The following is a 48,724-nucleotide window of genomic DNA, read 5'->3' as shown; positions in this document are numbered from 1 at the left end:
CGCCGCGGCCTGCGCCCAGAGCGCGCGGGCCAGATCCTTGGCGCGCGGCAGGCAGACCAGCGCCGCCGCATGGGGGGCCTCCGGGCCCAGAGCCAGGCCGCGGGCGGCGAAAGCCTCGTGATCGGGGCGGAAGCCGGTAATCACCCGCAGCCGGTCGCGCGGCAGGGCCGACAGATCGTCTGCCGCCACGGGCCGATAGACCGCGACCGGCCCCTCGGGCGGCAGCACCAGCGCGCCCTGGTCAAGCGCCATCTCAAGCCGTTCGGATTGCATTGGAAGCCGGGCGCGCGCCCTATTCCTTTTCCATCGTGCATTGCAGCGGATGCTGGTGGCGGCGGGCGAAATCCATCACCTGCGCCACTTTCGTCTCGGCCACTTCATGCGAGAACACCCCGACCACCGCCAGCCCCTTCTTGTGGACCGTCAGCATGATGTCGAAGGACTGGGCATGCGACAGGCCGAAGAACCGTTCCAGCACATGCACCACGAATTCCATCGGGGTGTAATCGTCGTTCAGCAGCAGGACCTTGTACAGCGGCGGGCGCTGGGTCTTGGACTTGGGCTTGGTCAGCAGCGAGGTATCATTCCCCGGGCCATCGGTCTTGCCCGACAGGATGGGGGGATGCTGCGACACCGGCTGAACTCCGTTCCTGAGGGATTCGCATTGCGGAAAGATGACGGGAATATAGCGAAAATTCCCCTAACGAAAAGGGGTGGGCTTGCGGGAATTCGCGCGGCGCGCGATCAGGGGCACCAGGAGACCGCCACAATGACCGCCCCAGCCCTGACGACGATCGGCTTTGATGCCGATGACACGCTTTGGCAGAACGAAGCCTATTTCCGCCTGACCCAGGACCGTTTCACCGCGCTTCTGGCCGATCATGCCGCGCCCGAACACCTGCAGGCGCGGCTGCTTGAGGCCGAGCGGCGCAATATCGGCGCCTATGGCTTCGGGGTGAAGGGCTTCACCCTGTCGATGATCGAAACCGCGATCGAGGTGACCGAGGGCCGCGTTCCGGCCTCGGTGATCCAGGAACTGCTAGGCGCCGGCCGCGCCATGCTGGATCATCCGGTCGAATTGCTGCCCCATGCCCGCGATGCGGTGGTGGCGCTGGCGCAAAGCCACCGCATCGTGCTGATCACCAAGGGCGATCTCTTGCATCAGGAACGCAAACTGGCCCAATCGGGCCTGGGCGACTATTTCCACGCGGTCGAGATCGTCTCGGACAAGCGGCCCGATACCTATGCGCGGGTCTTTGCCCGGCACGGAACGGGCGCAGATCAGGCCGCGATGGTCGGAAACTCGCTGAAATCCGATGTGATTCCGGCGCTGGATGCGGGGGCTTTCGGCATCTACGTGCCCCAGGGCGAGACCTGGGCGCTGGAGGCGGCCGAGGAACCGGCGGGCCATCCGCGCTATGCGCAGATTCCCGACCTGGCCGGCTTGTCGGCGCTTATCGCCCGCTTTGGCGGTTGACGCAACCTATGGGGGAGACCCCGGCTCAGCCCCCCAGATCTGACGCGGCGCGGCGGCGGGTGCTGCCCCTATGCCACAACGCCGGGATTTCACTGGAAAGTATTGGAAACTGGTGGTTTTCCGCGGCCGGATCGCGTGCTAGCGTGACCGCGGCAGAAACGAGGCCCCACAAAGGGGCCCGAGACTACAGGCAAGGGGACAGGTGACGTGACAACGTTCATCGGGCGGTCTTTCCGCGGCATTTTCGCAGTCCTGGGCCTTGCGGCCTTTCTTCTGGCCCAGCCCGCAGCGGCAGCGCCTTTCGCAGCCATCGTGATGGATGCGCGAACCGGCGAGGTTCTGTACGAAAAGAACGCGGATTCCCGGCTTCATCCGGCCTCGCTGACCAAGATGATGACGCTGTACATCATCTTTCAGGAAATCGAGGCGGGCCGTCTGTCGCTGGATCAGAAAGTCACGATCTCGGCCCATGCGGCCTCGCAGCCGCCGTCACGGCTGGGGCTGAAGGCCGGCCAGAAGATCGCGCTGCGCTATCTGATCCGTGCAGCGGCAGTGAAATCGGCCAATGATGCGGCCATGGCGCTGGGCGAGTTGGTGGGCGGCGGGTCCGAGGCGGCCTTTGCCAAGCGGATGACCAAGACCGCCAAGGCGCTGGGCATGCGCAGCACCACCTTCAAGAATCCGAACGGTCTGACCGCCGAGGGCCATCTGTCGACCGCGCGCGACATGAACATTCTGGGCCGGCATCTGTTCTACGATTTCCCTCAATATTACAACATCTTCTCGCGTCGCACCGCCGATGCGGGCCTGGCCAAGGTGACGAATACCAATTCGCGCTTCCTGGATGGCTATGAAGGCGCGGACGGGATCAAGACCGGCTACACCGTTGCTGCGGGCTTCAACCTGACCGCCTCGGCCAAGCGCGGCAATGTGCGGCTGATCGCGACGATCTTCGGCTCCACCTCGACCGCGGCGCGCAATGCGAAGATGGCGGAACTGATGGATATGGGCTTTGGCCTGGCCAAGAAGGGCGTGCGCGAGAAGAAGCCCGAAGCGGCACCGCTGCCCGATGACGCGCTGATCGCCGCAGCCAACGGGGCAAGCCTGGTGGACGAGCCGGGGGTCGAAGGTGGCGCCGGGAAGACGATTCGCATCTCGGGTGCGGTCAGCCGGTCCTTGCGGCCGAAGGCCCGGCCGGTGATCGGCGGGGTGGTCGAAGGCGTGGCGGTTGCGGTGGCCGAGGCGACCGTGGCGCCCGAAGTGCCCGACGCCCTGGCCGCGGCGATTGCCGAAGGCGTGGAAAGCGCGCTGGCCGAGGCCACGACGCCGCCGCCCTCGGGCACGCTTGAGGCCCAGGCCATGGCCCTGGCCGAAGCGCCGGCCCTGGCCGATGCGGCCGAGGCCGAGGCCCCCGCCGTCGCCGCGGTGATCGAGGACACGACCGAAGAGCCGCAGCTGGCCGAAGCCGCCACCGATGGCCCGGTGGTCCCCGATGGGCTGGACGCGCCCGCAGGCTCGCTGGAAGCCCAGGCTGCCGCCCTGGCCGCGGCGCCCCCGGCGCTGGTGAAAGACACGCTTGACGCCCAGGCCGTGGCCCTGGCCGAAGCCTCTGCCGTCGCCTCGGGCACTCGCCCGCAGCCGCGCCCCGAAGCCGTGGCCGCCGCCGCTGCTCCGGCAGAACCCCCGGCCGCGCCCGAGATGCTGGCCGAAGCCGCCCCGGCGCTGGAAACCGTCGCCCCGGCGGCAGATCCGGTGGCCGAGCCCGTGGCCGAAGCCGCAACCGCGCTGGCCCTGATCGACACCCCGGCCGCGCCCGCCGACGAGGCGCCGATCGCCGGCCTGACCTCGGTGCAAGAGGCCGTGGCCAGCGTCACGCCCGAAGCGCTGATCCCGCCCGAAGCGCCGGTTGAAACCGGCCGCGCCGCACCGATCTTCGAGCCGGTCCAGATGGCCGAAGCCACGCCGGAAGAGGCGAAGGAACTGGTCGTGGTGTCGAAATCCACCTCGGGCGGCCGGCATTGGGGGGTGAATGTGGGCGCTTACAGCTCGCGTTCCGAAGCCGAGCGGGCGCTGCTGAAGACCGGGCTTGCCGAAAGCGCCACCCTGACCGAAGGGCTGAAGAAGATCACCGAGAAGGGCGGCAAATACCGCGCCTCGTTCCTTGGTCTGTCGGAAGACCAGGCCGATCTGGCCTGCCGCCGCCTGCGCGCCCGCGGCATGCTGTGCGAAACCATGGGCCCGGCCTGAGCCGCGGGAAAACATGAGCGACTATCTCTTCACCCCGCCCCCCTGCCCCTCGGCCCCGGTCCAGGGGCATTCGGCCCGTTTCCCTGTGCGCCGGATCTTCTGCGTCGGGCGCAACTATGCCGAACATGCGCGCGAATTCGGCAATGACCCGGATCGCGAGCCGCCGTTCTTCTTCACCAAACCCGCCGATGCGCTGGTCGACAGCGGGTCGGTGATCGCCTATCCGCCGGCGACGCAGGATCTGCAGCACGAGGCCGAGCTGGTCGTGGCCCTGTCGGGCGGTGGCGCCGATATCGCCCCCGAGGCGGCGGCGGGGCTGATCTTCGGCCATGCCGCCGGCAATGACCTGACCCGCCGCGACCTGCAGGCCGAGGCCAAGGCGATGCGGCGGCCCTGGGACATGTCGAAAGGCTTTGACGCCTCGGCGGTGATCGGGCCGATCCGGCCCGGCCCGCTGGCCGATGGCGCGATCCGTGGCCTGGTCGATGGGGTGGTGAAGCAAGAGGCGCGGCTGTCCGACATGATCTGGCCGGTCGCCGATGTGATCGCCTATCTGTCGCGGCTGGTCACCCTGGCGCCGGGCGATCTGATCTTTACCGGCACCCCCGCCGGCGTGGGCCCGATCACGCGCGGTCAGACCTGCCGGATCGAGATCGACGGTCTGGCCCCGGCCACGATCACCCTGCGCTAGGCGCGGCCGCCCCGGCGGCCGACACGCCCAGCCCTAGGGCCGGGGGCGGTCGTCCCAATCCTTGGTCAGGATCCGGTTGGCATCGCCATCCGGGTCATCGAACTGCCGCGATCGCATCGCCCAGACGAAGGCCAGAAGCCCGATTCCGCCCAGAAACAACGAGACCGGGATCAGCAGTCCGAGGATTTCCATTACTTCAACCTCAGCGCATTCAAGGAAACGGTGATCGACGACAGCGACATCGCCAGCGCCGCGGCCAGGGGCGTGGCCGCCCCGATCAGTGCCAGCGGCACGGCGATCACGTTATAGCCGCCCGAGATCATGAAATTCTCGACCATGCGGCGGGTGGACTGACGGCTGATCCGCAGCGCATCGGCCACCGGAGCCATGTCCTGGCCCAAAAGCACGATATCCGAGGCGGTGCGCGCCGCATCCAGCGCGGTCGCGGGCGAGATCGACACATCCGCGGCGGTCAGCGCGGCCGTGTCGTTCAGCCCGTCGCCCACCATCAACACATGCGCGCCCTCGGCCTTCAGCGCCGCGACCCGCGCGGCCTTTTCGGCCGGCAGGCAGCCCGCCGTCCATTCCTCGATGCCCAGCCGCGCCGCCAGCGCCGCGACAGCGCCCTGGCTGTCGCCCGACAGCAGGATCACCCGCATCTTCTGCGCCTTCAGCGCCGCCATCACCTCGACCGCGCCCGGACGCAGCCGGTCGGCGAAGGTGAAGGCGCGCGGCGCGGCGCCGTCGTCGCCGGTGCAAAGCCAGGTCGCGGTGACGGGCAGCGTCTCGGCCGCGCCGCACCATTCGGCCCGGCCCAGCCGGACCTTGCGGCCCTTCCACAGCCCCTCGATCCCATAGCCCGGCACTTCGCGGATCTCTTCCACCCGGGCGGGGCGCAGGCCCTCGGCACGGGCGGCCTCGGACAGCGCCAGGGCCAGCGGATGCGACGAGGCCCCCGCCAGCGCCAGCGCCACTTCGCGCGCCACTTTCGGATGCTCGGCCAGATTGGTCACTTCAGGCTGGCCCAGGGTCAGCGTGCCGGTCTTGTCGAAGACCACCGTATCGACCTTTGCCAGCCGTTCCAGCGCGGTGCCCTGCTTGATCAGCAGACCCTTGCGGAACAGCCGCCCCGAAGCCGCGGTGACCACGGCCGGCACAGCCAGGCCCAGCGCACAGGGGCAGGTGATGATCAGCACCGCGGCCGAGATGTTGACCGCATAACGCAGATCGCCGCCGGTCTGCCACATCCAGAAGCCGAAGGCCGAGAAGGACAGCAGATGCACCAGGGGCGAATAGGCGCTGGCGGCCCGGTCGGCCAGCGAGGTGTAGCGCGTCTTGGCGCTTTCGGCGACGGCGACCAGATCGGCCATCCGATGCAGCGACGAATCGCGCCCCGCCGCGGTGACCCGCAGCGTCAGGGGCCCGGTCAGGTTGACCTCGCCGGCCGAAACCTGCGTGCCCTCGCCCGCCCAGACCGGCAGGCTTTCCCCGGTCAGCAGGCTGCGGTCCAGTTCCGACGTGCCCGCGACCACGACCCCATCGACCGGCATCCGCCCGCCCGGCCGCACCAGCACCAGATCCCCCGCCAGCACTTCAGAAATCGGCTTGGTCACTTCGCTGCCATCGGTCACCACGATCGCCCGCGGCACTTCCAGCGCCGCCAGTTCCTGCGCGGCAGACCGCGCCACGGCGCGGGTGCGGTGGTCCAGATAGCGGCCCAGCAGCAGGAAGAAGGACAGCATCACCGCCGCATCGAAATAGGCGTGATGGCCGGAATAGATCGTCTCGAACAGCGAGATCGACGAGGCCAGGATCAGCGCCAGCGAGATCGGCACATCCATGCCCAGCCGCCCCACTTTCAGCGAGGCCCAGGCCGAGCGGAAGAAGGGCTGGCCGGCGAAAACCACGGTCGGCAGGGCGATCGCGGCGGAAATCCAGTGGAACATGTCGCGCGTCACGCCCTCGGCCCCCGACCAGACGGCGACCGACAGCAACATGACGTTCATCATGGCGAAGAAGGCGACGCCCAGCCGCATCAGCAGCTCGCGCCCCTGACGGTCGGTCTCGGTCGCCGACAGAAGGCCCGGGTCCAGCTCATGGGCCTCGTACCCGGCCTTGCGGCAGACCTCGATCATCTGCGCCGGCGTCACCTCGGGCGCGGCCTCGACCGACAGGCGCTTCAGCGTCAGATTCAGCCGGGCCGAGCGCACGCCCGGCACGGTCTGCGCCGCCTGTTCCAGGGTCGAGATGCAGGCCGCGCAATGGGCGGCGGGCAGCGACAGCATGATCCGCGCATCGGCCGGCGCCGCCATCGCGGCGATGCGTTCGGCCGAGGGGGCCGCCACGCAGGCCGGGCAGGCCGACAGTCCGACCGGGGAGGCCCCGTCAAGACCGCGCTCCAGATCGGGTTCCGCCAGCGCCATGGTCTTAGTCCTTCACCTGCAGGTCGATGCGCTTTTCGAACAGCGTGCCGTCCTGCGCATGGGCCTTGATCTTGAACATCCAGTAGCCGCGGTTCAGCGGCACCTCGGCCTGATAGACATTGTCCACGAAGACAAAGCTGGGTGTGGTGTCATCCTTGGCCTCGGTGGTGCGGCCGATCAGCACCGACAGATCCTTGACCTCGACCGGACGGCCTTCGGCATCGGTAAAGGCCAGGCGGGCAAGGCCGCGGTCATAGCTGGCCTCGACCTCCCAGCCCAGCGCCTCTTGCGCGGCGCGGCGGATGTCGAATTCCTGGCTGGCCACATAGGAATTCTCGACCTCAAGCCCCGGAAAGGTGGTGACAGCCTTGTAGGCCATCACCAGGTTGACCGCGATGATGATCCCGAAGGCCCCCACCGAGAACCCAAGCACATGCTTGCCGGTGATCTCGCCCATGGTCATTTGCCCTTTCCGTTGAAGATCGTCTCTTTCTTGACCCGGTCATTGCCCGGCTGATCGGCCGTGCCTTCATCCGAGATCCAGAAGTTCAGCTCGGTCTTGTCGCGGGTCGCGGCTTCCGAACCCGGCGCGGCGGTCACATAGACCCGTGCGTCGAAGGTCTGGTTGGCCGGCACCAGCACCCGCAGATCATCGCGGCCCTCGATGGCAAGTTCAAGCCTGGCCTCGGAGGTCACGGTGATGTCAAACCAGCGGTCTTCGCCATGCTTGTTCAGCAGCCGCAGATCATAGGTGTTGCGGATCGTGCCATCCGACAGCGTGACGAAGGTCGGGTTGCGCACCGGGGTGATGTTCACGTCGATCGAGGTGCGCAGGAACAGCGCCGCGACCAGGCCGATGCCGATGCCGGCCCACAGCACCGTATACAGCACCGTCCGCAGCCGGAACACGTGCTTCCAGACCGATTTCGGCGCTTTGCCCTCGCGTTCGCGGGTTTCGTCGGTCAGGGCCAGATAGCCGATCAGGTGACGCGGCTTGCCGATCCTGTCCATGACATCGTTGCAGGCGTCGATGCAAAGCCCGCAGGTGATGCAGGCCAGCTGCTGGCCGTTGCGGATGTCGATCCCCATCGGGCAGACGTTCACGCAGGCCTTGCAGTCGATGCAGTCGCCGTTCGGCGTGCCGTCTTCGGCATGGCCATCCTGCTTGCCGCGCGGCTCGCCCCGCCATTCGCGATAGGCGACGGTGATCGTGTCCTCGTCCATCATCGCGGCCTGAATGCGCGGCCAGGGGCAGGCGTAGATGCACATCTGTTCGCGCGCGAAGCCGCCGAAGACGAAGGTCGTCAGCGTCAGGATCAGCATGGTCGTATAGGCGACGGGATGGGCCTGGCCGGTGATCAGATCCCAGAACAGCGTCGGCGCATCGGTGAAGTAGAATATCCAGGCCCCGCCGGTGGCCAGGCCGATCAGGAACCAGACCGTCCATTTGACCGCCCGCTTGCGGATCTTCTCGGCATTCCAGTCCTGGCGGTGCAGGCGGATCCGGGCGTTGCGGTCGCCCTCGATCCAGCGTTCGACCAGGATGAAAAGATCGGTCCAGACGGTCTGCGGGCAGGCATAGCCGCACCAGACCCGGCCCGCGGCCGAGGTGAACAGGAACAGCCCAAGCCCCGCCATGATCAAAAGACCCGCGACGAAATAGAATTCGTGCGGCCAGATCTCGATCATGAAGAAGAAGAATCGCCGGTTCGCCAGATCGATCAGCACCGCCTGATCGGGCAGGGCCGGCCCACGGTCCCAGCGCAGCCAGGGGGTGATGTAATAGATGCCCAGGGTGATCGCCAGGATCCACCATTTCAGCGTACGGAACTGGCCATAGACACGGCGAGGGAAGATCGGCTCACGCGCGGCGTAAAGGCTGGGCGGGTTGGCTTCTGGCGTGGACACGGAATGTCTCCGGTTTCTTGAATTGCTGCGGCAGGCGTATCGCAGGGGTTGCGCTCCTGCGGCCTTGACCTGCATCAATAATCCCATCGGCGATGCGGATTTCGAAGCCCGGTCAGTGTCGCGGCGCCTGTCGCGGGCGGTTTTGCCGCAGCGAGGGGCGCCCTGCCCGGCAGGCGTGAACGGCCGGGCCTTGCAGCCCGGCCGATGGATCAGAAGACGCCGGCACCCCGAAACGCGCGAACAGGAGGGGGCGCCGGCGCCAGTCCCCGGAGACGAGGGGCCACCGGGGGTTTCACGGACAGGCTGCGATCACTCGCCGCCGCCCAGGCTGTGGACGTAGTAGGACACGGCGCGGATCTCGTCTTCCGACAGACGCTTGTTCCAGTTCGGCATCACGCCGAAGCGGGCGTAGAACACCGATTCGTGGATGGACTCACGCGTGCCGCCATACAGCCAGACCGCATCCGACAGGTTCGGAGCGCCCTGGGCCCGGTCGCCCTCGCCCTTTTCGCCATGGCAAGAGGCGCAGTTGTCGGCATAGACCGTGGCGCCTTCGGCGGACAAGGCCGCGTCATGCTCTTGCCCCGACAGCTGCAGCACATATTCGACCACCTGGTTGATCTGCGCGGGTTCAAGCAGTTCATCCACGCCCCATTTCGGCATTTCCGAATAGCGCGCATCGGCGTCGGTCGTGTTGCGGATGCCATGGGTCACGGTCGTATGGATGTCATCCATCGTGCCGCCCCACAGCCAGTCATCGTCCAGCAGGTTCGGGTAGCCCAGCGACTGGACCCCCGCCGCACCGGCGCCATGGCATTGCGCGCAATTGGTGCGGAACACCGCCGCCCCGGCGTTTTCGGCGTAAGAGGCCAGTTCGGGATTGTCCTTGATCCCGTTCAGGTCGGCCGCGACCAGCTTTTCCTTGATCGGGCCCAGCTTGCCATTCCAGTCGGCGATCTCGGTGGCCACTTCCTTGCGGGTGTCATAGCCCAGAACGCCCTGGGTGGCGCCATGGATCAGCGGCCAGGCCGGATAGGCGATGGTGTAGCCCGCGGCGAAAAGGATGGTCGCGTAGAAGGTCCAGACCCACCAGCGCGGCATCGGATTGTCGAGTTCGGCGATTCCGTCCCAGGAATGACCTGTGGTCGGCACTTCGCCGGGGGCGGCTTTCGTCACTTTCTTGGCGCACATGTCACGCCTCCGTCCGGTTGGAGTTCGGGGCTCCCGCAACGGGCGCCGCATCGCGTGCGGGGCGCTTTTCGTTGCGGAAGATCGAATTGGCGGCCTCGTCGTGGGATTTGCGGCTGCCGGGGCGGAAGGCATAAAGGCAGACGCCCAGGAACAGCGCGGTCATCGCCAGAAGCCCCCAGCTGTCGGCCAGCTGGCGCAGGAAGGTGTAGAATTCCATCTTCACCTCCCTCAGCGGTTCGGGTCAGGGGTGAAGGTCGAGAAGTCGACCATCGTGCCCAGCACCTGGATATAGGCGATCAGCGCATCGGCTTCGGTCAGCTGAGGCTGGCCGTCGAAGTTGCGCACGTTCACCGCATGGCCGAAGACATCGGCGCCATAGCGTTCCTCAAGCCCCGCCGCATCGGCATTCGGATCGGCCTGGGCCTGGAAGTCGGCCTGGGCATTGGCGATCATGTCATCCGAATAGGGCACGCCGACCATGCGATGGGTCTTCATGACATCCTGGATGTACTGGCCGTCGATCACCTTGTTGAACAGGAAGCCATAGGGCGGCATCACCGATTCCGGCACCACCGACTTCGCCTTGGTGAAGTGGTCCTGATGCCATTCGTCCGAGTAGCGGCCGCCCACACGCGCCAGGTCGGGCCCGGTGCGCTTGGACCCCCATTGGAACGGGTGGTCATACTTGGATTCCGCCGCCAGCGAGTAATAGCCGTAGCGTGTCACTTCGTCACGCATCGGGCGGATCATCTGGCTGTGGCAGACATAGCAGCCTTCGCGGATATAGATGTCGCGCCCGGCCAGCTCCAGGGGCGTGTAGGGACGCACGCCCTTCACGTCCTCGATCGTGTTCTCGATGTAGAACAGCGGCACGATCTGGACCAGACCGCCGATGGTCACGACCAGGAAGGCCAGAACCATCAGAAGCGTGGCATGCGTTTCGATTGCCTTGTGCTTGTCAAGGAGAGCCATCTGTTGCCCCCTCCCCTATTCGGCCGGAACGGCGTTGTTGGCATTCACCGCCGCTTTCGCGGGCTGTGCCTTCACCGTCATCCAGAGGTTGTAAGCCATGATGATCCCACCGGCGAGATACAGCACACCCCCCAGAGCCCGGACCACATACATCGGATATTTCGCGGCCACCGTGTCGGCGAAAGCGTTCACAAGGAACCCGTTCGCGTCGACTTCACGCCACATCAGGCCTTCCATGATGCCCGTGACCCACATGGCCGAGGCGTAAAGGACGATGCCGATCGTGGCGAGCCAGAAGTGCCAGCTGACCAGTTTCAGCGAATACAGGCCCGCACGGTTCCACAGCCGCGGCGTCAGGAAGTACAGCGCACCGAAGGTGATCATGCCGTTCCAGCCCAGCGCGCCCGAATGCACGTGGCCGATGGTCCAGTCGGTATAGTGCGACAGCGCGTTGACGGCCTTGATCGACATCATCGGGCCTTCGAAGGTCGACATGCCGTAGAAGCCGACCGAGACCACCATCATGCGGATGATCGGATCGGTGCGCAGCTTGTCCCAGGCGCCCGACAGCGTCATCAGACCGTTGATCATGCCACCCCAGGACGGCATCCACAGCACGATCGAGAAGACCATGCCCAGCGTCTGCGCCCAGTCGGGCAGCGCGGTGTAGTGCAGGTGGTGCGGACCGGCCCAGATGTACAGGAAGATCAGCGCCCAGAAGTGGATGATCGACAGCTTGTAGCTGAAGACGGGACGTTCGGCTTGCTTGGGGATGAAGTAGTACATCATGCCCAGGAAACCCGCGGTCAGGAAGAAGCCCACGGCATTGTGGCCATACCACCACTGGATCATCGCATCCTGCACGCCCGAGGTGACCTGCACCGACTGGCTGCCCAGAACCGAGACCGGAATCGCCAGGTTGTTGACGATATGCAGCATGGCAATGGTGATGATGAACGACAGGTAGAACCAGTTCGCCACATAGATGTGGGGTTCCTTGCGCTTCATGATCGTGCCGGCATAGACGATCAGGAAGGCAACCCAGACCACGACGATCCACCAGTCGATATACCAGACCGGCTCGGCATATTCCTTCGATTGCGTGCCGCCGAAGAGATAGCTCGACGCGGCAAGGACGATCACCAGCTGCCAGCCCCAGAAGACGAAGTTGCCAAGCCCGCCCCCGAACAGCCGCACCGCCGAGGTGCGCTGCACCACGTAGAAGGCGGTGGTGATCAGGGCGGTGCCGCCGAAGGCGAAGATCACGGCCGAGGTGTGCAGCGGGCGCAGCCGGCCGAAGTTGCCGATGCCTTGCAGCACTTCAAAGTTCAGCCAGGGCCAGGCCAGCTGGCTGGCGATCACGACGCCCACCAGGAAGCCCACGACACCCCAGAACGCGGTCAGGCCCACGCCCCAGCGAATCACGCCATCCATATATTCATTTTCATTGACGGCCTTCGGCGTTCCCACGCCGCGCAACACGAAGACGAAGGCGATGGCCGCGGCCAGCATCACTTCGATCGCGTTGACCATATAGGCCAGATCGCGCGCGTAATTGGCGGCGATCGCGGCCAGGACCGCGATCACGCCTAGCGCGATCAGTTTCACATAGTCCCACATTTTGCGTCCCTTCGTCTCCTAAGACTGTCCTGGCGGCGAGACCGACTCGACCCCTGGCAGAGTTTTCGACTATGCCGCTTTTGCGCCGGCTCCGATCACCATACATTGATCTGGGTCAACAATCGACTGCGACACCTTTGACTTTAGTCAATGTTTCCCCGTGACTGTCCGGTTAAGCTGATCACGCAAAGCACTCTGCAGGAGGCAGAAATGGCCTATAAATCGCTGCTTACGCTGGCCGCCGCGCCCGACCGGCTCGGTCCGGCCGTCAATGCCGCCGGGGTTCTGGCGCGCAAGTTCGACGCCCATCTCGATGCGCTGGCGCTTGGCGTGGACCGCACGCAGGTCGGCTATTCCTATGTCGGCTCGGGCGCCGTGGTGCTGCAGGTCGCGCTGGAACGCGCCGAGGAAGATGCGCGCAAGGCCGAGGCCGCGCTGAAGGCGGCGCTGGATGGCCAGGGCGCGGATCTGCGCTGGGCGCTGGATTCCGCCGTGACCCAGATCGGCGCGCTGACCGATCTGGTGGCGACGCGCGCGCGCTATGCCGATCTGGTGGTGCTGCCCAAGCCCTATGCCGACACGGCCGGCCCCGAGGATGAGGCGATCATCGAGGCGGCAATGTTCGAAGGCATGGCGCCGGTTCTGGTCGTGCCGGAGAAGGGCCCCGAAATCACCGGCAATTTCAAGCATGTCGTCCTGGCCTGGAACCAAAGCCGCGAGGCGATGGTGGCGGCGAAACAGGCGCTGCCCTTCCTGAAGGCGGCCGAGCGGGTGACGATCACCGTGATCGACCCGCCGACCCATGGCCCGGAACGCTCGGACCCGGGCGGCTTGCTGTGCCAGTTCCTGGTGCGGCATGGCGTGAAGGCCGAAGTCGCGGTTCTGGCGCGCACCCTGCCCCGGATCTCGGACGTGCTGGCGCGGCAATGCACCGATACCAACGCCGATCTGCTGGTGATGGGCGCCTATGGCCATTCGCGCTTCCGCGAAGCCATTCTGGGCGGCGCGACGCGCAACATGCTGGAAGCCGCCGAACTGCCGGTCTTCATGGCGCATTGACCGCCCGTCAGCCTGATCTGACCTGACCTGACATTGCCCGGGCCGCCCTTGCGAAAAGGCGGCCCGGGCTTTTTCGTCAGCCCGGCTGGTGCAGGCCGAAGGCCGGGTGATGGATCAGCTCACCCTCGGGCGCCGCCCCGCCGAAGGGCAGGGCCAGCACGACCTCGGGCGGGCAGCCCGCGACGGTCAGCCCGGGCCAGGCGCGAAAGCCGAAGCGGCGGTAATAGGCCGGATTGCCGACCAGCGCCGCGCCACGGCAGATCGGGCGCAGACGCCGCAAGGCCTCGGCCATCAGGGCCGAGCCGATGCCCTGGCGGTGCCGTTCCGGCGTCACGGCCAGGGGCCCGATCAGCCCCCAGCCGTCCTGCCCGCCGATCCGCGCGGCCGAGACCGCCAGATGGCCGACGGGCACGCCTTCGGCTTCGGCGACCAGCGACAGCATCAGCGCATCGGCGGCACGCAGCCGCGCGACAATGGCGGCCTCGGTGCCGCTGGCCTGCGGCAGAAACCGCATCGCTTCGGTGATGATCCGGCCGATATCGGGGATATCCCCGGGGCGCTCGTCGCGGATCTGCAGAGTGTCCCGGCCCGCAGGCGGGTGGGTTTCGGAGAATGTCATGACGATCTCATGTGACAGATGTGCAGGATCGCCCCACGCGCGTCGCGGGGCGGTGCGATCAGCGGGACGGCTCTCTGCGATCAGAGAGCCTTCTCACACAAGCTCTGACATCCACTCTCCATGGCTGCGCGGCAGATCCCCGCCGCGCCTGCGCCAAGTCTAGCCCGGAAGGCGCGCCGGTTCCAGACGGCTCGGCTCAGCCCATGCGTTCCGAGGCGTAGCTGCCGGGCGAGGCCGGGAAGACGACGGTCTTGTTGCCGTTCAGGAAGACGCGGTGGTGAATATGGGCATGGATCGCGCGGGCCAGCACCTGGCTTTCCACATCGCGGCCCAAAGACACGTAATCCTCGGCCGATTGGCCATGCGTCACGCGGATCGTGTCCTGTTCGATGATCGGGCCCTCGTCCAGATCTGCGGTCACGTAATGACTGGTCGCCCCGATCAGCTTCACCCCGCGTTCGTAGGCCTGCTTGTAGGGGTTCGCGCCCTTGAAGCTGGGCAGGAAGGAATGGTGAATGTTGATGATCCGCCCCGACATCTTCTGGCACAGCGCATCCGACAGGATCTGCATGTAGCGCGCCAGAACCACCAGCTCGGCCCCCGTCTCTTCGACGACGTCCAGCATGCGCTTCTCGGCCTCGGGCTTGTTCTCTTTCGTCACCCGGATGTGGTGGAAGGGAATGTCCTGGTTCACCACCACCTTCTGATAGGTCAGGTGGTTCGAGATCACGCCGACAATCTCGATCGGCAGGGCGCCGATCCGGGTCCGGTACAGAAGATCGTTCAGGCAGTGCCCGAAATTCGACACCATCAGCAGAACCTTGGTCCGATGCGCCCCGTCATGGATCGCCCAGTCCATGCCGAAGGGCGCGGCCACTTCGGCAAAGCCTTCGCGCAGCGCGGCCAGCGAGGCGCCGGTTTCCGACACGAAGGAGATGCGGGTGAAGAACTGGCCGGTCAGATCGTCGTCGAACTGCGAGGCATCGGTGATGTTGCAGCCGTTCGAGGCAAGATAGGTCGAGATCGCGGCCACGATCCCACGCCGCGAGGCGCATTGCACGGTCAGCACATAGACGGTCATCGGAGTTCCTGTGGATTGGCGGTTCTGTCGCGTCTTCGGCGCAAGTTCTAGGGCCGGATCGGCGGGCGGCACGGATGAAAAACGACAGGTGGCGGCGGATTTGCGCAATGCCCGACCCTGGCGGCAGGTCGCGCAGCGGGCCGGCCCGCCCAGGGGCACAACCCGCCCGGCGCGGCGGCCGGATCAGGCCAGCATGCCGCCGTCGCTGTCATCGCCGGCCTCTTCCAGAAGCCGGTCGAAATCGGGAATGGCGATGTGGCGCTTGCCTTCCAGATGGATGACCCCGTCCCGCTTCAGGGCCGAGATCTGGCGGCTGACGGTTTCCAGCGTCAGGCCCAGGTAATCGGCCATTTCCTCGCGCGTCAGCGGCAGGTCGACATTCAGCATGCCCTTGGTGCGGCGCAGGTTCAGCGCGGCATCGCGCCGGGCGATGATCGCGACCAGCGAGGCGATCTTCTCGCGCGCGGTCTTGCGGCCCAGAAGCAGCATCCATTCGCGGGCCGAATCCAGCTCGTCCAGGGTCATTTCCAGCAGCCGCTGCGCGACATGCGGGGTCTGGGTCATCATCTCTTCGAAGGGCTTCTTGCGGAAGCAGCACATGACCACATCGGTCGTCGCGGTCACGTCATAGGCCGCACTGTTGCGCCCCGGCCTGCCGACGAAATCCGACGGCAGCAGCAGGCCGACCATCTGGCGGCGGCCGTCTTCCATCGTCTGGGTCAGCGTGGCGATGCCCGAGACCACCGAGGCCACGAAATCCATCCGGTCGCCCGACCAGACGATGGTCTGCCCGGCCTGATAGCTGCGGTAATACTTGATCTGCTCCAGCCGTGCCAATTCATCCGCTTCACAGCGGGCACAGACGGCCCTGTGCCGGATCGGGCAATCGCCGCAATCCTGATGGACGAATTGAAGGTCTTGCAGAGACATACCCGCCTTTCACCGCTTGATCTGCGTCAAGGCAACTTCCCCACGCGCCCCTTAAGCCTAAGCGCATGAAGATAGATGTGCAACTCACACGGCTTGGGCTTTTTGACGCGCGGGTGCCGAGGTATACCTCGTATCCCACCGCGCCTCATTTTGCCGGCGGCGTCACGGGCCAGGATTTCACCTCCTGGATCGAAGCGATCCCCGAAGGCTCGGCGATCTCGCTGTATCTGCATGTGCCCTTCTGTCGGCGGTTGTGCTGGTTCTGCGCCTGCCGCACCCAGGGCACCACATCCGACGATCCGGTGATCGCCTATGCCCGCACGCTGCATGCGGAAATCGCGCTGCTGGCCCGGCATCTGCCGCGCGGCACCACGCTGTCGCGGCTGCATTGGGGCGGCGGCACGCCCACCATGCTGCCCGCCGACGAGATCCGCCGCCTGTCTGAGGCGATCTTCGCCGTGGCGCCGATGGCGCCGGGGGGCGAGTTCTCGGTCGAGATCGACCCCAACGAAGTGGACGATGCACGGCTGGATGCGCTGGCGGAAAGCGGCATGAACCGCGCCTCGATCGGGGTGCAGGATTTCGACCCCGAGATCCAGGCCACGATCGGCCGCGAGCAAAGCTATGAGCTGACCCTGCGCGTGGCCGAGGCGATCCGCGCCCGCGGCATCGGCAGCCTGAATGCCGATATCCTGTATGGGCTGCCGCATCAGACGCCGCAGCGCATCGCCGATTCGGTGCAGAAGCTGCTGACGCTGTCGCCCGACCGGGTGGCGCTATATGGCTATGCCCATGTGCCCTGGATGAGCCGGCGCCAGCAGATGATCCCCTCGGATGCGATGCCCACGCCCGAGGAACGGCTGCGCCTGTATGAAACCGCGCAGCAGCTGTTCGCCTGGGACGGCTATCGCGAGATCGGCATCGACCATTTCGCCCGGCCCGAGGACGGGCTGGCCGTGGCCCAGCGCCTGGGCCGGCTGAAGCGCAACTTCCAGGGCTATACCGATGACACCGCGCCGGCGCTGATCGGCCTGGGCGCCTCGTCGATCTCGCGCTTTCCGCAGGGCTATGCGCAGAACGCCTCGGCCACGGCCGCCCATACCCAGGCGATCCGCGACGGCCGCTTCAGCACCCATCGCGGCCACCGTTTCGCGGGCGAAGACCTGCTGCGCGGCCGGATCATCGAGGCGCTGATGTGCGATTTCCGCGTCGACCGGGCCGAATTGCTGCGCGATTTCGACACCACGCCCGAGCGCGTCGACACGCTGTTCAGCAGCGCGGCTGCGGGCTTCGAGGATATGGTGCGGATCGAGAATGGCGTCTTCACCATCCCCACCAAGGGCCGGCCGCTGACCCGGATGATCGCCCGCGCCTTCGACGCCTATGACCAGACGAAGGCGCAGCATTCCGCCGCCGTCTGACCTGGCCGTCTGACCTGACTGCTGACCTGGCCTGCACCGCCGGCTCACGCGCCGGCACAAAGCCGCGAGAGCGCGTCGGGGGGGATTTTTCGGCGCGCGATCCTGCCCTATATCTGGGCCATGAACCGCCGCACCGCATTCCTTGCCCCGCTCGCCTTCCTGGCCCTCGCCCCGCATGCGGCGCTGGCCGAGAAACTTTCGCTGTCGACGCTGTCGAAATATCTGAACAGCCTGGGCAGCGCCGAATCCGATTTTACCCAGGTCAATGCCGATGGCACGGTCTCGACCGGGAAGATCTATATCCAGCGGCCGGGCCGCGTGCGCTTTGAATATGCGCCGCCCGACAAGTCGCTTGTGCTGGCCTCGGCCGGGCAGGTGGCGATCTTCGACGGCAAGTCGAACCAGCCGCCCGAGCAATATCCGCTGAAACGCACGCCGCTGAACTTGATTCTGGCCGAGAATATCGACCTGGGCCGGGCAAAGATGGTGGTGGCGCACAAGTCGGATGCCACCTCGACCAGCGTTGTGGCGCAGGACCCGGAACACCCGGAATATGGCACGATCGAGCTGAAATTCACCGCCGATCCGGTGGCGCTGCGGCAATGGATCATCACCGACGATCTGGGCCAGCAGACGACGGTGATCCTGGGCGCGCTGAAGACCGGCGGCAAATACGGCACCAGCCTGTTCTCGATCACGAACGAGAAGGACAAGCGGGGTCTGTGACCCCGCGAGGGGCCAGAGGCGCGGCCTAAAGCGGCACCGCCAGCCGGGCGCCGGGCGTCAGCCGCGCGGCGATCCAGCGCAGATCGGCCGGATCCAGCGCGATGCAGCCCGCGGTCGGATAGCCGGGGCGCCGCCAGCGGTGCAGGAAGATCGCCGAGCCGCGGCCAGGCCGGGCCGGCGCCATGTTCCAGTCGGTGATCAGCACCAGATCATACAGCGGATCGGCGCGGCGTAACTGTTCATGCGAGAAACCATGCGGCGCGCGGACCGGCCGGTTATAGGCCGGATCGGCCGGATCGTCCGACCACAGATCGCCGGGCCCGATCGGCTGCGCCCAGCGGGGCAGATCCGCCCCGACCAGCCGGTCGGGCCGGTACAGGCAGCCGATGATCCGGTGCAGCCCGGCGGGCGTCGCCCCGTCGCCCTCGCGCTTGGCCTCGGCCGCGACCACGCCGCCCCGCCCCCTGCTGCAAGGAAACAGCCGGCCCTGAAAGCGCAGGCCCATCGGTGTCAGGCGAAGATCGGACTGGGTCATAGACCCTGTTTCTGCAACCACGCGGTGCGCCCGCGCAAGGGCATGACGCGATCGACCACCAGATAATTGCCCTCGACCTGCTGACGCCGCCCCTCGCCCAGCCGCGCCACGGCCAGATCCAGCTGCGCCTGCGCCGCGGCCTTGGCCGCGCCCTGGGCCAGCACCGCCAGGCGAAAACCCGGACCCACCCGGGTTTCGCGCACCGGATCCAGATGGTCGAAATGCGCCACCCCGTCGATCAGCTGCCGCGCCAGCGCCAGGGGCGCCAGCCCCGCCCCCGCGGGCTCGGTGACCTCGATCACCGCCAGATCATAGGCCAGGCCCGAGCGCAGCCGCGCCAGCGCCGTCTCGGCATCGCCGACCAGATCGACATGATTGCCCATCCGCCCGATCACGGTGCGGGCAAAGCGGCTGGTCTCTTCCGGCGCGGCGGAAAGCCACAGGATGGTCAGATCCCGGGTCTTCTGCGGCTCGGGCAGGGTGGCGAAGCGTTCGGGGGCCGCGGGCGACAGGCCTTTCAGCACCCCGTCAAACAGCCGATCAATCCCCGGCGCGCCGGGGCCGCCTGCGTCTTGCGCCGCCACCATCGCCCGGCGCAGGGCGGTCAGGTTGCTGGCCGCGCCATCGACCACATAATCCTGCATCGAGGCCAGAAAGGCGCCGATCTCTTGCGCGGCGGCCTCCAGCGTCACCGAAGACCCGCCCAGGGCAAGCGTCGCCGATTTCGGCCGCAGGCTGCGGAAATCATAGCGGGTCAGCACCAGGGCCAGAACCCAAAGCGCGGCCAGAAAGCTGCCCAGCGCCACCACTTGCGTCGCATGGTCCACCAGCCACGGCAGAAATCCCTTTGGCTGCAGGGCCTTGACCGATTTTTCCAGCGCGTCGATCCGCCCTTCCAGGGCCAAGAGACCGCATTCGGAACAGGTGACACAAGACGCGATGCATTCGGCCATGGCACAACCGCGATACTGGGAACCGCCGCCAGCCTAACCCGGCTACCGCCGGGGCCAAAGCGGAATAACCGGCAAGACCGCGCCAATCAGACCGGGATATTGTCGATCAGCCGCACGCCATCCAGCCAGGCCGCCGCCAGCATCCGGCGCGGACGGGCCGGATCGTCCGAGGGCATCAGCGTTTCGGCATCGCGCAATTCGATATATTCGACCCGCTCGAAACCCGCCTCGCGCATGGTCTCGGCCGCTTCCCGGATCGCCATCCGGTCGGTATGGCCGGCGCGGATCTCAAGGGCCGCGGCGCTGATCGCGGCATAAAGCACCGGCGCCTTGGCCCGGCCCTCGACCGTCAGGCGGAGATTGCGCGACGACATCGCCAGACCATCCGCCTCGCGCACGGTTTCGCAGCCGATGACCTGCACCGCCAAATTCAGGTCGCGCGCCAGCTTCTGCACCACTTGCAGCTGCTGCCAGTCCTTCTGGCCGAAATAGCCGCGATCGGCCAGGGTCATGCCGAACAGCTTCGTCACCACCGTCGCCACGCCGTCGAAATGGCCCGGCCGCATCTTGCCTTCCAGGGGCTCGGACACGCCCGAGACGCTGACGACGCTGCCGAAGCCTTCGGGATAAACCTCGTCCGGCTGCGGCGCGAAGATCGCGTCGACCGGCACCGTGGCCAGAAGGGCGGCATCGGCCGCCTCGGTGCGGGGATATTTCTTCAGGTCCTCGGGGTTGTTGAACTGCATCGGGTTGACGAAGATCGTGGTGATCACCCGGTCGCATTCCGCCCGCGCCCGCCGCGCCAGCGACAGATGCCCGTCATGCAGCGCGCCCATCGTCGGCACGACGCCGATCACCTCGCCCGCCGCGCGCCAGACCCGGGCCGCGGCGCGCAGCTCGGCCACCGTCCGATAGATGGGGATCATGATTTCGCCTTGCCCGGAAGGGTATCGGCAAAGCTGTGTTCCGGCGCCGGGAAAGACCGGGCGCGCACATCGGCGGCATAGGCGGCAATCGCCTCATCGGCGCTGCGGCCCAGTTCGGCATAGCGTTTCACGAATTTCGGCCGGAAATCGGTGAACAGGCCCAGCATGTCGTCAACGACCAGCACCTGCCCGTCGCAGCGCACCCCGGCGCCGATGCCGATCGTCGGGATGGCCAGGCCTTGCGTGATCCGCGCCGCCAGCCCTTCGGGCACCTTTTCCAGCACGACCGAGAACGCCCCGGCCGCCTCGACCGCGCGGGCATCGTCCATCACCTTCTCGGCCTCGGCATCGCGGCCCACCACCTTGTAGCCGCCCAGCGTGTTCACCGCCTGCGGTGTCAGGCCGATATGCGCCATCACCGGCACGCCCCGCGCGGTCAGGAAGGCGATGGTTTCGGCCATGTGCTGGCCCCCTTCCAGCTTCACCGCCGGCGCGCCGGTTTCGGCCATCAGCCGGCTGGCATTGCGGAAGGCCTGCTCTGGGCTTTCCTCATAGCTGCCAAAGGGCATGTCGATCACCGGCATCGCCTTCTGCGCGCCGCGCACCACGGCGCGGCCATGCAGGATCATCATCTCCATCGTCACGCCCAGCGTGGAGGGCAGGCCATGGATCACCATGCCGACCGAATCCCCCACCAGCACCACGTCGCAATGCGCATCGACCAGACGCGCCACCGGCGTGGAATAGGCGGTCAGCACCACCAGAGGCACTCCCCCCTTGCGGGCGCGGATGTCGGGGGGAAGGACGGGCCTCACGGGGGCTGTCGCGCTCATCAGCGTCACCTCGGGCGTTGCAACTTTGCCTGTCATAAATGCATGAGCCCGGCGGGGGTGCAAGAAAATTACGCCGCAGCGCAGCGGGCTTGACGGAAAGATCGGCTCCGGCGCCAATGGCGCAAAAGGAGACTGCCATGACCCAAAGCCTGATCCAGCGCGTCACCCCAGACGCCTGCCCGCCCGAGGAAAGCCGGCCCGAGCCCGGCAAGGTACTGGCCGGCGACCCGGTTCATACGACCTGGAACCTGGAAGAGCGCGACGGTCTGTATTGCGGGATCTGGCAATCGACGCCGGGCAAGTGGCGGGTCAGCTACGCCGAGTGGGAATATGTCTATATCCACAGCGGCCATTCGATCCTGACCGACGGCGCGGGCCGCGAAACCCATCTGCGCGCCGGAGACCGTTTCGTGATCCGCCCGGGATTCGAAGGCACCTGGGAAGTGATCGAGACCACGCTGAAGGATTACGTCATCCGCCTGTAAAGCGAAAAGGGCCGCCCTTGCCGGGGCGGCCCTTTCTGTCTGTTGCGGTGCCGCGGCTCAGCTTTCGCTATGCGCGTCCTGCGACTGGTATTCCTCGACCGACAGGGGCGGGCAATCCTCGGCCGGGATGCCCTGGCGCTTGCACTGGGCGAGATGCTTCTTCTCGGCCCGCGCGGCGGCCTTGGCCTCGGCCGCTTCCCAGGCCTCGATCGCCGCCTGGTCCTTTTCGCGCTGCGCGATGGCTTCGGGCGTCTGCTTCACGATCCGGCCGAAGGCATCGTCCATATAGGGACCTTCGATCTCAAGGCTTTCCGCCTCGGTCCGCACCTTGACCCGCGCGCCCATCTCGGCGCGGTTGAACAGGTCGATGGCATCCTGGTTGAACAGCCGGATGCAGCCGGCGCTGGTCGCCCGCCCGATCGAGGCATTGTCGATCGTGCCATGGATGCGGAACATCGTGTCGCGCCCGCCGCGATACAGATACAGCGCCCGCGCGCCCAGCGGGTTTTCCAAGCCGCCCGGCAGGCCGCCAGCATAGGCCGCGTACAGATCGGGCCGGGTGCGGATCATGTTCTGTGTCGGCGTCCAGGACGGCCATTCCTGCTTGCGCCCGACATAGCCCGTGCCCTTGAACGACAGGCCTTCGCGGCCCACGGCAATGCCGTAGCGGATGGCGCGGCCGCCTTCTTCCACCCAATACAGCTTGCGGGCGAAGATATCGACCACGATCGAGCCGGGCGGATCATCGGCGGTATATTCCACCTCCTGCCGGGTATTGCCCTCGATCAGGTATTTGGGCTTCACGGCGGGGATCAGGAATTCCCCATCCTGAACCGCCTCATAGCCCGGAAGGGTCGAGGGGGGGGCTTCGGTCCGCGCGGTTCCGCCACAGGCGGCCAGAAGCGGAAGGCACAGCAGGGCTGCAAGACGCAGGGGCAGGCTGATCACTTTCGAATCCTGAATCTTCTAAAACTTTGATCCGCGACCTTGCGCTGCCCAACCCCCTTGGCGTCAAGAGCCGAGATGGCAAATCGAGACAAAAGAACCCCGGGCGTTGCCCCCGGGGTCCAATTGCCAAATCCGAAGGGCAGGCTTAGTCCAGCTTGCCGATCGACCAGAACAGCGTCTCGCCCGAGCTGTCATCGACGCCGTCATTGTCGGTGACGACCCAGCCTTCCCCGGCCGCGTCGATGGCGAACCCTTCGATCTTGTCGACCGCATAGCCATGGGTCACCGCCAGATCAGGCAGGAAGTCATGCACCAGTTCCTTGGCGACGACCGGCAGTTCGCCCCCCAGCTCGGCCGGTTTCAGATCGGCCAGCTTCACCCGGTACAGCTTCTTGGTCGCGGCCTTGCCGGCGATCTGGTTGTCGCGTTCGATCACATAGGCCCAGTCGCCCTTGATCGTCAGTTCCGACAGGCCCATCCAGGCGCCTTCGGCCGGCTGATCCAGCGGGTAATGCACCGCCGCCCAGGCCTTTTCCTCGGGGTCATAGGCCAGAAGCTTGACCAGACCCTTGGGGTCGTCCTGCCATTCGCGCTGCATGGCCAGCCACAGCTTGCCCTCGGCCATGGCGACGCCTTCGAAACCGAAGCGGATTTCATTGTCCAGAAGCGCCTCGGGCAGGGCCACCTGTTCCTTGATCTCGCCCTTGTCGTTGACGTGATACAGCGCATGCGGGATCAGCTTGTCGCTGCGGCCTTCGCTGGCCAGCCAGAAGCCGCCCTTGCCATCGGTGGTGATGCCTTCCAGATCCAGAAGCTGCGCCACATCGCCGCCGCGGGTGATGTCCAGCGCCGCGGTGATCTTGGCCGGCTTTTGCGTGGCGTCGATCGTGTAGATCCGCGGCATCATGCCATAGACGCTGTCCGACACCGCATAAAGCTTGCCCGCGGTTTCCGGATCGGCCGCCAGACCCGACAGGGCGCCCCAGCCGATCAGCGGGTCGGTGCCTTCGCTGGTGATCATCGGATAGGCCGGGGTCCCCTCGGCCAGTTCATACAGCATCACATGCGCCGGCGCGCCGCCGTCTTCGCGCAGATCCGCCTCGTTCGCGGTGGCCAACAGGCCGCGCGCCGGGATCGCCACCATGCCTTCGGGGCTGATGCCCGAGGGCAGAAGCTGCGTCAGCACCGGATTGGCCAGATCGGTCAGGTCATAGACCGCAACGATCGAGGCGCGTTCCGAGGCGACGAAGAGATAGGGCTTGTCGCCGAAGGTTGCGACTTCGACCGATTCCAGCTCGGCGCCCTTCTTGTTGCGGTGTTCGGGGTAATGGCCGATGGCGGCAATCGCCAGTTCCAGCGACGGGCCGCTTTCGTAGACAACCGTGCCGTCCTTGTTCCAGATGGTGAAGCTGCGCGAGCCGCCCTTCCAGTCGCCTTCATTCGCGGCGACGAAATGGTCGGTGTCGATCCACTTCACCCCATCGGGTTCGCGCGCGACGCCTTCCATCTTGCCGGTGAAATCCAGCTTGCCGTTCTTCTTGGTATCGACGCCGTCCAGATCGACCGTGCCGGCCGAGAACTGGCGGGCCACCGCCCCATCGGCGCCGATCACCACGAAAGCGTTGTTTTCCTGCAGGCTGACGACGATCTCGCCCGCGTCATTGATCGAGACGAATTCGGGTTCCGGATCCTCGCCCGCCACGTCGGTCAGGCCGGTCACGTCGATCTTCTGCAGGCCCGCGCAATCCAGCGCGCCATCCGTCACCGGCAGCTTGACGACAAACCCCGCCGGCATCTGCGGCAGGTCGCCATCGTTCACCTCTTCGTCGCGCTCATTCTCGATCGCCACGGCGATGAAACGGCCATCGGGCGATTTCGCCACCGAATCCGGCTGCCCGCCCAGATCGCATTCCGCGACCACCTTCTTCGCCGCGATGTCGATGGTCACCAGCTTGCCCGACGGGTTGGTGTAGCTTTCCGAGGTGTTCACCCCGGCAAAAGCCAGCCCGCCATCCACGACCGTGGTCGTCGGCTCGCCGCCAACGTCGATATTGCCCAGGGGCTTCGGCGCCTTCGGGTCGGTGATATCGACCAGCCCGATCACCCCAAGCGGGCTGTCGGAATACAGAAGCGTCATCCCGTCTTCGGTGACAGTGATGATCTCGGCGCTGGTCGGACGGGCACGGTCCTCGCCCTCGGCCATATTGTCGGGCGTCGCGAAAGCGGCAATCCGGTTGAACACCATCTCGGCCTGCGCGGGCATGGCAACCGCCAGCGCAAGGGTCGAGGTCAGGCAGGCGGCACGAAGACGCATGGTCCATTCCTTCGGTCGGTTGAATCGGGCCGAGGAATGGCCGCCGCCCGTATCAGCCGGGCGACGGTTTGATGACGGTTTTGCTACGTCAGGATGTTGAAGCCCGGGCCATAGGGATAATGGGTCAGATCATCGGCCCCGTCCTCGGTGATGACCAGGATGTCATGCTCGCGATAGCCGCCGGCCCCGGGCTGGCCCTCGGGGATGGTCAGCATCGGCTCCATCGAGATCACCATCCCCGGTTCCAGCACGGTGTCGATATCCTCGCGCAGCTCCAGCCCGGCCTCGCGGCCATAGTGATGGCACAGCAGCCCGAAGGAATGGCCATAGCCGAAGGTGCGGTATTGCAGCAGGTCGCGCTCGGCCAGGAAGGCGTTCAGCTGCGCCGTCACGCCCGAACAGCTGGCGCCGGGCTTCAGCAGGCTCATCCCATATTCATGCGCGGCGATATTCGCCTCCCAGATCTTCAGGCTGGCCGGGTCGCAGTCGCCCAGAAACAGCGTGCGCTCCAGCGCGGTGTAATAGCCCGAGATCATCGGAAAGCAGTTCAGGCTTAGGATATCGCCCCGCTTCAGCGCCCGGCTGGTCACCGGATTATGCGCGCCATCGGTATTCGGCCCCGACTGGAACCAGACCCAGGTGTCGCGATATTCCGCATCGGGAAAGCGCTTGGCGATCTCGCGCTCCATCGCGTCGCGGCCGGCGATGGCGATCTCCAGCTCGGTCGCGCCCAGACCGATCGCCTCGCGGATCGCATAGCCGCCGACATCGGCGACGTTGCAGCCGTGCTGGATCAGCGCGATCTCGGCCTCGGACTTGCGCATCCGCTGCTCCATCGTCGCAGGCGAGATATCCATGCCGCGCTTGGGCTGCAGGAAGGCATTCAGCTTTTCGGCCCGCTCCATCGTCAGGTGATCCGCCTCGCAGCCAATCGCCTTGCCGGTGCCGGTGATGCCGGCGATGACGCGCCAGAAATTGTCGCGCGTCCAGTCGGTATAGGTGATGTTGTCGGCGATGGACCGGCGCCAGGGCTGGCCCGCGTCGATCCCGGCCGAAACGGTGATGCATTCGGTCGGGGTCACCACGCAGGCATAGGGCCGCCCGAAGCTGAGATACAGAAAGCCCGAGTAATAGGCGACATTCTGCATCGAGGTCAGGACGACGGCGTCCAGCCCATGCAGCTCCATCACGTCGCGCAGGCCGGCCAGCCGGTCGTGATATTCCTCATCGGCAAAGGGCAGCACGCCCTTGGCGCCGCCATTGTGGAAACGGTAGGATTCGGGACGGTTCGTCATATCAGACCCCATGGGACGGGGCCATGACGGACCCCGAAAGGTCCCGGCGTACAGGACGGCAAGCGGCGTCAGCCACGGGCGTAGGGGGTTGCCCCCTGCGTCGACGCCATCGCCGCAGCCCGACCCGACCATGCCGGCTTGCGGCTTTTCGCGCAAGGGGTTGCCGCGGCGCTTTTCGCCCCCATCTCGGGATGCACGCGCAAGCACAGGAGAGTTCAAGCATGCAATGCCCGGTGGATGGCGAGACGCTGGTGATGGCCGATCGCAACGGCGTCGAAATCGACTATTGCCCGAAATGCCGCGGGGTCTGGCTGGATCGGGGCGAATTGGACAAGATCATCGACCGCGCCGCCGCCCCGGCCGCGCCATTCGCGCCATTCGCACCGGTCGCCCCGACCGCGCCGGTGCAGCCGGCCGCGCCCCGCGCCTCGGCCCCGGTCTACCAACCCGAACCGCGCGATCCGCGCCGCGACGAGGACCGCCGCGACGAACGCCGCCGCTACAAGGACGATGACGACGACGATCATCGCTACAAGCGCAAGCGCAAGGACAGTTTCCTGTCCGATCTCTTCGACTTCTGACCTACCCCCTTCCTCTCTGCAAAAATATCCTGCGGGGAGGTCCGGAGGGGTGCAAAACCCCTCCGGGGCCCGCAACAGGCATCCCGCTCGGGGCAAGGCGGATTTCCCCTTGCCCTTCCGGGCGCCGGGGCCAAGCATAAGGCCCTGCAATCAGACACAGGGGCAGGCACATATGCGGCCGGGAAAGCGCAATCTGATCACCGATGTCGCGGGGCTTCTGGTTGGCAATGCCCAGGATGCCGGGCTGCGCTCGGGCGTAACCGTGCTGACCGCCGCGCAGCCCTTCACCGCCGCCGTGCAGGTGATGGGTGGCGCCCCCGGCACGCGCGAGACGGATCTTCTGGCGCCCGACCGCATGGTGCAGCAGGTCGATGCGTTGGTCCTGTCGGGCGGATCGGCCTTTGGGCTGGCCGCCTGTGACGGGGTGGCGGCCGGGTTGCGCGCGGCGGGGCGCGGCTTTGCCGTCGGGCCGGCACTGGTGCCGATCGTGCCCGGCGCGATCCTGTTCGATCTGCTGAATGGCGGGGCGAAGGACTGGGCCGACAACCCCTATCCGGCGCTTGGCCGCGCGGCACTGGCCGCGGCGGCCGCGGATTTCGCCCTTGGCACCGCGGGCGCCGGCTATGGCGCGATGACCGGCGCGCTGAAAGGCGGGCTCGGTTCGGCCTCTTGCATTCTGCCCTCGGGGATCACCGTCGGCGCGCTGGTCGCGGTGAATGCCTTGGGCGAGGCCTGCCAGGGCGACGATGGCCAATTCTGGGCCGCGCCCTTCGAGGAGGCGGCGGAATTCGGCGGCCGCGGCCCGGCGCCGGTCACGCCGCTGGATGCGCCCCTGCCGATGAAACGGCTGGGCGAGGCCACGACCATCGCCATTGTGGCGACCGATGCGGCGCTGACCAAGACCCAGGCGCATCGCATGGCGGTGGCCGCGCATGACGGGATGGCACGGGCGCTGGTGCCGTCGCATACGCCCTTGGATGGCGATCTGGTCTTCGCCGCGGCGACCGGCCAGCACGCGCTGCAGGATCCGGTTCGCGACCCCTACCAGATCGGCCATGCCGCCGCGACCTGCCTGGCCCGAGCCATTGCGCGCGGCGTCTTCCTGGCGCGCAGCCAGCCCGGCGATCTGCAACCCAGCTGGCACAGCCGCTTCGGTCAGGCCTAGGCGCCAGGGCCTACCAGCGGGTCAGCGCGGCCTCATCCGCATCGCGCGCCGCGACCCATTCGGCCCCATCGGCGCCGAATTCCTTCTTCCAGAACGGCGCCCGGGATTTCAGGTAATCCATCAGGAATTCGGCCGCGGCAAAGGCCTCGGCCCGGTGACGTGCGGCGGTCGCGACCATCATGATCGCCTCGCCCGGCAGCAGCCGACCATGGCGATGGATCACCAGCGCATCCTCAAGCGCCCAGCGCGCCTGCGCCTGATCCATCATCGCCCCGATCGCCTTTTCGGTCATGCCCGGGTAATGCTCGATCTCCATCGCCGACAGCTGGCCGGCATTGTCGCGCACCAGCCCGGTGAAGGTGACCACCGCCCCCGCCCCCGCCTGCGCTTCGGCAAAGGCCTGCGCTTCGGCGCCCAGTGCGAAAGGCTCGGCCTGAAGGCGCAGCCGCATCGCCTAGCCCCCGGTCATCGGCGGAAAGAAGGCCACTTCGCGCACCCCCGCCAGCGGCGCGTCGAAGGACGACAGCTCTTGATCCAGCGCCACCCGCACCGAGGCCAGATCGGCAAAGGCCAGGGCATAGCGGTCCTCGCGGGCCGAAAGCTCGGCCACCAGATCGGCAACCGTGGCGGCCGCGGTCTCAACCCGCTCACGCGGCAGGCCGATCCTTTCGCGCAGCCAGGCGAAATACAGCACCTCGATCACGGCTCTTCCCTCAGATGCGGCAGGGATTTGCGGAAATATTCCCAGCCCGTCCAGGCAGTCAGCGCCGCGGCCAGCCAGATCAGCACCAGCCCGACATGGTTCGCGGTCGAGGCGCAATCCTGCCGGCCGCAGGCGCGGATCGGGTCGACCGTGCCGGCCACCACCGCCTGGGCATATTGCTCGGGCGTCATGCCCTGCATCGCGACGCCGTTCAGATATTCCAGCCCGGTGCCCAGGAACAGCGCGGCAATCGCCACCATCTGCGCCGTGGTCTTCCACTTGGCCAGCTTCGTCACCTTGAGCTGCACCGTCTTGCCGCCCAGAAACTCGCGCAGGCCCGAGACGAACACCTCGCGAAACAGGATGATCGTCGCCGGCAGGATCAGCCAGGGATTCATGCCGTTATAGCCGGTGATCACCATGATCGCGATCACCACCATCGCCTTGTCGGCGATCGGATCCAGCATGGCGCCGAATTTCGATTCCTGCTTCCACAGCCGGGCCAGATAGCCGTCGAACCAGTCGGTGATCGCGGCGCCGACGAACAGGGTCAGCGCGAACCAGTCGGCCCAGGGGCGGTGAAAATACAGAAACATCACCGCCACGCCCGGGGCCGCGAGAAGACGCAGGAACGTCAATGTATTGGGAATGTTCCACACCATGGCGCATTGGTAGCCCATGCGCCCCTGCGGGGAAAGAGGGCCAAGACGCCGCAGCGCAGCACCGCTGATGCAGCACGCCGGTCCCGCCCCCCTTCGCCCGCGGCCCGTCGCTGCCGCGGCCCGCAACAAGTCGCGGCCCTGGGGTCATGCCGCCGTCAACCGCCCCTTTCCTGCCCCCGCGCCTATGCTGCACCGGGGTGCGGGCGGGCCGGTCACTGGGCGGCATAGACCTGCGGCTCCGACCCGGCCTCGGCCGCATCGACTTCGGCCAGCGCCTCGGCCGCGGCGGCGGAACTGCCGCGGCGGAGCGAGGCGAGCCCGGCCGTGATCGCGAAGGTCTGTTCCATCAACCGCTTCAGCGTTTCCGAGATCGACCCCTGCACCTCGTCGATCCGGTCGATCGTGGCGGTCAGCGCGGCCTGGCTTTCCGCCGATTTCCGGCTTTCGACCCGGGCCAGGATACGGATCGTGTCCAGCCCCAGGATCATCCGCCGCAGATCGACCGAGGCCTCGTTCAGTTGCGCGGCCAGGGTTTCGGCCTCGCGCAGCGCGGCCTGGGCGCGACCAAGCGAGCTGCGCATGACATCGGTCAGCTTCTGCAGTTCGATCCGGCGTTCCTCGCCGGTATAGCCATTGTTGGTGCGGTTGGAGTTCTGCGCCAGTTCGCCCTGCAGCCGCGCGCAGGCGGTCAGGATCAGGCTGTGGCGCACCGCCACCGCCATGCGGCCGCAGATATTGCCCTTGCCCGAAACGATGCCCGACAGGCGGCGGGCAATTTCCTCGGAGGCGAGCTTGTAGTTCACCGAGATCTGGCTGATCGGCCCGCCCTGCGGTTCCAGCCGTGCCGCGACCAGCCGCATGTTCACCGGCAGAAGCACCAGATCGCCGAATTGCGCCACCAGCCGCGACTGTTCGGCCAGCGCCTCGTGCAGCAGGGCCAGAAGCGAATCAAGCGCCTCGGTCTGGGCATCGGGGGGGCGGCGCAGGGCGCGGTCGCGCGCGCGGATTTCCAGCGCCAGCGCATGGGCCGCGAAAGCGTGGTAATCGGCATGGCCCAGCTGCGCCAGCCGATCCAGCAGCCGCTGCGACGAGGCTTCGGGCGACAGGCCTTCATTGCGCTCGCCCGCCACCAGATCGGCATAGATGCCGCGCATCGTGGCGAAAAGGTCGGTCGAGGGGCGCATGCGGACCGAGAAATAGCCGCCCTCGCAGGGGATGGCGGCGGCAAGAACCCAGTAATAGCCGCTGTTCACATTGCGGTTGCGCACATAGCCCACCGCCGGTTCGCCCGATTTCAGCATCGACCAGAACAGGTGGAAGAAGCCTTTCGGCATTTCCGGGTGGCGGATGACGCGATGCGGAGAGCCGATCAATTCGCGCCAGGGCACGCCCGACAACCGCTCGAACACGTCATTGCCCGACACGATCACCCCGCGCGGATCGGTACGGGAATAGATCAGCTCGTCGAAACCATAGATCAACTCACTGCCTTCGGAGTGAAGACTGGGCTTGGGGCTGGGTGCCGACATGTATCACCTTCTGCATTGCGCATGTCTTTGTCGCGCAGGATGCTTACCGAACCCTTAGGGACGGCCGGACTTTCGGCATTTTAGAAACTTGTCGGCGGCCCGGTCGCGGTGGACTCAGTCGCGGTGGAAGTAGTTGTACACCGTCTCGGCCATGGCGGCCGAGATGCCGTCGACCGCCATCAGATCGGGCAGGGCGGCCCGGCTGACCGCCTTGGCACTGCCGAAATGCGCCAGAAGCGCGCGTTTGCGCGCAGCCCCCACGCCCGGGATGTCATCCAGCGGCGTGGCCGAGACGGCCTTGGCGCGCTTGGCGCGATGGGCGCCATTGGCCCAGCGATGCGCCTCGTCGCGCAGGCGCTGGATGAAATACAGCACCGGATCATTGCGCTGCAGCGCAAAGGGCCGCTCGCCCGGACGGTGGAATTCCTCTTTCCCCGCGTCGCGGTCGATGCCCTTGGCCACGCCCACGATCGGCACATCCTCGACCCCCATCTCGGCCAGAATGCCGGCCACGGCCGAAACCTGCCCCGCACCGCCGTCGATCAGCAGAAGATCGGGCCAGGTGTCGCCCTGGCGGTCGGGATCTTCCTTCAACAGCCGGTCGAAGCGGCGCATCAGCACTTCGCGCATCATGCCGAAATCGTCGCTGTTCGCCCCGGCTTCCGAGCGGATGTTGAACTTGCGGTATTGCGATTTCAGGAAGCCTTCCGGCCCCGCCACGATCATGCCGCCCACCGGGTCGGCGCCCTGGATATGGGCGTTGTCGTAAACCTCGATCCGCTGGGGCGGGCCGTCCAGGTCGAAGGCCTCGGCCAGCCCGGCCAGCAGCTTGGCCTGGGTCGAGGTTTCGGCCATGCGCAGCGCCAGGCTTTCGCGGGCGTTGCGCGCCGCGTTTTCCACCAGTTCCGCCTTCTCGCCCCGCAGCGGCACGGCCAGTTCCACCTTGCGCCCGGCCCGCGCCGACAGCGCCTCGGCCACCAGATCGGGGTTTTCCACCGGATGCGACAAGAGGATCAGCCGCGGCGGATCCTTGTCGTCATAGAACTGGGTCAGGAAGGCTTCCAGGATCTCGGGTTCCTCGGCGCCCGACCCCGTGCGGGGATAGAAGTCGCGATTGCCCCAGCTTTGATTGGCGCGGATGAAGAAGACCTGCACGCAGGCCTGGCCATGGTCCAGATGCAGCGCGATCACATCGGCCTCGGCCACGCCGCGCGGGTTGATGCCCTGCGCCGTCTGCACCGCCGTCAGCGCCTTGATCCGGTCGCGCAGCGCCGCGGCGCGTTCGAATTCCATCGCATCGCTGGCCTCGGCCATGGCCTTGGCCAGATCGGCCTGAACAGAGGTCGACTTGCCCTGCAGGAAACGCTCGGCATCGGCGACCAGATCGGCATAATCCGCCTCGCGGATGCGGCCCACGCAGGGCGCCGAACAGCGCTTGATCTGGAATTGCAGGCAGGGCCGGGTGCGGCTTTCGAACATCGGGTCCGAGCAGTTGCGCAGCAGGAACACCTTCTGCAGCTGATTCAACGTGCGGTTCACCGCCCCCGCGCTGGCGAAGGGGCCATAATAGCTGCCCTTTTCCTTCTTGGCGCCGCGATGCTTCTTGATCTGCGGATAGGCGTGGTGCTTGGCGATCAGGATATTCGGGAAGGACTTGTCATCCCGCATCAGCACATTGTAGCGCGGCTTCAGCTGCTTGATCAGGTTCTGTTCCAGCAGCAGCGCCTCGACCTCGGTCCTGGTGGTCAGGAACATCATCGAGGCCGTTTCGTGGATCATCCGCGCGATCCGCGCCGAATGGCCGGTGCCGCGGGCATAGTTCGACACCCGCGCCTTCAGGTTCCGCGCCTTGCCCACGTAAAGCACTTCGGAGGCTGCGTTCAGCATCCGGTAGACCCCGGGCGAGGAGTCGAGATGGCGGAGGTAACCGGCGATCACCTCTTGCCCGCTGCGGGGGCTGTCGGTCATGCGAATTGAGCCATTCCGAATGTCGCGATTCTGCCCCCTCGCTGCACCGAACCGGGCCCGGGGGCAAGAGCAAAGCTGTCCACGGAATCTGTGGACAAGTCTGCGGAGAAGATTTCGCCAGCGCCCGATTTCCGTTGTTTTCGGGCTGTTTCGGTAGATTGCCTAAAAATTAGGCCAAAAATGAAGGCATTGATTTCATTGGAAAGATTCTTATCCATAAGACAAACGCTTGAGTTTCAAGGCCTTTTTGTAACGGGTTGGTGAAGAGCGGGCCAAAGGTGGACAACTTGGCCGCGGCTACTCGACGCCCAGCACATCCGGGGTCTGCCAGGCCAGGTGCTGGCCGCCATCGACGGCGATCATCTGGCCGGTCACGGCGGGGCTGTCGAGGAAGAAGCCCAGCGCCGCGGTGATATCCGCCGGGTTGGCGCCGCGGCCCAAGGGGGTGGCCGCACGCTGGCGGGTGAAATGCGTCTCGCTTTGCCGCGCGCCCTGCAGGGTGGGCCCCGGGCCGATGGCGTTCACGCGCACATGCGGGGCCAGACCCTGGGCCGCGCTGCGGGTCAGCGCCCAAAGGCCCATCTTGGCGATCGTATAGGTGGAAAACTCGGGCGTCGGCTTCCAGACCCGCTGGTCGATCATGTTGACGATCAGCCCGCGCGCCAGCGGCTCGCCCGCCGCATCGGGCAGGGCCTGCGGGCATTGCCGGGCGAAGCCCTGCGTCAGCACATAGGGCGCGCGCAGGTTCGATTCCATATGCCGGTCCCAGCCCCGGCGGGTGGCGGTGTCGATCCGGTCATATTCGAAGATCGAGGCATTGTTGACCAGCACGGTCAGCGGGCCCAGCGCCGCCGCGGCGCGGGGCAGCAGCGTCTCGACCTGGGACTCGTCGAGAAGGTCGGCCTGCAGCGCAACCGCCTGACGGCCCAGCGCGCGGATTTCATCCACGACCGCCTGCGCCTCGGACTCTGAGCTGGAGTAATGCACCGCCACGTCATGGCCGCGCTGCGCCAGATACAGCGCCATCGCCCGGCCCAGCCGCCGGCCCGCCCCGGTGACCAGCGCCGTCATCGGCGCCCCCTGCAGGAACAGGGGCCCTTGCCGATCAAGGGCTTGCCACAACTGCGGCAGGCGGTTGCGCGGCGGCGGCGGCCCAGAAGGCCGGGCCGGTCGGGAAACAGCAGCTTGCCCAGCATGCCGACCAGCGCCATGGCCAGCAGAAAGACGAGGATGACCTTGATCAGCATCTACAGCCCGTATCGCGCCCAGAGCGCCCGATCTTCCACCGCCGCAACCGCGCTGTCCACCAGCGAAAGCCCCAGCCGCTGCATCAGCCCGCGCCGCTGGCCCAAAGGCAGCAGCCGGACCTTGGGCCCGTACAGTTCCATCAGCTTCGGCTTCAGATGGCCGATCCCGTCGATCAGCCCCAACGCCTGCGCCTGCCGGCCGAGCCAGACATCGGCATTGAACAGATCGGCCGTCGCATCCAGCCGCGCCCCCCGCCGCGCCTTGACCTGGGCGATGAAGATTTCGTGCAAGGGTTCAATCAGCGCGCGGATCCGGGCCAGATCGGCCTCGGTCTGCGGCTTGAACGGATCGGCCAGGCTTTTCGACCGGCCCGCCGTCTGCACCCGGCGTTCGACCCCCAGCTTCGCCAGCGCCTCGGGAAAGCCGAAGCCCGCCGAAATCACCCCGATCGAGCCAAGAAGCGAACTTTCATCGGCCCAGATGTCATCGGCCGCCGTGGCCAGCCAATAGCCGCCCGAGGCCGCCACATCCTCGACAAAGGCATGGACGGGGATCTTCTTCTCATCGGCCAGCCGCCGGATCCGCGCCGCGATCAGGCTGGATTGCGCGGGCGAGCCGCCGGGCGAGTTGATCGCCAGCGCCACCGCCACGGGCTTGCCGCGCGAAAAGGCGCGTTCGATCACCGGGGCCAGGGCGGCATCTGACAGGGACCGCGCACCCATGCCGATCGTGCCTTGCAGGCGGATCACCGGGACGACGGGGGGCTTGGGCAGGAAGGGGATGAGGCGGCGCATGGGCCAGAGGTAAGCCCTGCCCCGCCCCGCGGCAAGCCCGGGCTGCGCGGCGGTCAGGGCGCCGGGACCGAAGCGGTCAGATCGGCCCAGCCGCAGCGCGCGGCCAGCGTCTCGACCGGGGTATCCGTGCCCACCGCCATGCCGGCGCGGAAATCGCGCGATCCGCGGGCGCGCCAGCGGTCGCGCAGCAGGTGCAGGCCCGAGCGGCTGATCTTGGTGATGGGAGAGCGCAGCGGCAGGGCATCGCGCCATTTGCGCTGCAGGAAGCGGTAGCATTCGGCGAAATCGTCGCCCAGCGCCTCGTGATAGCGGTCATTATGGACGGTGGGCAGCGCCCCGGCCCAGGCGCGCAATCCCCGCGCGCGGGCCTGGGCCACGATATCGGTGCCGTAGAAATGCCAGCCGGGCAGCGCCTCGTCCCAGCTTAGCCCCGAGCCGCGGCGCAGCACGATCAGCAATTCGTCATAGCTTTGCACCTGCACCGGCGCAGGCGGCACCCGGCCGACGATCTGGCCCAGCGAAGATGACCAGACCGGCCCGACATGCGCCGCATCCAGCCCCACGCCAAAGGCGCCGAACAGCGCCCAGTCCGGGTCCTGCGCCGCGACCTCGGTCAGCCGCGCGGCCAGAAGCGTCTCCCATCCCGGCGGCAGATAGACATCGTGATGCGCGAAGATCACCACCGGCGCCGTGGTCGCGGCCAGCGCGCGGTTATAGGCCGTGGCAGCCGAGGGCGCGCCGGTCTCGACCCGCAGGGGCAGCGTTTGGGCGCAGGGCGAGCGGGCCAGGTTGGCGGCCAGGATCGCGTCGGAATGGCTGGCGCAGGCCAGGGCGAAATCGGCGGGGGAATAGCGGGTCATGGCCGCCCGCCCGAGGCGAAAAGCCCGGCCAGATCCTCGGCCAGGCGGGTGATGTCATGCTGCGCCATCACGGCGGCGCGGGCATTGCGGCCCATCTCGGCCAGCCGCGCGCGCGGCAGGGCCGCCGCCGCGACGATGGCCTGGGCCAGCGCCTGCGGATCGCCCGCCGCCACCAGCCAGCCGGTTTCGCGGCTGACCAGTTCCGGCACGCCCATGATCGCCGAGGCAATGGCCGGGCGGCCGGCGGCAAAGGCCTCCATCACCACCATCGGCAGGCCCTCGGCGAATGAGGGCAGCACCAGCACATGCGCGGCGGCCAGACGGGCGCGGACATCGGCCTCTTCCAGCCAGCCGGTCAGCGTGACATGCGCGCCGATCCCGGCCCCGGCGATCTGGCGTTCGATCAGCGGGCGGAACGGGCCCTCGCCGATCAGGGTCAGATGCAGGTCGGGCACGGCGCGCAGCGCCTGCGGCAGCGCCTCGACCAGCAGGGGAAAGCCCTTCTGCTCGGCCAGACGACCGATCGCCACCAGCTTCAGCGGCCCCTCGGGCAGGGGTTCGGGTTCGGGGAAGCGCCAAGGCTCGATCCCGCAATGCACGACATGGATCCGGTCCCAATGGCCGACATCCACCCAGCGGCACAGCTGCGCCCGGCCATAGGACGAGATCGCCACGGTGAACTCGGCCCGCGCCACCTTCAGGGCCAGCGAATGGGCGCGGGGGGCATCGAATTCCTCGGGGCCATGGACGGTGAAGGAAAAGGACAGCCCGCCGATCTCGGCTGCCAGCATGGCGACGGTGGCGGAATTGGTGCCGAAATGCGCATGGATATGCGGCAGCCGGTCTTCATGGCAGCGCCGCGCCAGCTGCGCGGCTTCCAGCCAATAGACCAGATGCCGAAGCCGCCCGCCGGTTCCGGGCGCCCCGCCGGCCCCCCGCGCCCCGCAGGCCAGCGCCAGCCGCAGCGCGCGGAAGGCCGCGGCCGGGCGTTTCGCGGCAAAGGGCAGCGCCGTGCGCGCCAGCCGCCACAGGCCCGGCTTCAGCAGATGTTCGGTGCGCGAATCCTCGGCGATATCGGCCGGATCGACCAGCCGCGCCCGGTCTGACCGCAGCGCAAAGCGGTGGATCTGCCAATCCATCCGCTCAAGCGCCTGAATCTCGCGCCGGATGAAGGTCTGCGAGGGCAAGGGATAGGTGTTGACGAGATAGGCAAGTTTCACGAGCAGAGGCTTTCGCGGGGCAGCGCGGGGCCAGCATCGGTTGCGGTGGGGCGGACTGGCAAGGGGGAAGCACCGGGGACACCGCATCCGGTTGACGGGCGTTGCCGCAAAGCCTTAGCTGACAACGCCTCTGGCGGCGCCGGGGGTTTCACACCCCCGGACCCCCGTGGGATATTTCTGCAGAGAGGAAGAGGCGGGCGCACGGGGCATGGCACGGGGCATGGCACAAGGCGGGCTGCATCGCCGGGCATTAAGCGGCGGGGCGCTGACGGCGGGGTCTTACGCCGTGACCCAGGCGCTGCGGCTGGGGTCGAACCTGGTGCTGACGCGGCTTCTGTTCCCCGAGGCGTTCGGGGTCATGGCGCTGGTCTCGGTGGTGCTGGTCGGGCTGGCGATGTTTTCCGATACCGGCATTGGCCCCGCGATCAGCCGCAGCCCGCGCGGCGACGCGCCCGACTTTCTGGACACGGCCTGGACGATCAATGTCCTGCGCGGGGCGCTGCTGTGGCTATTGACCTGCGCCTGTGCCTGGCCGGTGGCGCGGCTGTACGGCGCGCCCGAACTGGCGGCTTTGCTGCCGGCGGCGGGGCTGACGCTGCTGATCGCGGGCTTCAACCCCACCCGAATCGACACGGCGAACCGGCATCTTCTGCTGGGACGGCTGACCGCGCTGGACCTGCTGGCCCAGGTGATCGGCATTGCCGCGATGGTCGTGCTGGCCTGGACGATGCGCAGCGTCTGGGCGCTGGTTCTGGGCGCGCTGATCGGATCGGCCGCGAAGCTTGTGCTGTGCTGGGCCTTCCTGCCGGGCCCTGCGAACCGCTTTCGCTGGGACAGCTCGGCCGCGGCCGAGCTGGTGCAGTTCGGCAAATGGATCTTCCTGTCCACCGCCTGCGGCTTTCTGCTGTCGCAGGGCGACAAGGCGATCCTGGGCGCCTATCTGAACCTGGCCGATCTGGGCATCTACAATATCGGTTATTTCCTGGCCTCGTTCCCCATGCTGCTGGCAGGCCAGGTCGTGGCGCGGATCATGATTCCCTTGTATCGCGACCATCCGCCCGCCGCCTCGGCGCAGAACGCGCGGCGGCTCAGCCGGCTGCGCTTTGGCCTGTCGCTTTCGGTGCTGGCGCTGCTGACGGTCATGGCGCTGGCCGGGGGGCCGGTGGTGCGGCTTCTCTATGATGACCGCTATCTGGCGGCGGGCGTGCTGGTGACCGCCATCGCCATGGCGCAGATGCCGGGGGTGATCGGCATGACCTATGACCAGTCGGCCCTGGCCGCGGGCGATGGGCGCGGCTATTTCCTGCTGATCGCCGCCAAGGCGGGGCTGCAGACCCTGGCCTTCCTGGCCGGTGCCGAACTGGCGGGGCTGGGCGGGGCGCTGCTGGGCCAGGGAATCGCCCTGGCGCTGGTGCATCCGCTGATCGCGCGGCTGGCCTGGCGGCATCGCGCCTGGGACATGCGCCACGATCTGGCCCTGGGCGCGCTGACGCTGCTGCTTCTGGCCGCGCTTGGCCTGCTTTACCGACAGGATCTTGCCACCTTGACCCCTTAGCCCCTGTGCCCGCCGTTCGTTCTGCGCTAGGAGCGGTGGCACGTTCGCTTTCCGGTGCCCGACATGCAGATTGACCCGACCGCCCTTCCCGAAGTTCTGATCCTGACCCCGCGCCGCTTTGGCGATGCCCGCGGCTGGTTCATGGAAACCTACAATGCCACCCGCATGGCCGAGGCCGGGATCGACATCGCCTGGGTGCAGGACAACCAGTCCTTCTCGGCCGCCAAGGGCACCTTGCGCGGCTTGCATTACCAGCGCCCGCCCCATGCGCAGGACAAGCTGGTGCGCTGTTCGCGCGGCGCGATCCTGGATGTGGCGGTGGATTTCCGCGCCGGATCTCCGCGCTTCGGGAAATGGGTCGGGGTCGAGCTTTCGGCCGAGAACGGCCGGCAGTTGCTGGTGCCGAAGGGCTTTCTGCATGGCTTCGTCACCCTGACCGACGACACCGAAGTGCAATACAAGTGCAGCGATGTTTACGCGCCCGATTGCGACGGCGCCGTGCGCTGGGACGATCCGCAGATCGGGGTGGATTGGGGCATCGCCGCCCCCGTCCTGTCCGACAAGGACCGGAACGCCCCGCTTCTGGCCGAGGCACCGCGGCCTTTCACCTGGGAGGGCGGCAAATGAAGCTTCTGGTCACGGGGGGCGCGGGCTTCATCGGCTCGGCGGTGGTGCGGCTTGCGGTCGGGCGCGGGCATGAGGTGGTGAACCTTGACGCGATGACCTATGCGGCCTGCGCCGAAAACGTGGCGCCGGTTGCGGGCTCGAACCTCTACAGTTTCGAGCAGGCCGATATCCGCGACCGCGCGGCTTTGGACCGGGTCTTTGCCACCCATCGCCCCGATGCGGTGATGCATCTGGCCGCGGAAAGCCATGTCGACCGGTCGATCGACGGGCCTTCGGATTTCATCGAGACCAATATCACCGGCACGTTCAACATGCTGGAAGCCGCCCGCGCCTATTGGACGCGCGAAGGCCGGCCCGAAGGGTTCCGCTTCCACCATATCTCGACCGACGAGGTCTTCGGCTCGCTGGGCGCCGAGGGGCAGTTCACCGAAGTGACGCCCTATGATCCGCGCAGCCCCTATTCGGCCTCGAAGGCGGCCAGCGACCATCTGGTGCGGGCCTGGCACGAAACCTACGGCCTGCCGGTGGTGCTGACCAATTGCTCGAACAATTACGGCCCCTATCACTTCCCGGAAAAGCTGATTCCGGTGGTGATCCTGAACGCCATCCATGGCCGCGACATCCCGGTCTATGGCAAGGGCGAGAATGTGCGCGACTGGCTGTATGTCGAAGACCATGCCGATGCGCTGCTGCTGGTGGTGCAGAAGGGCACGGTCGGGCGCAGCTACAATATCGGCGGCGAGAATGAACGGCGCAACATCGACCTGGTGCGCACGATCTGCGCGCTTCTGGACGAGATGAAGCCCAAGGATCAGGGCAGCTATGCCGATCAGATCCGCTTCGTCACCGACCGGCCGGGCCATGATGCGCGCTATGCGATCGACCCCGCGCGCATCCGCGACGAACTGGGCTGGCGGCCCAGCGTGACGGTGGAAGAAGGCCTGCGCCGCACCGTGCGCTGGTATCTGGACAACGAGGCCTGGTGGCAGCCGCTTCTGGCGCGCCAGGGCGTGGGCGTGCGTCTGGGCAAGGGCTGAGCCGGCTTGATGCTTGAAGATCTGTTCTTCATCGCCTCGAAGACCGTGGGCATGCTGGCCCGGGTGGAAAGCTGGCTGCTGATCCTGCTGGCCCTGGCCCTGCTGGCGGCCTGGCGCGGGCGGATGCGCGCCACCCGCGCGCTGCTGACGGCCGGTTTCCTGGCGCTGCTGGCGCTGACGGTCTTTCCCCTGGGCACGCCGCTTCTGGCCGCGCTGGAACGCCAATATCCACCCAATCCGCCCCTGCCCGATCATGTCGACGGGATCATCGTGCTGGGCGGCGCCGAGGATACCGGCGCCTTCACGCGCTGGGGCGTGACGGGGATGAATGCCGGGGGCGAGCGGATGACGGCCGGGGTCGAACTGGCCCGCCGCTACCCGCAGGCGAAGCTGATCTTTACCGGCGGCACCGCCAGCCTGATCTACAGCGACGCCCATACCATCCCGTCACGGATGACCAAGGCGCTGTGGCTGGCCCTGGGCGTGCCCGAGGCGCAGATCGTGCTGGAAGACCGCTCGCGCAATACGGCCGAGAACGCGATCTTCACCCGCGACCTGATCCAGCCGCAGCCGGGTCAGGTCTGGCTGCTGGTGACCAGTGCCTGGCACATGCCCCGGTCGATGGAGACGTTCCAGCGCAATGGCTGGACCGGGCTGGTGCCCTGGCCGGTCGATTTCCGCTCGGCCGGGCAGACGTTCCGGATGGAGTGGCGGCTCGACGACCATCTGCAAGAGGCGGATGTGGCGCTGAAGGAATATCTCGGGCTTCTGGCCTATCGGATGGCGGGGAAATAGTGCTGACCGCGCATCTTCCCTCGGGCTATGTGCTGGGGCGGCTGATGCCGCGACGCGTGGCCGCGGTGATGGGGGCAGCGCTGGTCGGGGCGATGCTGCCCGATCTGGACATGATCTGGTTCCATTTCGTCGATGCCGGCAAATGGCACCACCATGTCTATTGGCCGCATCTGCCCTGGGTCTGGGCGGTCGCCGCGCTTGTGGCGCTGCCGCTTCTGGCCTGGCGCGGGCTTCTTGTGCCGGGACTGGCCTTCTTCGCCGCGATCTTCCTGCATCTGGCGCTGGACACGATCGCCGGCGGCATCGCCTGGGCCGCGCCCTTCGATACCACCCTTTATGCGCTGGTCACCGTCCCGGCGCGCTACAGTCACTGGGTGATCTCATTCCTGCTGCACTGGACCTTCCTGCTTGAGGTTGCGATCTGGATCTGGGCGGCAGCTTTGTTCCTTGGCAGGAGGCGTGCTGCATGAAGCTGCTGGTGTTCGGAAAGACGGGTCAGGTGGCAACCGAGTTGGCGCGGCGGCTGCCTGTGGGCGTCACGGCGCGGTTTCTGGGCCGCGACGCGGCGGATCTGGCCGATCCCGCCGCCTGTGCCGCGGCGCTGATCGCGGCCGAATGCGATGCGGTGATCAATGCCGCCGCCTGGACCGCGGTGGACAAGGCCGAAACGGACGAGGCGGCCGCGCTGGTGGTGAATGGGGCAGCCCCGGCCGCCATGGCGCGTGCCGCGGCGGAAAAGGGCGTGCCCTTCCTGCATGTTTCGACCGATTACGTCTTCGACGGCACAGGCCAGGCGCCATTCCAGCCCGACAGCCCGACCGGCCCGATCAATGCCTATGGCCGCACCAAACTGGCCGGGGAACAGGGTGTCCGCGCGGTGGGGGGCACACATCTGATCCTGCGCACCAGCTGGGTCGTCTCGGCCCATGGCGCGAACTTCGTGAAAACCATGCTGCGCCTGGGGCGCGAACGCGCCAGCCTGAACGTGGTCGATGACCAATGGGGCGGCCCCACCCCGGCGGCCGCCATCGCCGATGCGCTGCTGACCGCCGCCGCCGCGCTGGCCGCAGGCGCCCCGGGCGGGACACATCACTTTTCCGGCGCGCCCGACACCACATGGGCCGAGTTCGCACGCGCGATCATGACGCGCGCCGCCCTGCCCTGCCGCATCAACGACATTCCAACCACCGACTTCCCCACCCCCGCCCGGCGCCCCGCCAATTCCCGGCTGGACTGCAGCGCCTTTGCCGCGGCTTTCGGCGTGGCGCGGCCCGATTGGCGGGCAGGTCTGGACGACATTCTCAAGGAGCTTTCGGCATGAAACGGAAAGGCATCATCCTGGCCGGCGGGACCGGCAGCCGGCTTTGGCCGATCACCATGGGCGTCTCGAAGCAGCTGCTGCCGGTCTATGACAAGCCGATGATCTATTTCCCGCTGTCGACCCTGATGCTGGGCGGCATCCGCGAGATCGCCATCATCACCACCCCCGACGACCAGCCGCAGTTCCGCCGGCTGTTGGGCGATGGCAGCCAATGGGGCCTTTCGTTCGAATGGATCATCCAGCCCAGTCCCGACGGGCTGGCGCAGGCCTATGTCCTGGCCGAGGATTTCCTGGCCGGCGCGCCTTCGGCGATGGTTCTGGGCGACAACATCTTCTTCGGGCACGGCCTGCCCGAGATGCTGGCCACCGCCGATGCCCGCGATCAGGGCGGTTCGGTCTTCGGCTATCACGTCGCCGATCCCGAACGCTACGGCGTGGTGGCCTTTGACGCGCAGGGCCGGGTCAGCGCCATTGTCGAGAAGCCGCAGCATCCGCCGTCGAGCTTTGCGGTGACCGGGCTTTACTATCTGGACGGCCGCGCCCCGGCGCTGGCGCGCGGCATCAAGCCCTCGCCCCGGGGTGAATTGGAGATCGTGGACCTGCTGGAGGTCTATCGCGCCGAGGGCAGCCTGCAGGTGGAACGCATGGGCCGCGGCTTTGCCTGGCTGGACACCGGCACCCATGCCAGCCTGCTGGATGCCGGCAATTTCGTGCGCACGCTGGAAGAGCGGCAGGGATTGCAGGTCGGCAGCCCCGACGAGATCGCCTTCCGCCAGGGCTGGATCGACGCCGCCGCACTGGAAACCCGCGCCCGGCTGTTCGGCAAGACCGCCTATGGCCGCTATCTGGGCGCCGTCGCCCACGAATAGGCCGCCCGCGGAAAGGCTTTATTCACAAAACGGATGCAAAGCTGCAATTCAGGGTGGAAAAGCCATCGATTCGTGATCAATATATCTCCTGAGGAGAGTTGGAGGGGGATCATTCGCCTATGATGGGGGGTATCCTGTTCTCGGCAGTCGGCGCGGGGGTGCTAAGCCTTGGGGTTTCGCTTCTGTCCGGGCATCCGCTGCTGGTTTCGCTGGGGCTGTACAGCCTTGCCGGCTGCTGCGGCATCCTGGCCTATGCGCTGCAAACCCTGACCCCGGACCGGGCCTGAGTTCGGCATCCGACGCCAGGCCCCAGGCCTGACGCCCGTAGGACCGTCGCCGGCTTGCCCTTCGGGCCAAGCAAGCGGGACCGGGCCGTTGATTGGCACCGTGGTGTCGGGGCCTGATCCAGCCTGTCGGCCCGACCGGGACGGAGGCACGGGAGGAAGGCGCGCGTTTGCCCCGCCGGCCCTACCGCTTTGCCGGGAAGGCCTTCCGTTACATCCAGACATCGCGGCGCCGGTCGCGGTGCATCGGGCTGCTGCCAGGCCCCTGTCACGGACCCTGCCCGGCCCGCGGCCATCGTTTCCAGATGCAAGACAGTCGGACCACCCGCGGATCAGCCCGCCTTTGCGCCTGCCCACAGCAAATCCGAAAAATTGCGCGCGAATCAGAACTCTTCGCAGGATTGCGGCGAAAATTAACCATTCAATCCTGAATTGAATTGCGCCTTCCGGCTGTTTTGCGCTGGGGGGAAAAACGCGATCTTGTGATCAAAAATGGCTTAAATAAGGCGAAGGCATGGCAGGCGCCATAGCCAAGACCCAAGGCAATTGCGTAAAATGATCCTTGGGGGCGTTCTAACCGAGTGCCAAAAATGTGCTGCAAATTTCGTGTTTTCCAGGCGACCTGCGCTCATTCAGCGGCGGTCGGTCGGCCCGTTCTGGCCGATCAACAGCTCGGATTGTTGGTAGGCTGCTGACAATGACTCTTACATTGCCCGAGTTTTCGGTCGGTGCCGGCATGGGCACACCGATCAAGGATCAGATTGGTGATCCGACACCCCAGATGGTTGCCACGGCGCCCCGGCGCTTTGGCCTCTATCGCCGCGTTTTCAAGCGCTTGCTGGATGTCTCGCTGGTTCTGGCCGCGGCGCCGATCGTGCTGCCCATGGTGGCGGCGCTGGCCTGCGGCGTGGCCCGCGACGGCGGCAAGCCCTTCTATGTGCAGGAACGGCTGGGCCGCAATGGCCGCAGCTTCCGCATGTGGAAGCTGCGCAGCATGGTGACCGAGGCCGACCAGCGGCTGGACGATTACCTGGCCGCCCATCCTGCGGCGCGGGCGGAATGGGACCTGACCCAGAAGCTGAAAGACGACCCGCGGATCACCCCGTTCGGCACCTTTCTGCGCCGCAGTTCGCTGGATGAATTGCCGCAGCTCTGGAACGTGCTGAAAGGCGACATGAGCCTGGTGGGACCGCGCCCGATGATGGTCAATCAGCGCGAGATGTATCCGGGCACCGCCTATTTCGTGCTGCGCCCCGGCGTCACCGGCTATTGGCAGACCGCGGGCCGCAACCGCACCACCTTCGAGGCGCGCGCCGAATATGACGCGGCCTATGAGGCGGATCTGACGATGGTGACCGATCTGCGGATCCTGACCCGGACCGTGGGCGTCGTGCTGAAGGGCACCGGCTACTGACGCCCCGCCACAGGACCGGAGCATGAAAAAAGCCCGCCGGATCCCGGCGGGCTTCTTTCGTTCGGGGCCCGGGGGCCAGGATCAGACCAGTGCCGCGGCGGCCAGCAGGCCCAGCGTCAGCCCGCCCGTCAGAACCAGAAAGCCCGGCAGCGCCAGGGCCTTCTGCCGCAGCGCCCGCGCCGCCGCAGCGGCCCGGTTGCCGCGCCGGCGCTTGCCCGGCAGCGACAGTTCGGGCAGGGCGATCACCGGGCGCAGGCCCATCTGCCGCTCCATCTGCGCGCTGGTGCGCACCACCGGCTGCATCAGGTCGCGCAGGAAGGCCAGCACGAAGGCGCCCATCACACTGGCCATCGCGCCCGCCAGAAACAGCTTCTTGCCGCTGGAGCCGGTGGGCGATTGCGGCGCCACCGCGCGGTCCAGCAGCGCCAGCCTCTCGCCCTGCTGCCGTTCGGCCAGGCGCAGATCGGTTTCCGCCGCCCCCCGCTTGACCTGCATCGCATCCAGACTGTCGCGCGCCTGATCCAGCTGGCGTTGCAGCGCCGAAAGCCCGCGCTCGTCTTCGGGCGCCGCCGAGGCCGCGGCCTGCAAGGCGCCGCGGCGGGTCTGCAGCGCGGTCTTCTGCTCGGTCAGGACGGCGATCTGCCGGTCCAGATCCTGAAGCCGGCGTTGCTCGGTGGCGCGCAGGTCGCGCCGCGCCGCCAGCTGGCGCTGTTCTTCGACCAGGGCCACCAGATCCTGCTCGATCGCGCGCAGATCGGTCTCGATCCCGCTGATCTCGTCGCGCCGCACCTCGGCCGCATCGGGCAGCGCATCGGGATGGTCGCGCTTGAAATCGGCCAGCGCCGCTTCCAGCCGCGCCACTTCGGCCGCCAGCCGGTCTTCCTCTTCGCGGTAGAAGGCCAGCGTGTCCTGCGCCCGGGCCAATTGCCCCGAGGCCGCCAGGTCCAGGACCCCCTGCGCCAGATCATTGGCGATGCGCGCGGCCTTTTCCGGGTCGCCATCGCGGGCCGAGATGATGATCGCCGAAATCTGCGCGGGCTGGCCATAGCTTTGGTTCCCCGCCGTCGCCACCCCGTCGAACGAGATCGAGGAAAGCAGCAGCGCCGTCTTCTGTTCGTCGCTCAGCCCCGGATGATCGGCATAAAGCCCGTGCCGGTCGATCATCGCCAGCAGGGCCTCACGCGTGGTCAGCCGCTGCTGGATCGTCTGCAACACCTGGGCCGAGCCGCCCGCCCCCGCCTCGCCGCCGATCTGCGCGCCCTGGGCCTGGATCACCGCCGTCGCCTCGAAAACCGCGGGGCGCATCTGCGCCAGCAGGGCCGACAGCAGAATGCCGATCGCCGCGACCAGGATGATCTGCAGCTTGCGGCGCGACAGGAAGTTCAGCAGGTCTTCGATCGACTGGATCTGTCCCATGGCCTAGCCCCGCCCCCGCCCGGCCAGCCGCAGCCGCTGCGCGAAGCTGCGGCGGAGCGCGCGGTCCTGCGCGCGGTTCAGCACAACGCCCAGAATCGGAATGCGCCCCTCGAACAGCCGCTCGGTCTGGGCGATCTCGTCGGGCGTGGTGGCGGTGCCATCGGTGACCAGCAGCACCGCATCGACCTGGCCCGCCAGCGACAGGACATCGTCAAAGGCCAGCGCGGGCGGCGTATCCAGCACGATCACATCGGGTTGCAGATAGTCGCGCAGCGCCTCAAGCGCGCGGGCGAATTCCGGGTCCTGGATCACCTCGGCCGCGCGCGGCACAGGCGTGCCATTCGGCGCCAGCGCCAGATTGCGGCCAAAGCGGCGGAACTGGCTTTCCATCGGCTGCTCGCCCATCAGGAAATCGACCAGCGCGCCGGGCGCGTCGATGCCGAACAGCCCGGCCAGCGCCGGCGCGCGCAGGTCCAGATCCATCAGCACCGTGCGGCACGAGGGCAGGCGCGACAGGGCCAGCGCCAGATTGGCCGCGACCAGGCTTTTGCCGCAGCCCGCCGTGGGCGAGGTGACCGCAAGACGCGTCCAGCCATGCTTGGCCATGGCCTGCAGCACCCGGGTGCGCAGCATGTCGAAAATCTGCGCCGCCGGTTGCTGTTCGCTTTCTGCGAACAGTCCGTTTCCGGCCAGAAAAGCCGCATCCGGGCGGATCCCGCCCAGCGATTCCCAGACCCGGGCCGGGTTGAACGGCGCCAGCGACAGCGCGCTTGGCAGGATCTCGCGGCCGGTCTTCTGGTCCAGCGTGACAGGGCGCACCCCTTCGGGCTGGCCGGGGCGGAACAGCGGAACATGGCCCGCGCGCGGGCGCCCGCTGGCCGGTCTCGGGTCGTCCTGATCAAGCCCCGACATCAGAAAACGCCCCTCATCTTGTGGTTCAACAGAGAACGCCCCCAAGATATTGTGTCCGTCCATCATCCCCGCGGGCCCCTGCCACAGCGCGCCCTCGCAGGAAGGCGCGGTGAAAACCAACACCGCCCGAAGGCGGAACACATCCGAAAGGGGTGCGTTTCCGGTCCGTGCGTGCTTGCGCAGCGGATCCAGGCGCAGGTCCATCCGGGCCCCCGCCCGAGGCTTTCAATTAGCAGAAATCGCTTGAAAAAGGAAGGCTCGGGCCGGCAGGCGCCGCAGTGCGGCGCGGCCGGTCTGGCCCGTAGAAATCCGCGCCAAGGCCGGCTAGGATCGGGCCATGCCGCCCGCCGCAGCCCCCCTGTCGCCGATGATCGAAGCCGTCGCCATCGGCCGGAACGAGGGCGCGCGGCTGCAGGCCTGCCTGATGTCATTGCAGGCCCAGGTCGGGCGGGTGATCTATGTCGACAGCGGCTCGACCGACGGGTCGGTGGCGCTGGCCCAGGCGCTGGGGGCCGAGGTCGTGGCGCTGGACATGACCCTGCCCTTCACCGCGGCGCGGGCGCGCAATGCTGGGCTGGCGCGGGTCTCGGGCGGGGCGGAGTTCGTGCAATTCGTCGATGGCGATTGCGAGCTGCAACCGGGTTGGGTCGCCGCGGCGCTGGCGGCCTTTGCCGCCCATCCTGCCGCGGTGGTGGTCTGCGGCCGCCGGCGCGAGCGTCATCCGGGCGCCAGCCTGTGGAATCGGCTGGCCGATCGCGAATGGGATACGCCCGTCGGCCGGGCCAAGGCCTGCGGCGGCGATGCGCTGATGCGGGTGGCGGCGGTGCGGGCGCAGGGCGGCTATCGCGAGGATCTGATCGCCGGCGAGGAGCCGGAGCTGTGTCTGCGCCTGCGCGGCGCCGGGGGCGAGGTCTGGCGGATCGACGCCGAGATGACCCTGCATGACGCGGCGATGACCCGGATCTCGCAATGGGCGCGGCGCACGGTGCGGGCGGGCCATGCCTTTGCCGAGGGCGCGGCCCTGCACGGCGCCCCGCCCGAGCGGCATTGGGTGGCCGAGACGCGCCGCGCGCTGCTCTGGGGGGCGGTTCTGCCGTTGGTCGCGCTGGC

At 67.2% G+C, this 48,724-nt stretch carries 50 protein-coding genes and 1 pseudogene; 19 read left to right on the top strand and 32 right to left on the bottom strand.

Features of this window, described 5'->3' with window-relative positions; all coding sequences use genetic code 11:
• Together K1Y73_RS09390 and clpS are read right to left on the bottom strand one after the other, a co-directional pair.
• Positions 1-252: pseudogene (locus tag K1Y73_RS09390) on the bottom strand (MFS transporter); the annotation flags it as partial.
• 40 nt (positions 253-292) lie between these two features.
• Entirely contained in the window at positions 293-613 is a 321-nt protein-coding gene (gene clpS, locus K1Y73_RS09385) for an ATP-dependent Clp protease adapter ClpS (protein WP_225028031.1), read from the bottom strand.
• A gap of 156 nt (positions 614-769) precedes the next feature.
• Between clpS and K1Y73_RS09380 the strand changes: the two genes are divergently transcribed.
• The 3 genes from K1Y73_RS09380 (at position 770) to K1Y73_RS09370 (ending at position 4,415) form a co-directional block, all read left to right on the top strand.
• Positions 770-1,477, top strand: a complete 708-nt coding sequence (locus K1Y73_RS09380) for an HAD family hydrolase (protein WP_225028026.1) — start codon at positions 770-772, stop codon at positions 1,475-1,477.
• A gap of 315 nt (positions 1,478-1,792) precedes the next feature.
• Entirely contained in the window at positions 1,793-3,724 is a 1,932-nt protein-coding gene (locus tag K1Y73_RS09375) for a serine hydrolase (protein ID WP_451923581.1), read from the top strand.
• Positions 3,725-3,737: 13 nt separating this feature from the next.
• A complete protein-coding gene (locus tag K1Y73_RS09370; protein WP_225028024.1) occupies positions 3,738-4,415 on the top strand; it encodes a fumarylacetoacetate hydrolase family protein in 678 nt (225 codons plus the stop codon).
• Between the two features lie 33 nt (positions 4,416-4,448).
• Here K1Y73_RS09370 and ccoS read toward each other — a convergent pair whose 3' ends face one another.
• From ccoS to ccoN, 8 genes are all read right to left on the bottom strand, one after another.
• Positions 4,449-4,607, bottom strand: a complete 159-nt coding sequence (gene ccoS / locus K1Y73_RS09365) for a cbb3-type cytochrome oxidase assembly protein CcoS (protein WP_225028023.1) — start codon at positions 4,605-4,607, stop codon at positions 4,449-4,451.
• Positions 4,607-6,838 (bottom strand): heavy metal translocating P-type ATPase, encoded by a 2,232-nt coding sequence (locus K1Y73_RS09360; RefSeq protein ID WP_225028022.1) that lies wholly within the window; start codon positions 6,836-6,838, stop codon positions 4,607-4,609. The genes ccoS and K1Y73_RS09360 overlap by 1 nt, the downstream gene beginning before the upstream one ends.
• Positions 6,839-6,842: 4 nt before the next feature.
• Positions 6,843-7,295: a FixH family protein gene (locus K1Y73_RS09355; protein WP_225028030.1), complete on the bottom strand. Its 453-nt coding sequence runs from the start codon at positions 7,293-7,295 to the stop codon at positions 6,843-6,845.
• 2 nt (positions 7,296-7,297) lie between these two features.
• Positions 7,298-8,746, bottom strand: a complete 1,449-nt coding sequence (gene ccoG / locus K1Y73_RS09350) for a cytochrome c oxidase accessory protein CcoG (protein WP_225028021.1) — start codon at positions 8,744-8,746, stop codon at positions 7,298-7,300.
• A 309-nt stretch (positions 8,747-9,055) separates the two neighbouring features.
• A complete protein-coding gene (gene ccoP, locus K1Y73_RS09345; protein WP_225028020.1) occupies positions 9,056-9,937 on the bottom strand; it encodes a cytochrome-c oxidase, cbb3-type subunit III in 882 nt (293 codons plus the stop codon).
• A gap of 1 nt (position 9,938) precedes the next feature.
• A complete protein-coding gene (locus K1Y73_RS09340; protein WP_225028019.1) occupies positions 9,939-10,154 on the bottom strand; it encodes a cbb3-type cytochrome c oxidase subunit 3 in 216 nt (71 codons plus the stop codon).
• 11 nt (positions 10,155-10,165) lie between these two features.
• Positions 10,166-10,909, bottom strand: a complete 744-nt coding sequence (gene ccoO, locus K1Y73_RS09335; protein ID WP_225028018.1) for a cytochrome-c oxidase, cbb3-type subunit II — start codon at positions 10,907-10,909, stop codon at positions 10,166-10,168.
• Positions 10,910-10,924: 15 nt separating this feature from the next.
• Entirely contained in the window at positions 10,925-12,529 is a 1,605-nt protein-coding gene (ccoN, locus tag K1Y73_RS09330) for a cytochrome-c oxidase, cbb3-type subunit I (protein ID WP_225028017.1), read from the bottom strand.
• 210 nt (positions 12,530-12,739) lie between these two features.
• On the opposite strand from ccoN, the gene K1Y73_RS09325 reads away from it, so the two are divergent.
• Complete coding sequence (locus tag K1Y73_RS09325; protein WP_225028016.1) at positions 12,740-13,588, top strand: universal stress protein; 849 nt, start codon at positions 12,740-12,742, stop codon at positions 13,586-13,588.
• Between the two features lie 76 nt (positions 13,589-13,664).
• Here K1Y73_RS09325 and K1Y73_RS09320 read toward each other — a convergent pair whose 3' ends face one another.
• The 3 genes from K1Y73_RS09320 to fnrL form a co-directional block, all read right to left on the bottom strand.
• Positions 13,665-14,207 (bottom strand): GNAT family N-acetyltransferase, encoded by a 543-nt coding sequence (locus K1Y73_RS09320; RefSeq protein ID WP_225028015.1) that lies wholly within the window; start codon positions 14,205-14,207, stop codon positions 13,665-13,667.
• 196 nt (positions 14,208-14,403) lie between these two features.
• Entirely contained in the window at positions 14,404-15,288 is an 885-nt protein-coding gene (purU, locus tag K1Y73_RS09315; RefSeq protein ID WP_225028014.1) for a formyltetrahydrofolate deformylase, read from the bottom strand.
• A gap of 183 nt (positions 15,289-15,471) precedes the next feature.
• A complete protein-coding gene (gene fnrL / locus K1Y73_RS09310; protein ID WP_225028013.1) occupies positions 15,472-16,218 on the bottom strand; it encodes a transcriptional regulator FnrL in 747 nt (248 codons plus the stop codon).
• A gap of 65 nt (positions 16,219-16,283) precedes the next feature.
• Here fnrL and hemN point away from each other — a divergent pair, with 65 nt between their 5' ends.
• Together hemN and K1Y73_RS09300 are read left to right on the top strand one after the other, a co-directional pair.
• The gene (gene hemN, locus K1Y73_RS09305; protein ID WP_225028012.1) at positions 16,284-17,639 is read left to right on the top strand and encodes an oxygen-independent coproporphyrinogen III oxidase; all 1,356 of its coding nucleotides are present in this window, start codon (positions 16,284-16,286) and stop codon (positions 17,637-17,639) included.
• A gap of 120 nt (positions 17,640-17,759) precedes the next feature.
• On the top strand, positions 17,760-18,365 hold the full coding sequence (locus K1Y73_RS09300; protein ID WP_225028011.1) for a LolA family protein: 606 nt from the start codon (positions 17,760-17,762) through the stop codon (positions 18,363-18,365).
• Positions 18,366-18,390: 25 nt separating this feature from the next.
• On the opposite strand, the gene K1Y73_RS09295 is transcribed toward K1Y73_RS09300, so the two are convergent.
• The 4 genes from K1Y73_RS09295 to panB all read right to left on the bottom strand — a co-directional run bounded on the left by K1Y73_RS09295 (position 18,391) and on the right by panB (position 21,612).
• Positions 18,391-18,900 (bottom strand): L,D-transpeptidase family protein, encoded by a 510-nt coding sequence (locus tag K1Y73_RS09295; protein WP_225028010.1) that lies wholly within the window; start codon positions 18,898-18,900, stop codon positions 18,391-18,393.
• Positions 18,897-19,805, bottom strand: a complete 909-nt coding sequence (locus K1Y73_RS09290) for a hypothetical protein (protein ID WP_225028009.1) — start codon at positions 19,803-19,805, stop codon at positions 18,897-18,899. Before K1Y73_RS09290 ends, K1Y73_RS09295 begins: the two co-directional genes overlap by 4 nt.
• Positions 19,806-19,939: 134 nt before the next feature.
• Entirely contained in the window at positions 19,940-20,779 is an 840-nt protein-coding gene (gene panC, locus K1Y73_RS09285) for a pantoate--beta-alanine ligase (RefSeq protein ID WP_225028008.1), read from the bottom strand.
• Positions 20,776-21,612, bottom strand: coding sequence for a 3-methyl-2-oxobutanoate hydroxymethyltransferase (gene panB, locus K1Y73_RS09280; protein WP_225028007.1), 837 nt, complete (start codon positions 21,610-21,612; stop codon positions 20,776-20,778). Before panB ends, panC begins: the two co-directional genes overlap by 4 nt.
• A gap of 137 nt (positions 21,613-21,749) precedes the next feature.
• On the opposite strand from panB, the gene K1Y73_RS09275 reads away from it, so the two are divergent.
• Positions 21,750-22,097, top strand: coding sequence for a cupin domain-containing protein (locus K1Y73_RS09275; RefSeq protein ID WP_225028006.1), 348 nt, complete (start codon positions 21,750-21,752; stop codon positions 22,095-22,097).
• Positions 22,098-22,154: 57 nt separating this feature from the next.
• On the opposite strand, the gene K1Y73_RS09270 is transcribed toward K1Y73_RS09275, so the two are convergent.
• From K1Y73_RS09270 to K1Y73_RS09260, 3 genes are all read right to left on the bottom strand, one after another.
• On the bottom strand, positions 22,155-23,045 hold the full coding sequence (locus K1Y73_RS09270) for a L,D-transpeptidase (RefSeq protein ID WP_225028005.1): 891 nt from the start codon (positions 23,043-23,045) through the stop codon (positions 22,155-22,157).
• Positions 23,046-23,190: 145 nt separating this feature from the next.
• Positions 23,191-25,359 (bottom strand): esterase-like activity of phytase family protein, encoded by a 2,169-nt coding sequence (locus K1Y73_RS09265; RefSeq protein WP_225028004.1) that lies wholly within the window; start codon positions 25,357-25,359, stop codon positions 23,191-23,193.
• A gap of 83 nt (positions 25,360-25,442) precedes the next feature.
• The gene (locus K1Y73_RS09260; RefSeq protein WP_225028003.1) at positions 25,443-26,654 is read right to left on the bottom strand and encodes a M24 family metallopeptidase; all 1,212 of its coding nucleotides are present in this window, start codon (positions 26,652-26,654) and stop codon (positions 25,443-25,445) included.
• 221 nt (positions 26,655-26,875) lie between these two features.
• On the opposite strand from K1Y73_RS09260, the gene K1Y73_RS09255 reads away from it, so the two are divergent.
• A complete protein-coding gene (locus tag K1Y73_RS09255) occupies positions 26,876-27,235 on the top strand; it encodes a TFIIB-type zinc ribbon-containing protein (protein WP_225028002.1) in 360 nt (119 codons plus the stop codon).
• A 172-nt stretch (positions 27,236-27,407) separates the two neighbouring features.
• Positions 27,408-28,400 carry a P1 family peptidase gene (locus K1Y73_RS09250; RefSeq protein ID WP_225028001.1) on the top strand — a complete coding sequence of 331 codons (993 nt, stop codon included), beginning with the start codon at positions 27,408-27,410 and terminating at the stop codon, positions 28,398-28,400.
• A 10-nt stretch (positions 28,401-28,410) separates the two neighbouring features.
• Here the strand turns inward: K1Y73_RS09250 and K1Y73_RS09245 are convergent, their stop codons facing one another.
• From K1Y73_RS09245 to K1Y73_RS09200, 10 genes are all read right to left on the bottom strand, one after another.
• Positions 28,411-28,851, bottom strand: a complete 441-nt coding sequence (locus K1Y73_RS09245; RefSeq protein WP_225028000.1) for a molybdenum cofactor biosynthesis protein MoaE — start codon at positions 28,849-28,851, stop codon at positions 28,411-28,413.
• Between the two features lie 3 nt (positions 28,852-28,854).
• Entirely contained in the window at positions 28,855-29,100 is a 246-nt protein-coding gene (gene moaD / locus K1Y73_RS09240) for a molybdopterin converting factor subunit 1 (protein ID WP_225028029.1), read from the bottom strand.
• A complete protein-coding gene (gene pgsA, locus K1Y73_RS09235; protein ID WP_225028028.1) occupies positions 29,100-29,765 on the bottom strand; it encodes a CDP-diacylglycerol--glycerol-3-phosphate 3-phosphatidyltransferase in 666 nt (221 codons plus the stop codon). The genes moaD and pgsA overlap by 1 nt, the downstream gene beginning before the upstream one ends.
• A 212-nt stretch (positions 29,766-29,977) precedes the next feature.
• On the bottom strand, positions 29,978-31,294 hold the full coding sequence (locus K1Y73_RS09230; RefSeq protein WP_225027999.1) for a PAS domain-containing protein: 1,317 nt from the start codon (positions 31,292-31,294) through the stop codon (positions 29,978-29,980).
• A 114-nt stretch (positions 31,295-31,408) separates the two neighbouring features.
• Positions 31,409-33,262, bottom strand: coding sequence for an excinuclease ABC subunit UvrC (gene uvrC / locus K1Y73_RS09225; RefSeq protein ID WP_225027998.1), 1,854 nt, complete (start codon positions 33,260-33,262; stop codon positions 31,409-31,411).
• Between the two features lie 297 nt (positions 33,263-33,559).
• Positions 33,560-34,333 carry an SDR family oxidoreductase gene (locus tag K1Y73_RS09220; RefSeq protein ID WP_225027997.1) on the bottom strand — a complete coding sequence of 258 codons (774 nt, stop codon included), beginning with the start codon at positions 34,331-34,333 and terminating at the stop codon, positions 33,560-33,562.
• A complete protein-coding gene (locus K1Y73_RS09215; protein WP_225027996.1) occupies positions 34,330-34,509 on the bottom strand; it encodes a hypothetical protein in 180 nt (59 codons plus the stop codon). The genes K1Y73_RS09220 and K1Y73_RS09215 overlap by 4 nt, the downstream gene beginning before the upstream one ends.
• Positions 34,510-35,304 (bottom strand): S49 family peptidase, encoded by a 795-nt coding sequence (locus K1Y73_RS09210; RefSeq protein WP_225027995.1) that lies wholly within the window; start codon positions 35,302-35,304, stop codon positions 34,510-34,512.
• 53 nt (positions 35,305-35,357) lie between these two features.
• Positions 35,358-36,164, bottom strand: coding sequence for a glycosyltransferase family protein (locus tag K1Y73_RS09205; RefSeq protein ID WP_225027994.1), 807 nt, complete (start codon positions 36,162-36,164; stop codon positions 35,358-35,360).
• Entirely contained in the window at positions 36,161-37,384 is a 1,224-nt protein-coding gene (locus K1Y73_RS09200) for a glycosyltransferase family 4 protein (RefSeq protein WP_225027993.1), read from the bottom strand. The genes K1Y73_RS09205 and K1Y73_RS09200 overlap by 4 nt, the downstream gene beginning before the upstream one ends.
• Before the next feature lie 220 nt (positions 37,385-37,604).
• Here K1Y73_RS09200 and K1Y73_RS09195 point away from each other — a divergent pair, with 220 nt between their 5' ends.
• The 9 genes from K1Y73_RS09195 to K1Y73_RS09155 all read left to right on the top strand — a co-directional run bounded on the left by K1Y73_RS09195 (position 37,605) and on the right by K1Y73_RS09155 (position 45,286).
• The gene (locus K1Y73_RS09195; protein WP_225027992.1) at positions 37,605-38,939 is read left to right on the top strand and encodes an oligosaccharide flippase family protein; all 1,335 of its coding nucleotides are present in this window, start codon (positions 37,605-37,607) and stop codon (positions 38,937-38,939) included.
• 63 nt (positions 38,940-39,002) lie between these two features.
• On the top strand, positions 39,003-39,566 hold the full coding sequence (rfbC, locus tag K1Y73_RS09190) for a dTDP-4-dehydrorhamnose 3,5-epimerase (RefSeq protein ID WP_225027991.1): 564 nt from the start codon (positions 39,003-39,005) through the stop codon (positions 39,564-39,566).
• Positions 39,563-40,603, top strand: coding sequence for a dTDP-glucose 4,6-dehydratase (gene rfbB, locus K1Y73_RS09185; protein ID WP_225027990.1), 1,041 nt, complete (start codon positions 39,563-39,565; stop codon positions 40,601-40,603). Before rfbC ends, rfbB begins: the two co-directional genes overlap by 4 nt.
• Before the next feature lie 9 nt (positions 40,604-40,612).
• Entirely contained in the window at positions 40,613-41,398 is a 786-nt protein-coding gene (locus K1Y73_RS09180) for a YdcF family protein (RefSeq protein WP_225027989.1), read from the top strand.
• Entirely contained in the window at positions 41,398-41,868 is a 471-nt protein-coding gene (locus K1Y73_RS09175) for a metal-dependent hydrolase (protein ID WP_225027988.1), read from the top strand. The genes K1Y73_RS09180 and K1Y73_RS09175 overlap by 1 nt, the downstream gene beginning before the upstream one ends.
• Positions 41,865-42,719, top strand: a complete 855-nt coding sequence (gene rfbD / locus K1Y73_RS09170) for a dTDP-4-dehydrorhamnose reductase (protein ID WP_225027987.1) — start codon at positions 41,865-41,867, stop codon at positions 42,717-42,719. The genes K1Y73_RS09175 and rfbD overlap by 4 nt, the downstream gene beginning before the upstream one ends.
• Entirely contained in the window at positions 42,716-43,588 is an 873-nt protein-coding gene (gene rfbA, locus K1Y73_RS09165) for a glucose-1-phosphate thymidylyltransferase RfbA (protein ID WP_225027986.1), read from the top strand. Before rfbD ends, rfbA begins: the two co-directional genes overlap by 4 nt.
• Before the next feature lie 119 nt (positions 43,589-43,707).
• Positions 43,708-43,875, top strand: a complete 168-nt coding sequence (locus tag K1Y73_RS09160) for a hypothetical protein (protein ID WP_225027985.1) — start codon at positions 43,708-43,710, stop codon at positions 43,873-43,875.
• Positions 43,876-44,569: 694 nt separating this feature from the next.
• On the top strand, positions 44,570-45,286 hold the full coding sequence (locus K1Y73_RS09155) for a sugar transferase (RefSeq protein ID WP_404819078.1): 717 nt from the start codon (positions 44,570-44,572) through the stop codon (positions 45,284-45,286).
• 81 nt (positions 45,287-45,367) lie between these two features.
• Here K1Y73_RS09155 and K1Y73_RS09150 read toward each other — a convergent pair whose 3' ends face one another.
• Together K1Y73_RS09150 and K1Y73_RS09145 are read right to left on the bottom strand one after the other, a co-directional pair.
• The gene (locus tag K1Y73_RS09150; protein ID WP_225027984.1) at positions 45,368-46,702 is read right to left on the bottom strand and encodes a Wzz/FepE/Etk N-terminal domain-containing protein; all 1,335 of its coding nucleotides are present in this window, start codon (positions 46,700-46,702) and stop codon (positions 45,368-45,370) included.
• A gap of 3 nt (positions 46,703-46,705) precedes the next feature.
• Positions 46,706-47,614 (bottom strand): CpsD/CapB family tyrosine-protein kinase, encoded by a 909-nt coding sequence (locus K1Y73_RS09145; protein ID WP_225027983.1) that lies wholly within the window; start codon positions 47,612-47,614, stop codon positions 46,706-46,708.
• Between the two features lie 337 nt (positions 47,615-47,951).
• Here K1Y73_RS09145 and K1Y73_RS09140 point away from each other — a divergent pair.
• Positions 47,952-48,724 (top strand): glycosyltransferase family 2 protein (locus K1Y73_RS09140; RefSeq protein WP_225027982.1); only part of this gene is annotated, 773 nt, incomplete at its 3' end.

The sequence above is a fragment of the Xinfangfangia pollutisoli genome, from assembly GCF_020179405.1.
In the GTDB taxonomy this organism is placed as follows: Bacteria; Pseudomonadota; Alphaproteobacteria; order Rhodobacterales; family Rhodobacteraceae; genus Pseudogemmobacter; species Pseudogemmobacter pollutisoli.
The sequence above is the reverse complement of the archived record's forward strand: the minus strand, read 5'-3'. Positions and strand labels throughout refer to the sequence as shown.

Bases quoted from the DNA above. Each gene is read 5' to 3' on its own strand.
- K1Y73_RS09355 (WP_225028030.1), bottom strand. From the start codon at position 7,295: ATGGGCGAGATCACCGGCAAGCATGTGCTTGGGTTCTCGGTGGGGGCC.
- K1Y73_RS09230 (WP_225027999.1), bottom strand. From the start codon at position 31,294: ATGTCGGCACCCAGCCCCAAGCCCAGTCTTCACTCCGAAGGCAGTGAG.
- K1Y73_RS09250 (WP_225028001.1), top strand. From the start codon at position 27,408: ATGCGGCCGGGAAAGCGCAATCTGATCACCGATGTCGCGGGGCTTCTG.
- rfbB (WP_225027990.1), top strand. From the start codon at position 39,563: ATGAAGCTTCTGGTCACGGGGGGCGCGGGCTTCATCGGCTCGGCGGTG.
- K1Y73_RS09215 (WP_225027996.1), bottom strand. From the start codon at position 34,509: ATGCTGATCAAGGTCATCCTCGTCTTTCTGCTGGCCATGGCGCTGGTC.
- K1Y73_RS09265 (WP_225028004.1), bottom strand. From the start codon at position 25,359: ATGCGTCTTCGTGCCGCCTGCCTGACCTCGACCCTTGCGCTGGCGGTT.
- ccoO (WP_225028018.1), bottom strand. From the start codon at position 10,909: ATGGCTCTCCTTGACAAGCACAAGGCAATCGAAACGCATGCCACGCTT.
- K1Y73_RS09340 (WP_225028019.1), bottom strand. From the start codon at position 10,154: ATGGAATTCTACACCTTCCTGCGCCAGCTGGCCGACAGCTGGGGGCTT.
- hemN (WP_225028012.1), top strand. From the start codon at position 16,284: ATGAAGATAGATGTGCAACTCACACGGCTTGGGCTTTTTGACGCGCGG.
- K1Y73_RS09155 (WP_404819078.1), top strand. From the start codon at position 44,570: ATGACTCTTACATTGCCCGAGTTTTCGGTCGGTGCCGGCATGGGCACA.
- K1Y73_RS09300 (WP_225028011.1), top strand. From the start codon at position 17,760: ATGAACCGCCGCACCGCATTCCTTGCCCCGCTCGCCTTCCTGGCCCTC.
- K1Y73_RS09255 (WP_225028002.1), top strand. From the start codon at position 26,876: ATGCAATGCCCGGTGGATGGCGAGACGCTGGTGATGGCCGATCGCAAC.
- K1Y73_RS09360 (WP_225028022.1), bottom strand. From the start codon at position 6,838: ATGGCGCTGGCGGAACCCGATCTGGAGCGCGGTCTTGACGGGGCCTCC.
- ccoS (WP_225028023.1), bottom strand. From the start codon at position 4,607: ATGGAAATCCTCGGACTGCTGATCCCGGTCTCGTTGTTTCTGGGCGGA.
- K1Y73_RS09375 (WP_451923581.1), top strand. From the start codon at position 1,793: ATGGATGCGCGAACCGGCGAGGTTCTGTACGAAAAGAACGCGGATTCC.
- K1Y73_RS09150 (WP_225027984.1), bottom strand. From the start codon at position 46,702: ATGGGACAGATCCAGTCGATCGAAGACCTGCTGAACTTCCTGTCGCGC.
- K1Y73_RS09205 (WP_225027994.1), bottom strand. From the start codon at position 36,164: ATGACCCGCTATTCCCCCGCCGATTTCGCCCTGGCCTGCGCCAGCCAT.
- K1Y73_RS09295 (WP_225028010.1), bottom strand. From the start codon at position 18,900: ATGACCCAGTCCGATCTTCGCCTGACACCGATGGGCCTGCGCTTTCAG.
- pgsA (WP_225028028.1), bottom strand. From the start codon at position 29,765: ATGGTGTGGAACATTCCCAATACATTGACGTTCCTGCGTCTTCTCGCG.
- rfbD (WP_225027987.1), top strand. From the start codon at position 41,865: ATGAAGCTGCTGGTGTTCGGAAAGACGGGTCAGGTGGCAACCGAGTTG.
- K1Y73_RS09275 (WP_225028006.1), top strand. From the start codon at position 21,750: ATGACCCAAAGCCTGATCCAGCGCGTCACCCCAGACGCCTGCCCGCCC.
- fnrL (WP_225028013.1), bottom strand. From the start codon at position 16,218: ATGTCTCTGCAAGACCTTCAATTCGTCCATCAGGATTGCGGCGATTGC.
- rfbC (WP_225027991.1), top strand. From the start codon at position 39,003: ATGCAGATTGACCCGACCGCCCTTCCCGAAGTTCTGATCCTGACCCCG.
- K1Y73_RS09370 (WP_225028024.1), top strand. From the start codon at position 3,738: ATGAGCGACTATCTCTTCACCCCGCCCCCCTGCCCCTCGGCCCCGGTC.
- rfbA (WP_225027986.1), top strand. From the start codon at position 42,716: ATGAAACGGAAAGGCATCATCCTGGCCGGCGGGACCGGCAGCCGGCTT.
- K1Y73_RS09145 (WP_225027983.1), bottom strand. From the start codon at position 47,614: ATGTCGGGGCTTGATCAGGACGACCCGAGACCGGCCAGCGGGCGCCCG.
- uvrC (WP_225027998.1), bottom strand. From the start codon at position 33,262: ATGACCGACAGCCCCCGCAGCGGGCAAGAGGTGATCGCCGGTTACCTC.
- K1Y73_RS09325 (WP_225028016.1), top strand. From the start codon at position 12,740: ATGGCCTATAAATCGCTGCTTACGCTGGCCGCCGCGCCCGACCGGCTC.
- K1Y73_RS09245 (WP_225028000.1), bottom strand. From the start codon at position 28,851: ATGCGGCTGCGCCTTCAGGCCGAGCCTTTCGCACTGGGCGCCGAAGCG.
- K1Y73_RS09210 (WP_225027995.1), bottom strand. From the start codon at position 35,304: ATGCGCCGCCTCATCCCCTTCCTGCCCAAGCCCCCCGTCGTCCCGGTG.
- K1Y73_RS09380 (WP_225028026.1), top strand. From the start codon at position 770: ATGACCGCCCCAGCCCTGACGACGATCGGCTTTGATGCCGATGACACG.
- purU (WP_225028014.1), bottom strand. From the start codon at position 15,288: ATGACCGTCTATGTGCTGACCGTGCAATGCGCCTCGCGGCGTGGGATC.
- panC (WP_225028008.1), bottom strand. From the start codon at position 20,779: ATGATCCCCATCTATCGGACGGTGGCCGAGCTGCGCGCCGCGGCCCGG.
- K1Y73_RS09260 (WP_225028003.1), bottom strand. From the start codon at position 26,654: ATGACGAACCGTCCCGAATCCTACCGTTTCCACAATGGCGGCGCCAAG.
- K1Y73_RS09160 (WP_225027985.1), top strand. From the start codon at position 43,708: ATGATGGGGGGTATCCTGTTCTCGGCAGTCGGCGCGGGGGTGCTAAGC.
- K1Y73_RS09220 (WP_225027997.1), bottom strand. From the start codon at position 34,333: ATGACGGCGCTGGTCACCGGGGCGGGCCGGCGGCTGGGCCGGGCGATG.
- panB (WP_225028007.1), bottom strand. From the start codon at position 21,612: ATGAGCGCGACAGCCCCCGTGAGGCCCGTCCTTCCCCCCGACATCCGC.
- K1Y73_RS09180 (WP_225027989.1), top strand. From the start codon at position 40,613: ATGCTTGAAGATCTGTTCTTCATCGCCTCGAAGACCGTGGGCATGCTG.
- ccoP (WP_225028020.1), bottom strand. From the start codon at position 9,937: ATGTGCGCCAAGAAAGTGACGAAAGCCGCCCCCGGCGAAGTGCCGACC.
- ccoN (WP_225028017.1), bottom strand. From the start codon at position 12,529: ATGTGGGACTATGTGAAACTGATCGCGCTAGGCGTGATCGCGGTCCTG.
- K1Y73_RS09195 (WP_225027992.1), top strand. From the start codon at position 37,605: ATGGCACAAGGCGGGCTGCATCGCCGGGCATTAAGCGGCGGGGCGCTG.
- K1Y73_RS09320 (WP_225028015.1), bottom strand. From the start codon at position 14,207: ATGACATTCTCCGAAACCCACCCGCCTGCGGGCCGGGACACTCTGCAG.